Origin of the sequence: Glaesserella sp. (assembly GCF_041817755.1) — a bacterium.
In the GTDB taxonomy this organism is placed as follows: domain Bacteria; phylum Pseudomonadota; class Gammaproteobacteria; order Enterobacterales; family Pasteurellaceae; genus Glaesserella.
Window position 1 is genome coordinate 1 of the sequence record NZ_JBGYBX010000030.1, and the last position, 57,671, is coordinate 57,671.

At 42.0% G+C, this 57,671-nt stretch carries 55 protein-coding genes and 1 riboswitch (1 of these 56 running past the window's edge); of the genes, 23 read left to right on the forward strand and 32 right to left on the reverse strand.

Annotation, left to right across the window (positions count from 1 at the left end; all coding sequences use genetic code 11):
• Positions 1–111: 111 nt before the first annotated feature.
• Genes ACEYKX_RS03350 through upp form a run of 9 tightly spaced genes read left to right on the forward strand, consistent with a single transcriptional unit; the run spans position 112 to position 8,014 of the window.
• Entirely contained in the window at positions 112–1,020 is a 909-nt protein-coding gene (locus ACEYKX_RS03350) for a WavQ (protein ID WP_373780473.1), read from the forward strand.
• A 5-nt stretch (positions 1,021–1,025) separates the two neighbouring features.
• Entirely contained in the window at positions 1,026–1,706 is a 681-nt protein-coding gene (gene rffC / locus ACEYKX_RS03355; protein ID WP_373767876.1) for a dTDP-4-amino-4,6-dideoxy-D-galactose acyltransferase, read from the forward strand.
• A gap of 4 nt (positions 1,707–1,710) precedes the next feature.
• Positions 1,711–2,850 carry a dTDP-4-amino-4,6-dideoxygalactose transaminase gene (gene rffA / locus ACEYKX_RS03360; protein WP_373767875.1) on the forward strand — a complete coding sequence of 380 codons (1,140 nt, stop codon included), beginning with the start codon at positions 1,711–1,713 and terminating at the stop codon, positions 2,848–2,850.
• Complete coding sequence (locus ACEYKX_RS03365) at positions 2,837–3,583, forward strand: hypothetical protein (RefSeq protein WP_373767874.1); 747 nt, start codon at positions 2,837–2,839, stop codon at positions 3,581–3,583. Before rffA ends, ACEYKX_RS03365 begins: the two co-directional genes overlap by 14 nt.
• The gene (locus tag ACEYKX_RS03370) at positions 3,583–4,347 is read left to right on the forward strand and encodes a glycosyltransferase family 25 protein (RefSeq protein WP_373767873.1); all 765 of its coding nucleotides are present in this window, start codon (positions 3,583–3,585) and stop codon (positions 4,345–4,347) included. The genes ACEYKX_RS03365 and ACEYKX_RS03370 overlap by 1 nt, the downstream gene beginning before the upstream one ends.
• 11 nt (positions 4,348–4,358) lie before the next feature.
• Positions 4,359–5,423, forward strand: a complete 1,065-nt coding sequence (locus tag ACEYKX_RS03375; protein WP_373767872.1) for a hypothetical protein — start codon at positions 4,359–4,361, stop codon at positions 5,421–5,423.
• On the forward strand, positions 5,398–6,435 hold the full coding sequence (locus ACEYKX_RS03380) for a glycosyltransferase family 9 protein (protein WP_373767871.1): 1,038 nt from the start codon (positions 5,398–5,400) through the stop codon (positions 6,433–6,435). The genes ACEYKX_RS03375 and ACEYKX_RS03380 overlap by 26 nt, the downstream gene beginning before the upstream one ends.
• A gap of 6 nt (positions 6,436–6,441) precedes the next feature.
• Positions 6,442–7,329, forward strand: coding sequence for an HTH-type transcriptional activator IlvY (gene ilvY / locus ACEYKX_RS03385; RefSeq protein ID WP_373767870.1), 888 nt, complete (start codon positions 6,442–6,444; stop codon positions 7,327–7,329).
• Positions 7,330–7,387: 58 nt separating this feature from the next.
• Positions 7,388–8,014, forward strand: coding sequence for a uracil phosphoribosyltransferase (gene upp, locus ACEYKX_RS03390; protein WP_373767869.1), 627 nt, complete (start codon positions 7,388–7,390; stop codon positions 8,012–8,014).
• Between the two features lie 85 nt (positions 8,015–8,099).
• Here the strand turns inward: upp and ACEYKX_RS03395 are convergent, their stop codons facing one another.
• The 17 genes from ACEYKX_RS03395 to ACEYKX_RS03475 form a co-directional block, all read right to left on the reverse strand.
• A complete protein-coding gene (locus tag ACEYKX_RS03395; protein WP_373767868.1) occupies positions 8,100–8,873 on the reverse strand; it encodes a YgcG family protein in 774 nt (257 codons plus the stop codon).
• Positions 8,870–9,319, reverse strand: a complete 450-nt coding sequence (locus ACEYKX_RS03400) for a TPM domain-containing protein (RefSeq protein WP_373767867.1) — start codon at positions 9,317–9,319, stop codon at positions 8,870–8,872. The genes ACEYKX_RS03395 and ACEYKX_RS03400 overlap by 4 nt, the downstream gene beginning before the upstream one ends.
• A gap of 96 nt (positions 9,320–9,415) precedes the next feature.
• A complete protein-coding gene (locus ACEYKX_RS03405; RefSeq protein ID WP_373767866.1) occupies positions 9,416–10,003 on the reverse strand; it encodes a LemA family protein in 588 nt (195 codons plus the stop codon).
• A 68-nt stretch (positions 10,004–10,071) separates the two neighbouring features.
• A complete protein-coding gene (locus ACEYKX_RS03410) occupies positions 10,072–11,115 on the reverse strand; it encodes a YcjF family protein (RefSeq protein WP_373767865.1) in 1,044 nt (347 codons plus the stop codon).
• Positions 11,116–11,127: 12 nt separating this feature from the next.
• Positions 11,128–12,123, reverse strand: a complete 996-nt coding sequence (dusC, locus tag ACEYKX_RS03415) for a tRNA dihydrouridine(16) synthase DusC (protein WP_373767923.1) — start codon at positions 12,121–12,123, stop codon at positions 11,128–11,130.
• Positions 12,113–12,736 carry a DUF2238 domain-containing protein gene (locus tag ACEYKX_RS03420; RefSeq protein ID WP_373767864.1) on the reverse strand — a complete coding sequence of 208 codons (624 nt, stop codon included), beginning with the start codon at positions 12,734–12,736 and terminating at the stop codon, positions 12,113–12,115. Before ACEYKX_RS03420 ends, dusC begins: the two co-directional genes overlap by 11 nt.
• A complete protein-coding gene (gene djlA / locus ACEYKX_RS03425) occupies positions 12,736–13,590 on the reverse strand; it encodes a co-chaperone DjlA (protein ID WP_373767863.1) in 855 nt (284 codons plus the stop codon). Before djlA ends, ACEYKX_RS03420 begins: the two co-directional genes overlap by 1 nt.
• A 138-nt stretch (positions 13,591–13,728) precedes the next feature.
• Positions 13,729–14,190, reverse strand: a complete 462-nt coding sequence (gene pal / locus ACEYKX_RS03430; protein WP_373767862.1) for a peptidoglycan-associated lipoprotein Pal — start codon at positions 14,188–14,190, stop codon at positions 13,729–13,731.
• A 19-nt stretch (positions 14,191–14,209) separates the two neighbouring features.
• On the reverse strand, positions 14,210–15,487 hold the full coding sequence (gene tolB / locus ACEYKX_RS03435) for a Tol-Pal system beta propeller repeat protein TolB (RefSeq protein ID WP_373767861.1): 1,278 nt from the start codon (positions 15,485–15,487) through the stop codon (positions 14,210–14,212).
• 19 nt (positions 15,488–15,506) lie between these two features.
• Positions 15,507–16,748, reverse strand: coding sequence for a cell envelope integrity protein TolA (gene tolA, locus ACEYKX_RS03440; protein WP_373767860.1), 1,242 nt, complete (start codon positions 16,746–16,748; stop codon positions 15,507–15,509).
• Positions 16,749–16,764: 16 nt separating this feature from the next.
• The gene (gene tolR / locus ACEYKX_RS03445; protein WP_373767859.1) at positions 16,765–17,205 is read right to left on the reverse strand and encodes a colicin uptake protein TolR; all 441 of its coding nucleotides are present in this window, start codon (positions 17,203–17,205) and stop codon (positions 16,765–16,767) included.
• Positions 17,206–17,292: 87 nt separating this feature from the next.
• Positions 17,293–17,973, reverse strand: coding sequence for a protein TolQ (gene tolQ, locus ACEYKX_RS03450; RefSeq protein WP_373767858.1), 681 nt, complete (start codon positions 17,971–17,973; stop codon positions 17,293–17,295).
• 34 nt (positions 17,974–18,007) lie between these two features.
• Complete coding sequence (gene ybgC, locus ACEYKX_RS03455; protein ID WP_373767857.1) at positions 18,008–18,397, reverse strand: tol-pal system-associated acyl-CoA thioesterase; 390 nt, start codon at positions 18,395–18,397, stop codon at positions 18,008–18,010.
• Positions 18,398–18,544: 147 nt separating this feature from the next.
• Positions 18,545–18,832 (reverse strand): cyd operon protein YbgE, encoded by a 288-nt coding sequence (gene ybgE / locus ACEYKX_RS03460; protein WP_373767856.1) that lies wholly within the window; start codon positions 18,830–18,832, stop codon positions 18,545–18,547.
• Positions 18,833–18,845: 13 nt separating this feature from the next.
• The gene (locus tag ACEYKX_RS03465) at positions 18,846–18,944 is read right to left on the reverse strand and encodes a CydX/CbdX family cytochrome bd oxidase small subunit (RefSeq protein WP_078237229.1); all 99 of its coding nucleotides are present in this window, start codon (positions 18,942–18,944) and stop codon (positions 18,846–18,848) included.
• Positions 18,945–18,954: 10 nt separating this feature from the next.
• The gene (cydB, locus tag ACEYKX_RS03470; protein WP_373767855.1) at positions 18,955–20,103 is read right to left on the reverse strand and encodes a cytochrome d ubiquinol oxidase subunit II; all 1,149 of its coding nucleotides are present in this window, start codon (positions 20,101–20,103) and stop codon (positions 18,955–18,957) included.
• A 13-nt stretch (positions 20,104–20,116) separates the two neighbouring features.
• Complete coding sequence (locus ACEYKX_RS03475; protein ID WP_373767854.1) at positions 20,117–21,667, reverse strand: cytochrome ubiquinol oxidase subunit I; 1,551 nt, start codon at positions 21,665–21,667, stop codon at positions 20,117–20,119.
• A gap of 459 nt (positions 21,668–22,126) precedes the next feature.
• Here ACEYKX_RS03475 and ACEYKX_RS03480 point away from each other — a divergent pair, with 459 nt between their 5' ends.
• On the forward strand, positions 22,127–22,450 hold the full coding sequence (locus ACEYKX_RS03480) for a DUF5339 domain-containing protein (RefSeq protein ID WP_373767922.1): 324 nt from the start codon (positions 22,127–22,129) through the stop codon (positions 22,448–22,450).
• 96 nt (positions 22,451–22,546) lie between these two features.
• On the opposite strand, the gene ACEYKX_RS03485 is transcribed toward ACEYKX_RS03480, so the two are convergent.
• From ACEYKX_RS03485 to hemC, 4 genes are read right to left on the reverse strand one after another with little or no spacing between them, the layout of a single operon-like run.
• Positions 22,547–23,794: a heme biosynthesis protein HemY gene (locus ACEYKX_RS03485; protein WP_373767853.1), complete on the reverse strand. Its 1,248-nt coding sequence runs from the start codon at positions 23,792–23,794 to the stop codon at positions 22,547–22,549.
• Between the two features lie 11 nt (positions 23,795–23,805).
• On the reverse strand, positions 23,806–25,185 hold the full coding sequence (locus tag ACEYKX_RS03490) for a uroporphyrinogen-III C-methyltransferase (RefSeq protein WP_373767852.1): 1,380 nt from the start codon (positions 25,183–25,185) through the stop codon (positions 23,806–23,808).
• 21 nt (positions 25,186–25,206) lie between these two features.
• The gene (locus ACEYKX_RS03495) at positions 25,207–25,965 is read right to left on the reverse strand and encodes a uroporphyrinogen-III synthase (RefSeq protein ID WP_373767851.1); all 759 of its coding nucleotides are present in this window, start codon (positions 25,963–25,965) and stop codon (positions 25,207–25,209) included.
• On the reverse strand, positions 25,962–26,891 hold the full coding sequence (gene hemC, locus ACEYKX_RS03500) for a hydroxymethylbilane synthase (protein WP_373767850.1): 930 nt from the start codon (positions 26,889–26,891) through the stop codon (positions 25,962–25,964). The genes ACEYKX_RS03495 and hemC overlap by 4 nt, the downstream gene beginning before the upstream one ends.
• A 263-nt stretch (positions 26,892–27,154) precedes the next feature.
• Between hemC and adhE the strand changes: the two genes are divergently transcribed.
• Both adhE and ACEYKX_RS03510 read left to right on the forward strand, forming a co-directional pair.
• Positions 27,155–29,770 (forward strand): bifunctional acetaldehyde-CoA/alcohol dehydrogenase, encoded by a 2,616-nt coding sequence (gene adhE / locus ACEYKX_RS03505; RefSeq protein ID WP_373767849.1) that lies wholly within the window; start codon positions 27,155–27,157, stop codon positions 29,768–29,770.
• Between the two features lie 332 nt (positions 29,771–30,102).
• A riboswitch (glycine riboswitch) is annotated at positions 30,103–30,228 on the forward strand.
• A gap of 104 nt (positions 30,229–30,332) precedes the next feature.
• The gene (locus ACEYKX_RS03510) at positions 30,333–31,697 is read left to right on the forward strand and encodes an alanine/glycine:cation symporter family protein (RefSeq protein WP_373767848.1); all 1,365 of its coding nucleotides are present in this window, start codon (positions 30,333–30,335) and stop codon (positions 31,695–31,697) included.
• Between the two features lie 61 nt (positions 31,698–31,758).
• Here ACEYKX_RS03510 and rlmC read toward each other — a convergent pair whose 3' ends face one another.
• From rlmC to ACEYKX_RS03550, 8 genes are all read right to left on the reverse strand, one after another.
• Positions 31,759–32,925: a 23S rRNA (uracil(747)-C(5))-methyltransferase RlmC gene (gene rlmC / locus ACEYKX_RS03515; protein WP_373767847.1), complete on the reverse strand. Its 1,167-nt coding sequence runs from the start codon at positions 32,923–32,925 to the stop codon at positions 31,759–31,761.
• A complete protein-coding gene (gene nagZ / locus ACEYKX_RS03520; protein WP_373767846.1) occupies positions 32,918–33,940 on the reverse strand; it encodes a beta-N-acetylhexosaminidase in 1,023 nt (340 codons plus the stop codon). Before nagZ ends, rlmC begins: the two co-directional genes overlap by 8 nt.
• Before the next feature lie 46 nt (positions 33,941–33,986).
• Entirely contained in the window at positions 33,987–34,727 is a 741-nt protein-coding gene (locus tag ACEYKX_RS03525) for a TerC family protein (protein ID WP_373767845.1), read from the reverse strand.
• Positions 34,728–34,814: 87 nt separating this feature from the next.
• Positions 34,815–35,495 carry a DNA mismatch repair endonuclease MutH gene (gene mutH, locus ACEYKX_RS03530; protein WP_373767844.1) on the reverse strand — a complete coding sequence of 227 codons (681 nt, stop codon included), beginning with the start codon at positions 35,493–35,495 and terminating at the stop codon, positions 34,815–34,817.
• A gap of 43 nt (positions 35,496–35,538) precedes the next feature.
• Positions 35,539–37,218 carry a DNA repair protein RecN gene (recN, locus tag ACEYKX_RS03535; RefSeq protein ID WP_373767843.1) on the reverse strand — a complete coding sequence of 560 codons (1,680 nt, stop codon included), beginning with the start codon at positions 37,216–37,218 and terminating at the stop codon, positions 35,539–35,541.
• Positions 37,219–37,360: 142 nt separating this feature from the next.
• Positions 37,361–39,298: a prolipoprotein diacylglyceryl transferase family protein gene (locus tag ACEYKX_RS03540; protein ID WP_373780486.1), complete on the reverse strand. Its 1,938-nt coding sequence runs from the start codon at positions 39,296–39,298 to the stop codon at positions 37,361–37,363.
• Entirely contained in the window at positions 39,286–40,044 is a 759-nt protein-coding gene (locus ACEYKX_RS03545; RefSeq protein ID WP_373767841.1) for a hypothetical protein, read from the reverse strand. Before ACEYKX_RS03545 ends, ACEYKX_RS03540 begins: the two co-directional genes overlap by 13 nt.
• Positions 40,045–40,239: 195 nt before the next feature.
• Entirely contained in the window at positions 40,240–41,427 is a 1,188-nt protein-coding gene (locus ACEYKX_RS03550) for an NAD(P)/FAD-dependent oxidoreductase (RefSeq protein WP_373767840.1), read from the reverse strand.
• Between the two features lie 190 nt (positions 41,428–41,617).
• Here ACEYKX_RS03550 and ACEYKX_RS03555 point away from each other — a divergent pair, with 190 nt between their 5' ends.
• Both ACEYKX_RS03555 and purT read left to right on the forward strand, forming a co-directional pair.
• Positions 41,618–43,927, forward strand: coding sequence for a Tex family protein (locus ACEYKX_RS03555; RefSeq protein ID WP_373767839.1), 2,310 nt, complete (start codon positions 41,618–41,620; stop codon positions 43,925–43,927).
• 118 nt (positions 43,928–44,045) lie between these two features.
• Positions 44,046–45,227, forward strand: coding sequence for a formate-dependent phosphoribosylglycinamide formyltransferase (purT, locus tag ACEYKX_RS03560; protein WP_373767838.1), 1,182 nt, complete (start codon positions 44,046–44,048; stop codon positions 45,225–45,227).
• A 44-nt stretch (positions 45,228–45,271) separates the two neighbouring features.
• Here purT and ACEYKX_RS03565 read toward each other — a convergent pair whose 3' ends face one another.
• Genes ACEYKX_RS03565 through ACEYKX_RS03575 form a run of 3 tightly spaced genes read right to left on the reverse strand, consistent with a single transcriptional unit; the run spans position 45,272 to position 49,002 of the window.
• A complete protein-coding gene (locus ACEYKX_RS03565) occupies positions 45,272–45,469 on the reverse strand; it encodes a YnbE family lipoprotein (protein ID WP_373767837.1) in 198 nt (65 codons plus the stop codon).
• Positions 45,466–48,186, reverse strand: a complete 2,721-nt coding sequence (locus ACEYKX_RS03570) for a YdbH family protein (protein WP_373767836.1) — start codon at positions 48,184–48,186, stop codon at positions 45,466–45,468. The genes ACEYKX_RS03565 and ACEYKX_RS03570 overlap by 4 nt, the downstream gene beginning before the upstream one ends.
• A complete protein-coding gene (locus ACEYKX_RS03575) occupies positions 48,187–49,002 on the reverse strand; it encodes a hypothetical protein (RefSeq protein ID WP_373767835.1) in 816 nt (271 codons plus the stop codon).
• Between the two features lie 81 nt (positions 49,003–49,083).
• Between ACEYKX_RS03575 and gloA the strand changes: the two genes are divergently transcribed.
• From gloA to oppB, 9 genes are all read left to right on the forward strand, one after another.
• On the forward strand, positions 49,084–49,488 hold the full coding sequence (gene gloA, locus ACEYKX_RS03580; protein WP_005710446.1) for a lactoylglutathione lyase: 405 nt from the start codon (positions 49,084–49,086) through the stop codon (positions 49,486–49,488).
• Positions 49,488–50,138: a ribonuclease T gene (gene rnt, locus ACEYKX_RS03585; RefSeq protein ID WP_373767834.1), complete on the forward strand. Its 651-nt coding sequence runs from the start codon at positions 49,488–49,490 to the stop codon at positions 50,136–50,138. Before gloA ends, rnt begins: the two co-directional genes overlap by 1 nt.
• A gap of 229 nt (positions 50,139–50,367) precedes the next feature.
• Positions 50,368–51,483: a spermidine/putrescine ABC transporter ATP-binding protein PotA gene (potA, locus tag ACEYKX_RS03590; protein WP_373767833.1), complete on the forward strand. Its 1,116-nt coding sequence runs from the start codon at positions 50,368–50,370 to the stop codon at positions 51,481–51,483.
• Positions 51,470–52,330, forward strand: a complete 861-nt coding sequence (gene potB, locus ACEYKX_RS03595) for a spermidine/putrescine ABC transporter permease PotB (RefSeq protein ID WP_373767832.1) — start codon at positions 51,470–51,472, stop codon at positions 52,328–52,330. Before potA ends, potB begins: the two co-directional genes overlap by 14 nt.
• Positions 52,330–53,097, forward strand: coding sequence for a spermidine/putrescine ABC transporter permease PotC (gene potC, locus ACEYKX_RS03600; RefSeq protein WP_373767831.1), 768 nt, complete (start codon positions 52,330–52,332; stop codon positions 53,095–53,097). The genes potB and potC overlap by 1 nt, the downstream gene beginning before the upstream one ends.
• A 143-nt stretch (positions 53,098–53,240) precedes the next feature.
• On the forward strand, positions 53,241–53,849 hold the full coding sequence (ruvA, locus tag ACEYKX_RS03605; RefSeq protein ID WP_373767830.1) for a Holliday junction branch migration protein RuvA: 609 nt from the start codon (positions 53,241–53,243) through the stop codon (positions 53,847–53,849).
• Positions 53,850–53,870: 21 nt separating this feature from the next.
• Positions 53,871–54,875: a Holliday junction branch migration DNA helicase RuvB gene (gene ruvB / locus ACEYKX_RS03610; RefSeq protein ID WP_373767829.1), complete on the forward strand. Its 1,005-nt coding sequence runs from the start codon at positions 53,871–53,873 to the stop codon at positions 54,873–54,875.
• Positions 54,876–55,088: 213 nt separating this feature from the next.
• A complete protein-coding gene (locus ACEYKX_RS03615) occupies positions 55,089–56,726 on the forward strand; it encodes an ABC transporter substrate-binding protein (protein WP_373767828.1) in 1,638 nt (545 codons plus the stop codon).
• 97 nt (positions 56,727–56,823) lie between these two features.
• Positions 56,824–57,671 carry the 5' portion of an oligopeptide ABC transporter permease OppB gene (gene oppB, locus ACEYKX_RS03620; RefSeq protein ID WP_373767827.1) on the forward strand. 76 nt of this gene lie beyond the right edge of the window, so the window shows 848 of its 924 coding nt (coding positions 1–848); the start codon lies at positions 56,824–56,826; its stop codon lies off the right edge, out of view.

A 57,671-nucleotide genomic window follows, 5' to 3' on the forward strand; every position in this document is an offset into this window, starting at 1 on the left:
CTATTTAAAACTATCCTCTATCTCTTATCCTATTAATATACTCATCTTCTAACAAAAATTGAAAGTTTATTGTACAATAAGCACTAGTTATAAATTAGATATACAATAATTATGCAATTTTTTATCTATGTCCCGACATATAATCCCAATAATGGTGGTGGAATCGTTTTACATCGTCTCTGTCATATTATCAATGAGCAAACGCCTTACTCTGCTTATCTTGTGCCTTTTGGTTACCCTGTTAAAGGGGTCAAAAAAATTCGGCGATGGTTTAGAGGCACACACATTAAGCCAAGAGATTATATAACACATCATTTATGGAATACCCCTGTATGGTCTTCGACAAAAATTCCTTCTGATGGAGTTGCTATTTATCCCGAAATGACGGAGGGAAACCCGTTAGGTGTAAACCATGTCGTACGTTGGTTATTACATCAACCGGGTTTCCATACCGGAAAAATACAATACGGCTCAAACGAACTGTATTTTAAATTTAACTCTGCTATCCGCGATTTTCATCATGAAAATTCCGTACTGTCGAAGAATGAGCTGAAAGTGATCTATTATCCCATTGATATCTACCATAATGAGCAACTAGAGACAACAAGGGATATCGAATCATGCTATATGATTCGTAAAGGTAGTAATAAAACGTTCATTCACGATGAGAACAGTGTTGGATTGGACGGGAAAAGTCACCAAGAATGTGCAGCTATTTTTCGACGTGCTAAACGTTTTATTTGCTATGATGATTACACTGCCTACTCAATATTCGCTATACTTTGTGGGTGTGAATCGATTGTAGTTCCAGCAGAAGATGTCGCTATCGAACAATGGTATCCAAATGAAACTGATCGTTACGGTATTGCTTACGGGTTTTCAGAAGAACAGCTGAATTGGGCAAGACAAACGAAGCATAAAGTATTCGAACATGTACAAGCTGAACACAAATTATCTGAAAATAGAGCACTTGTTTGTATTACAGAAATAAAAGAGTTTGTTCAAAAAAATTTACGTTAGATACTATGATTTATTTAAACGAATGGGAATCACAATTTTTTGGTAGAAAAATTGGTCGATTAGAGAAATATAGCATTGATTCATTATCAACAGAACATGAATTTGATCTAATACAAGCTAAAATTTCTTCTGAAAAATCAAAGGAAATATTATTTTTACAACAACAAAATTTCCATTTTGTTGAAGGAGAAATTGATTTTATTTTACCACTTTCCAATTTAAAAAATAATATTCCATTATTAAACAAGGCAGATACTCTAGATCTACCACAACTAAAAAATATGGTAGCAAATTCATTTTTAAACAGCCGTTTTAAAGAACCTTATTTTTCTGCTGAAGAAAATGAGCGTTTCTACCAAACTTGGATTGAAAAGGCTGTGCATGGCTCATTTGATGATATTTGCTTTGTTATCAAACAAAATAATCATGTTATGGGATGTATCAGTATAAAAATTATAGAAAATGATTGTAGAGTCGGACTAATTGCAGTTGCTCCAACGGCACAAAAAAAAGGCATTGCAAGCCAACTATTTAATTATGCAATTCAGTGGTCTATATTACAAAAAGCTCAAAATCTACGTGTTGCAACTCAAATAAATAACATCGCAGCCATAAATTTATATCAAAAATTTTCAGTAAAAACTTATAATACAAGCTATTGGTTTTACAAACTTATAAAGAGATAACAAGATGATTCCATTTAATAAACCACCGATTGTCGGTACTGAACTTAATTATATGCAACAGGCAATGAACAGTGGCAAATTATGTGGTGACGGTCACTATACAAAATTATGTGAACAATTCTTTGAAACACATTTTAATGCTCATAAAGTACTGCTGACACCTTCATGTACCGCTGCACTGGAAATGGCTGCGATTTTACTAGACATTAAGGAAGGCGATGAGATTATCATGCCAAGTTATACCTTTGTTTCTACTGCAAATGCTTTTGTATTACGGGGAGCGAAGATTGTCTTTGTCGATATTCGTCCCGATACAATGAACATTGACGAAACGAAAATAGAGCAAGCGATCACTTCTAAAACCAAAGTCATTGTACCCGTGCATTATGCCGGCGTTGCCTGTGAAATGGATACCATTATGGAAATTGCAGAAAAATATCGGTTATGGGTTGTTGAAGATGCCGCGCAAGGTGTGATGTCGTTTTATAAAAGTAAAGCATTAGGCACAATAGGACACATTGGCTGTTACAGTTTTCATGAAACAAAAAATTACAGTGCTGGTGGAGAAGGTGGTGCAATACTAATTAATGATCCTACACTTGTAGAACGAGCCGAAATTATCCGAGAAAAAGGTACAGATCGCTCTCAATTTTTCAGAGGACAAGTTGATAAATATACTTGGCGTGATATTGGTTCAAGCTTCTTAATGTCCGACTTACAAGCGGCGTATTTATATGGTCAATTAGAAGCGATTGATACAATAAACCAAAAACGTTTATCTATTTGGAATCATTATTTTCAAGCATTTCAAAATTTGGCTAAACTCGGAAAAATAGAATTAGCTCAAATTCCGAATGAATGTCAACATAATGCTCATATGTTTTATCTAAAATTACCGACTATTCAAAAAAGAACAGCATTTATTGATTCAATGAAACAAATGGGAATTTTATCCGTTTTTCATTATGTTCCGCTACATTCCAGCCCTGCTGGGCAAAACTTTGGTGTTTTTCACGGTGAAGATGAATGGACAACAAAAGAAAGCGAACGTTTAGTAAGATTACCATTGTTTTTTAATATGACTGAAGATGAACTAAGTGTCATTATTAATAAAGTTATAGGATATCTATATGAAGAAAAATAGTAAATTTTCTAGAGAGATTTTAAATATCCTATTAAAAAGAACAAAAGTAACAGATAAAAGTGAATTAATATCCAATACAAAATTAACTAAGAGACATAAAATCCGTGTTCTAGGTGAACATAATCGATTATTTATTTCTGATAACTTTAATATAAAAAGCTGTAATATTAATATACAGGGGAAAAATAATATTGTTATATTAGATGAGAACATAAAAGGAAATCATCTTAAAATAGAAGTAAATGGGAATAATAATACAATTACTATTGAAAAAGATATTATCATTTATGGGTCATTATCTATATCTCATAATAACTTTGGAGATAATTGCTCATTAAGGATAGGAAAAAGCACTTCTTTCTTCGTAACTGATATTCATTTATATGATACTGGGAGTAGTATATCTATCGGTGAAGATTGTATGTTTTCCAAAAATACAACTATTTACCATTCTGATGGTCATGCAATTTTAGAAAACGGTAATATAGTAAACCAAGCCCAAAGTCTGAGTATAGGGAATCATGTATGGGTTGGTTGGGACTGTACTATTTTAAAAAATAGTAATATTCCTAATGGCTGTATTATTGGTAGAGCAGCCTTAGTAAGTGGAAAATTTTATGAAGAGAATTGTGTATTAGCAGGAATTCCTGCAAAACAAATAAAATCAAATATTATTTGGGATAGAAAGACAGTTAATGAATTATTAATAGATTATAAGAAACAAGATAAATAATGAAATACAACAACATTCCTATTTTTATTATCAATTTAAAGACATCAAAAACCAGAAGGGAATATATTGAAAAACAATTTCACACTCTCATGACTGAGAATGAAATAGCTCTTCCCTACTCTTTTTTTAAAGCAATAAACGGGAAGGAAACACCTGATTTTTATTTATTTAAAAAATATAACAAAATAAAACGACTAAACATAAAAGGCAATGAGCTGAATCTCTCTCAATTAGGTTGCTTAGCAAGTCATTATCTGCTATGGATAAAATGTATTGAACTCAATCAACCAATCATTATCCTAGAAGACGATGCGACACTTAAGCCTAATTTCTTAACTGTATATCATTTTTGTCATCAGCCGAATAATACATTTGAATTCTTTTGGTTATGTCAAAATAATTCAAAAAATAGAAAAAACAAATATATTATGACATTATCAGATGGAGAAACTCAACTAAGCCAATACTATGGTGGATGGGGAAATGCTACCGGTTATTTTATCACCCCCACTGCTGCTCAGAAACTAGTTGATTATAATAAAGAATGGATTTATGAGGCTGATATCTCCATAGATAGATATTGGGAAAATAAAATCAGTTATTTAGGTATTGAACCGCCTTGTATAACACCTACTAATATGGAAAGTAATATTCCTATAAACAAAGGAAAAGCCCAAAGAACCTTATTTATTCGGATAAGAAGAGAATATTACAAATTAATTGACAATATCAAGAAAACTATCTACGACAAATTCATTAACTAAGGAATATAAAAGTGAAAAAAACGGTTCTACTATGCATATCTATTAACCATGGTATTGCTAAATTGATAGAAGAAAATCTGAAATTTCATCACTTTAATGTTATTTTACTTTCCCCTTATAACGAGAAAGATGAGAAATTTATCTATCCTTCATTTTTGTCAAAGATAAAAGTAAAGTTTAAACAGCTTTTTTTTCGTGATAAACAAGCGAAACTGAAATTGCAATCTGAAATACTCAGAAAAAATCTCACTAAAAAATTAGGAGAATCACAAGTTGATTATTCCCTATTTTTCTTAGCTCAAAACTATTCCGTTGAACTCATTGAATTTATCAAAACTAAAACAAAGCGTAATGGAATGATTAATTATCAGTGGGATGGTATGGATCGTTACCCGCTTATTTATGAAAGATTACCATTATTCGATAAAGCTTATGTATTCGATCCTCAAGATCTCAATAATACCCGCTATCCGAATTTGTTACCTGCAACAAGCTTTTATTTTGATTATGATTTAGGAAAATTACCCATAGAAAGTGATTTCTATTTTTTAGGAAGTCATATTCCAAACCGTTCTTCTCTTATTGTAGAATTCGCTAATTTTGCTAAAAATATTGGTTATAAGCTTAATTTCCAAATTTTCTGTGGTAATAAGATTGAAAAGGTACGCCAAATTTATCCTGAAAACATTCAGTTATTATCTCAATCTATGATAAAGACCTATGAAGAAAATCTTATGGCTTCACGTAAAGCTAAAATACTAGTGGACTTTGTAGATGTGGTTCATAATGGTCTTTCTCTTCGAACATTTGAAGCTCTAGGACATGATAAAAAATTGATTACCACAAATAAAGATATCATCAAATATGATTTTTATCACCCGAATAATATTTTTATTTTAGATGATAATTTTGATGAGATTCCTGATTTCTTAGAAAAACCTTATCAGGCTATCGATCAAAAAATCAAAGAAAAATATAGTTTTGGAAATTGGATTAACTATATTCTCGATATACATCCACATCAACCTATCTTATTACCGTTAGATAATCATGAAGAAAATAAAACAATTTCTTAGGAATATTCGATTAGCCATCGGCAAGCAAATTTTTGACCAAAAAAAACCGCTTGTAAACGGATTATTTCCGCCTAAAAAGCTCTTATTTCTCCGCCACGATGGTAAAATCGGCGATTATGTCGTCAGCTCATTTGTATTTAGAGAAATTAAAAAGCAGTCTCCTCATACAGAAATTTCAGTTGTCTGTTCTCATAAAAATGCTTATCTTTTTGAGAAAAATCCTTATATCGATAAGCTTTATTTTGTGAAAACAAAAGATATCGTTGACTATATCAAATGTGGGAAAATATTGGCAAAAGAGTCTTTCGATTTTGTTATTGATCCTACCGTAACACTAAGAAATAGAGACTTATTGTTTTTACGCTTAATCAATGCAAAAAATTACGTCGGTTATAAAAAAGAACATTATGCGTTATTTAATATAAATATTGACACTCAGAAAATACATTTTAATGAAATTTACCGGCGGGCACTAGAATTAATCGGCTTTAACCATATTTCAACCCAGTATGATATTCCTGTAGATCAACAAAGTGCCGAAGATATTTCGCTTTTCTTAAAAGAAAATAAATTAACCTCTTATATTGCCGTTAATTTCTTTGGAGCCGGTTCAGCAAGACGTTTTAGTAATAGTGCAATGAACGCATTGTTAGATCACTTGACTAACAATACAGCGCATATTGTGCTACTTACCTTCCCGGAAGTCACAGACAAACTGCAACAGCTTGCGAAAAACTATAAAAATATCCTTGTTTATGAGAAAACACGCAGTATCTTTCATACGATTGAATTAATCAAACATGCCAATGCGGTTATTTCACCGGATACCTCCATCGTACACATTGCTGCAGGTTTTCATAAACCGCTTATTGCTTTTTATAGTCAAGATGAAGAAAACTTTGTGAATTGGCATCCGAATAACCAAGCCGAAACCCATATTTTCCGCTTTGAAAAAAGTGTGAATGAAATAGATTTTACGCAAATTAAAACCGAATGGTTACAGGCTAGGTGAAAATAAATGGACTTCCAATCCCTTAAACTTTTTCTAGACATCACACAAACCCGCAGTTTTATTCGTACGGCGGAGAAAAATCATATGAGCGCATCGACACTCTCCCGCCATATTCAACGAATAGAACTAGAGATTGGGCAGCCGTTATTTTTAAGAGATAATCGTCAAGTGATTTTAACCGAAGCGGGAGAGCGCTTCTTACAATTTGCCGATCAAACGTGGGCGGACTGGCTGCGCATTCAGCGTAGCTTTTCCCCGTATCAAACGGAGCTTGAAGGCGAACTCAAACTCTTTTGCTCCGTCACGGCATCTTATAGCCATTTACCCCGTATTTTAGAGAGATTTCGGCAACGTTACCCGAAAGTTGAGATCAAATTGATGACGGGCGATCCTGCCAAAGCCTTACATTCGGTACAATCCATGCAATCGGATATCTCGCTGGCGGGCAAGCCTGAACATTTACCGAATAGCATAATCTTCCATTATATTGATGACATTCAGTTGGCGTTGATTGCACCAAGAATAGCTTGCCCGGCAACCCAATTACTGCAAAAAACACCGATTGATTGGCAGAATATGCCGTTTATCCTGCCGGTTGACGGTCCCGCCCGCAAGCGGATAGAAAGCTGGTTTAAATTACAAAAAATCAAAACACCGAAAATCTATGCATCGGTCGAAGGACACGAAGCTATCGTCCCGATGGTGGCGCTCGGTTGCGGCGTCGCCATGATCCCTGATGTCGTGGTACAACAAAGTCCCGTACGTAATCAAATATCGTACTTGCACTTGCCACACCCTATCGCACCGTTCGAATTAGGCATTTGCATCCAACAACGTCGCTTACAAGAGCCGATTATTCATGCATTTTGGGAATGTTTGTCTGATCCAAGTTAAACTTTCCCACATAAAATCTGTTAAAATATTGCGCTTTTTACTAAAACGGAGACCCAAAATGAAAATTGTTGAAGTTAAACACCCATTGATTAAACACAAAATTGGTTTAATGCGTGCGGGCGACGTTAGCACAAAAGATTTCCGTGCACTTGCAACAGAAGTCGGCAGTCTACTGACTTATGAAGCGACCTCTGATTTAGAAACAGAAAAAGTGATTATTGAAGGCTGGAACGGACCGGTTGAAATTGAGCGTATCAAAGGGAAAAAAGTGACCGTCGTCCCTATCTTACGTGCCGGTTTGGGTATGATGGACGGTGTTCTCGAACATATTCCAAGCGCTCGTATCAGTGTTGTCGGTATCTATCGTAATGAAGAAACCTTAGAGCCGGTACCGTATTTCACAAAATTGGCTAATGATGTCCAAGACCGGTTGGCTATTATTGTCGATCCGATGCTGGCCACCGGCGGTTCTATGATTGCCACGATTGATTTATTAAAAAATGCCGGCTGTAAACACATTAAAGTGTTAGTACTGGTTGCCGCCCCGGAAGGATTAAAAGCCTTGGAAGCTGCACACCCGGATATCGAACTGTACACAGCAGCAATTGACAGTCACTTAAACCAAAACGGCTACATCATTCCGGGCTTGGGGGATGCGGGCGATAAAATCTTCGGAACCAAATAACACAAGCGGTCACTTTTCGTTATTTTTTTACAACACCACCGACAGAAACGGGACAGCCATGCTGTCCCGTTTTGCCGTTGATCCGTTACCAACTTCCGCCGGCACCTCCGCCGCCACTACTACCACCGCCAAAGCCTCCGCCGCTTCCGCCACCGAAACCGCCTCGACTACCGCCACCAAAGCCTCCGCCAAAACCACCGCTTCGACGAATCGCATCGACATCCCGTAAAATCCGACCGGCATGACTCGGGCTAATGTAAGTATTTCCACCTCGCCCGACAGTATTAAATAGGATGAAAATAGCAAGGGCAATTACGATAAAAATACCAAAATCCGCAATATCGTTTTCACTCTCTTCCATATTTGCCGGCGCATATTCCCCTTGCGTTGCGGCAATAATTGAAGATAGCCCTTTGGCTATCCCTTGAGCATATTGCCCTTGCTTAAAATAAGGCGTAATGTCATTGCGGATAATGGAAGAGGCGATCGCATCCGGTAATGCACCTTCCAAGCCCCGTCCGGTGGCAATAAACAGCTTCCGATCATTTTTGACAATCAGAAGTAAGACGCCGTTATTTTGCTTTTCACGACCGATTCCCCATTTGTTAAACAAATTAAACGCATAGGTTGAAACCTCTTCCCCTTGAGTTGTCGGGACAAGAACAACGGCAATCTGTGAGCTGGTTTTCTTGCCGTATTCAACCAATGCATTTTCTAACGTCTGCGTATCTTGTGCGCTTAATGTTTGTGTATAATCGGACACGTAACGAAACGGCTTCGGCGACTCCGGATAATTCGCCCAACCGTTGACGCTGAATAATGCCAGTAAGCCAATCCAAAAAACAGTAAATTTCTTCATTTGACCACAACCTCATTCGGTAACTCATTATTATCGCCATGCTGAAGAGGAAAATGTTGCGCCAATTGCACTTCAACCTGTTCAATGCCCAAGCAAATCGCCTGTGTGAATTCTCCCTGTTGACAAGCCGTTTTCATTGAATCATAAACCGCTTGCCAAAATTGATCGCCGACTTTTTGATGGATACCTTCGTCACCGATCACCGCCACATAATGAGGTTTGAACGACAGGTAAATCAACACGCCGTTGCGTTGTTCCGTTGCGCGCATATTCAGCTCGTCGAATAATGCATTTGACCGAGCTAATGCCGACGTGCATGCCTTGGCTTTACGCTCAACCACCACCCGCACTTCGGCTGACGTTTTTGTCTCTAAATGCGAAATTGCCTCTTCGATCTTTTGTGTATCGAGAGGCAACGTAGGTTTGAGAAAGGAGAATAGTCCCATAATGTCCTCACAACAGGAAAGAGATAGCACAAGCGGTCTGATTTTAAGATTTTTTTGCAAAAAAATCGTCAAAACCGACCGCTTGTTATCCATTAATTAATTGAAATTAACCACCGGTGCTTTTTCTGAGCCGGCTTCAGCCTTGAACTGTGGTTTTGCTTTAAAACCGAGGATCACCGCGGCAAATTTGGTCGGAATTTGGCGAACCTGTTTGTTATATTCTTTCACCGCTTCATTATAATTGTTGCGCTCAACATTAATACGATTTTCCGTCCCTTCAATTTGGGCTTGTAGATTTAAAAATCCTTCATGCGCTTTTAATTCAGGGTATTTTTCAACGGACACCAACAAACGGGATAACGCCGAATTTAACCCTTGCTGCGCTTGTTGGAATTGCGCCATTTGCTCTTCGGTCGCGTTAGTCGGATCAATGGTCGTTTGCGTTGCTTTTGCGCGCGCTTCAATCACTTTGGTTAACGTTTCTTGTTCAAAGTTTGCCTGACCTTTTACCGTATTCACCAAATTTGGGATTAAATCCGCCCGACGTTGATAAGCCGATTCGACATTTCCCCAAACCGATTTGATGTCTTCTTCCGCCTTGACCAAGCTGTTATAACTAGTTAAGGTTAATCCGCCAAGCGCTACAACGATTGCAATTAAAATAATAACAATCAACTTCTTCATAAATAAATTCCTCTTGTTTTACATGAATACCCGAAATCGGGCGGTGAAATATAGCATAAACGACCGAACTAGCGAATGTTCTCGCGCGTTTTTTCGGTTGTTTTGGTAAACAATGTTTGTTTTATCACGCCCAATAATTCCTGTCTGACCACAGAAAGTTTCGGTCGTTCATTCCCTTGAAAAGCAATCGGACGACAAAACTCCATCGCTTTAATCCCCAAACGCGCCGTTAATAAACCGACACCGATACCTTGCGCAGCTCTTACCGACAACTTTGCCGTCAGATTTTGGGAAAAGAAATCCATTCCGACGTCGCTGACGATTTCCGTTGCACCGGCGAAAACCATGTTGGTCAGCACCATACGGAACAATTTCAGGCGGCTGATATAGCCCAATTCCATCCCATAACTTTTGGTGATCTTATTGACCAACGCAATATTACGCCAAGCAACCATCAAAATATCCACCACCGCCAGTGGGCTGACTGCAACGATCAACGCATTTTCCGATGCGCTTTTACTGATCATTTTTTTGACCTGGTTATCGATCGGCAATAACACATTCTCACTAAACAAAAACAACACTTCTTTGCCGTTATACGCTTCGTCCAACTGGCTTTGCCAACGTTGTTCCGCTTGTTGAGCCGCCGGTGTTTTCACTAAATTAGCCAGTACGGATTTGCAAAATGTTCGGGCAAACTCACCGCTTGCAGGCGGGGAATCCAACCAAAATTGTTGACTGATTTGTTGATTTTTATGATGTTTTCTTAACCAAATCAATTTACGCCATTCCGAAACAATTGCACCGACACCGGCTAAGCTGATACCCAAAAACGCGATGGCAAAGGCGAAATAAATCCACTGATTAGCCTGCCAAGTATCTATCAGCCATTGGATGGATTGAGCAAGGGTCGCCACACCCAATAGAGCGAGTGCTACCAAAAATAATCTCACCCAAAAACGTGAGGGTTTTAAACTTTCTTCAATAATGACTTCTGCTGCCGTTTCCTCGGTATCTTCATCAACCACCACATCCGCCTCAATAAATTCAGTCTTCGGTTGAAATTCGGTCGTTTGTTGATGTTCTTCTTCCGTAAAAATTCGCTTTTGCACGTCTATCACCTGTTATTGTTTGTTCGGCATACTTTCGCACGCACGGATAATATGTGTCTTTAATCCGTCATAGCCATGTTCCGTTTTTAAGATCTCAAACAAGTCTATCGCTTCCGGATATACCTTATCCAAATAACGCAGCCACTGCTTTATCCGCGCTACATGATAAAAGCCCGTATCAAATTCGTTTTCCATGCTGACATATTGATACAATAATTTCAGCACATCGTGCCATGGCATTCGGGGAGCATTATATTTCACGACTTGACTCAAATTCGGCACGTTTAGTGCGCCTCTCCCAATCATCAATGTGTCACAAGCGGTCACTTCTCGGCATTTTTTTGCCGATTGAAAGTCCCAAATCTCACCATTGGCAATGACGGGAATCGATAGCCGCCGCTTAATATCGCCAATTGCCGACCAGTTGATGCGCTCGGCACGATAGCCGTCACTCTTTGTTCTGCCGTGAACGGTAATTTCACTTGCCCCACCCTGCGCTACCGCATCCGCAATATCAAACGCCTGCTCGGCGGAATCCCATCCAAGGCGGACTTTAACCGATACGGGTAAATGACTCGGTACAGCTTCACGCATGGCTTTGGTTGCACGATAAATCAACTCGGGTTGTTTGAGTAACGAAGCTCCGCCATGACTGCCATTGACGGTTTTTGAGGGGCAACCGCAATTGAGATCGATACCGTGAGATCCCAATTCAACCGCCTGTGCCGCGTTTTCAGCCAACCATTGCGGATGCTGCCCCAAAATCTGTACCCGCACCGGCGTTCCTGACGGAGTTAAGCCGTTGTGATACAACTCGGGACAAAGGCGGTAAAAGGTTTTCTTCGGCAGCTTTTGATCAACCACCCGCACAAATTCAGAAATACACAGATCGTACTCATTCACTGTCGTTAGCAATTGACGAACAAAAGGATCCAACACACCTTGCATCGGTGCCAAAATCACTTTTGGTAAATTTTCCGCCGAATCCGACCGCTTGTTAGTAGGCATAATCACGTAAACGCAAATCCGGACGGGCAATCAAATAGATAAATAACGCGGTTAAGGCTCCCAACGTGTCGGCTAACATGTCTTTTTGTGCATCCCAAATATCGCCTTGCGAACCAAGGAACTCGATACCTGCATTCCCGCCTTCGATGACTGCATATTGCCATTCAATGATTTCGTAGGCGGCAGCAACCGACATAATGAAAAAGAGTGAAAAGAAAAACGCGACGCCTAGACCACATTTACGTTTACGCAACAACCACTCCGCCATCGGAAAACTGTAAAAACCAATAATATAGTGGGCAACTCGATCGAAATGGTTACGATCTTCCCCTAAAAATGTGAGATATTGATTTGCCCAATCGAAGGGAACGTTGGCAAACGTATATTTTGCACCGATTAAGTGCATGATCATCCACAGTGACATCAGAAAATAGGCTAAGGCACTGAATTGAAATTTGGTATATGTCACGATCAATAAGCCGAAAATGATGAAAATCGGTGTGACTTCCGCATACCAAACGGCTCTATCCGTCGGAGCCAAACCGGACCAAATCGAAATACTCGTAATCAAAATGGCCAAAAATAGGGGAACAATGTGTGAACGGGTTCGCATTATTTCCATCCTTTTGCTTTACAAATCAGATCATAAGCGGCTTGGATTTGTTGCGCTTTTTCTTTTGCCACTTCCATCATTTCCGGCGGTAACCCTTTGGCAACCAATTTGTCAGGATGATGTTCGTTCATTAACTTGCGGTATGCACGTTTGACGGTATTTTGGTCGTCATCTGCCGTCACCCCCAATACACGATAGGCATCCTCCAAACTCGGACCGTTCGAATAAGTTTGCTGACGATAACCGCCGCTTGAACCGTGATATTGCCCTTGTTGTTCATAACGATAATAACCCGAACGAAAGCGTTGAGCCGCAGCGACCATCGCAATCATTTGCTCAAACTGAAAACGTGACATACCAAGCGTTTCGGCAATCGTAAATAAAATTTGCTGTTCGTTGCTATCTAACTGACCGTCTTGTAATGCCGCTTGCATTTGAACTTCAATGAAAAAACGCAATAAATCGGTGCGTTGCCCGCAGGCTTCACGAAATTCTTGTATCACTTGACGTAGCGGGAAATCAGCACTCTTTCCAAAATTAAATGCCTTTTGTGCCAATTGTTGATTTGTCGAGTCCAATTTCATATTCGCCATTAACTGGCGAGCAAGCTGGATATCATTTTCCGTGACTCGTCCTTTGGCTTTTGAAATATGACCAAGAACGGCAAAAGTGGTTTGCATAAAAAGAGATTGGCGGGTTAACGCTTTACCGAACGTACTTGAAGATACGCTCCCCAATTCATAAAGCTTTTTATCCCCCCAATGACCGATCAATAATCCTAGTAGACCACCCCAAAAGCCACCAAATAATTTATAACCTAGTATAAACCCTATAATTTTCCCAATAAATTGCATTGTTTATCCTTTTATTGTCATTCAAAAACGACATTATTTTAACGGAAAATCCTTAAAAAATAATTAAGTTATATGCGATATAAAAAAATAAAGCCTCGGAAAATCTCGAGGCTTTATCACATGACGCTTTGATTAGAATTAGTATTCTAATACTGCACGACGGTTTTTCGCGTAGTCAGCTTCTGTGTGACCTAACACTGCCGGTTTTTCTTCACCGTAAGAAACTGTTGCTACATTGTTCGCACCTTTAGTAGCTAAATAGCTTTTTACTGCGTCCGCACGACGTTGACCTAATGCAATGTTGTACTCAGGAGTACCACGCTCGTCCGCATGACCCGCTACAGTTACTTTGCCTTGTGAAGAGACTAAGTATGCCGCATGTGCATCTAAAAGTTGTTGGTACTCGCCTTCAACAGTATAACGGTCGAAACCGAAATACACAGTGTTATAACGAGTTTGTAAATCTTGAACAGATAAACCACCAAAAGTTTGGCCGTTGTTTACATCTGCTTTTGCATTAGCATTATCGCTAGAGCTGCTACATGCAGCTAAAACGAAAGCTGGAGCTGCGATCATTAAGACTTTAGCTAGTTTTTTCATTTTTTTCTCCAATAAAGAATTATTGTTTCGTCAAATACGGTGACCAAGCAGGGAATTTGTATTGACCACCTGCTCCCGGCAAATTAGCTTTAAAACGGCCATCTGCGGAAACCAATTGTAGCACTTTACTCACACCTTTGGTAGAGCTATAGATAACCATCGTTCCGTTTGGCGAAATGCTCGGACTTTCGTCTAAAAACGTTGAACTTAGTACTTCCGTGCTACCTGAAGCTAAATCACGTCTTACAATTTTATCACCTGAAACCATGATTAAATTCTTACCATCCGAAGAGATCTTACCACTACCGCTACCGCCGATAAGCGCAGCACCTCCGCTAGATGCATTCATTTGATAAACTTGCGGCGTTCCTGCGCGGTCAGAGGTAAAGAGGATTGAACCACCATCCGGAGACCAACTCGGCTCGGTATTATTACCGGCACCGCTCGTTAATTGTTTAGGCGAACCACCGCCTACTCCTGTAATATAAATATTCAGTAGCCCTTCTTGGTTCGACGCAAATGCGATTCTTGAACCGTCCGGTGAGAATGACGGTGCACCATTGTGCCCTTTCAATGCCCCGACTACTTTACGGCTGCCAGAGCGTAAATCATGAACAACGACTTGTGATTTTTTATTTTCAAATGTTACATAGGCTAATTTCGAACCATCCGGTGACCATTCCGGTGACATTAACGGCTCTTTACTGTTCACCACCGTAAAAGCATTAAATCCGTCATAGTCTGCTACGCGTAATTGATAAGATGATACACCTCTTTGAACAACATAAGCGATTTTAGTTCTAAAAGCTCCTCGGATCTGTGTTAATTTTTCGAACACTTGATCGCTCACCGTATGAGCACCTAAACGAATTTGAGCTGCTGATACGTTAAATGAGCCTTGAGTTAATACTGCAGCCGGTGTGCTTAACGTGTCAACAAGCTGATAGGCAATATTAAAACCGCCACCTGCAGGAGAAACCTGTCCGACAACGATAGTGTCAACACCTAAATCCGTCCAATTTTGAGAATTTACCTCTCCGGCAGATCCGGGCTGTTCCTTCATTTGAGAAACAGGTACCGGACTGAATTTCCCACTGTTGCGTAAATCATCTGAAATAATTTGTGCTACATCCGCAGGTACACCACCTGTTGTTTTAAACGGCACTACCGCAATCGGTTGAGCCGAACTCACACCTTCATCGACGGAAATAACGACATCGGATTCAGCGCGAACGAATGCGCTTAAAAACAATGTCGATATTGCTAATATGCTTTTAAAATGAATTTTAAATTTCACTCATTTACCTCTATGTGTTTTATTGAACTCTTAAACTAAAACGAATAACCGGCGCTTTATATTTACCGTAAGTTTCGTCTGTCGGCGCTCTTGGTACATCTTTTGCCGAGACTATTGCACTTATTGCCGCCCGACAAATATCGTCCGGACCGGAAACAACTTGGTAGTTAGCGATTCGACCGTCTCTCTCGATAAACAGTTTCACTCGACATTCTCTACCTCTAAAGTTTTCCTCAACCCGATAAAAACGGGCGAGCTTTTTCTTAATAAGATTTTCATAACCCCTATCATCCGTTCCCATACCGTCTCCAACACTCCTTGCATTTCCGGTACCTTGAGAACCTGAGGTATTTTTATTTCCGCCAGTGCTTGAACCACCACCGATATCGCCACCGTCCAGTAATTCCTGTGCACGAGCAGCTTCTTTTGCCTTCGCCTCTGCCGCCGCTTTTGCTTTAGCTTCTTTTTCCGCCTTCGCTTTTGCTTCTTTCTCAGCTTTCAGCTTCGCCTCTTTTTCCGCTTTTTCTTTTGCCTCTTTATCTGCTTTGGCTTTCGCTTCTTTTTCAGCTTTCTCTTTTACATCTTGTTCAACTTTAGCTTTCGCTTCTTTTTCGGCTTTTTCTTTTGCTTCTTTTTCGGCTTTTTCTTTTGCTTCTTTTTCCGCTTTTGCTTTGGCTTCTAATTCGGCTTTGAGTTTTTGCTGTTTCTCTACTTCTTTAGCTTTACGTTCTTCCTCAGCCTGTTTCGCTGCAGCTTCCAAGCGTTTAGCTTCAGCCTCCGCTTTTAATTTAGCTGCTTCAGCCGCTTTTAAACGAGCGGCTTCTTGCTCTTTTTTTAACTGTTCTTGTTTGAGCTGTTCTTGTTTAACTATTTCCTGTTTACGTTGTTCTTCTTTTAAGCGTTCGATTTCTTCCTGCTTTTTTTGTTCGGCTAATGCTAACGCTTTTTCTCTCTCTTGCTGTTCAGCGATTTCTTCCGGAGTCGGTTTATCTTCGATAACTTCTTTTTTCGGCTCTTCCTGTTTCTCAACTTTAGGTTTAGAGCCTTGCTTTTGTGCCTGCAAGCGACCGTATTCCGCCGCTACCTGTCCGGTATCGACCATGACCGCTTCGATTGAATCGCTATCACCGCCACTACCGCCGGCCGCAGGTTGAATCATATTTGTGAACAAAGAACCGAGCAACAGTAATCCTATTAACAATATATGCAATAAGATTGAAATAATTATCGCAAGTTCCAATCTATCGTTTTTAGATCTCACACATTATCCTTGCTGACTATTTACCTTCAGTCATTAACCCGACTGACTTGATTCCCGCATCTTTTAATAATGAAATACCTTTCATCACTTCTTCATAAGGAACTTCTTTGCCGCCTGCAACCAGGAATAACGTATTGTTATCCTTCTGAAAGGCTTCTCCGGCATATGACACGACATCCTGTTCCGTCAGTATTTCCTGTTGGTTAGTTTGTACATAAACTCCATCAATTTTTAACTTATATACGCCAACACCTGAAATTTCTAAAATCACCGGTGTTTTATCTTCATTAGACACAGATTGGCTGTGTCGATCTTCCGGTAAATTTACTTCCACGCTTTGACTGATAATCGGTGCCGTCGCCATAAAAATTAACAGCAACACTAATAATACGTCTAAAAATGGGACAATATTAATTTCAGATTTAATGTCATTACGTTTACGACGACGGTAAGACATATTTTCCTCTTCTTCTGTTATATAAGGGATAGCAACCCCTCATTCAAATCCATTACAAGCGGTCAGTTATGACCAAAATTTTGCAAATTATTTTTTTGCGAATGCTTGGCGGTGTAAAATCGTTGTGAATTCATCAATAAAATTCACATACCCCTGTTCTAATTTACCCACTTGTAAATTTAAACGGTTATACGCCATCACGGCAGGGATTGCCGCAAACAAACCGATTGCCGTGGCAATCAAAGCCTCTGCGATACCCGGAGCAACTGATTGTAACGTAGCTTGTTTTACAGCACTAAGCCCCATAAACGAGTGCATGATTCCCCATACCGTACCGAAAAGACCGATATAAGGACTGATAGAACCAACCGTACCTAAAAACGGAATATAATTTTCTAACCCTTCTACTTCACGATTAAGCGCAAGATTCATCGCTCGGCTTGAACCTTGGATAATCGATTCCGGAGAATCCGGATTAGCTTGACGTAAGCGGTTGAATTCTTTAAATCCGACATAAAAAATTTGCTCGGATCCGCTTAGACCATCGCGACGGTTTTCCAAGCCTTCATGTAAACGATGCAGATCTTCACCGGACCAAAAGCGATCTTCAAATACCTGCGAATCTTTTTTCGCTCTCGCTAAAATTCGACTACGTTGAATAATCACTGCCCAAGATAAAACGGAAAATAAGACCAAAATTAAGATAACAATCTTAACGACGATACTCGCTTCCATGAACAATGAAACTAAATTAAATTCAGTTGGCATCTAATTAAACTCCAAATAAAAAAATATTAAAATACTATACACTTTCAAAAGCTTGTTTTATATCTGTTGGTATAGAGACAGGTTTCATCTTGATTAAGTTCACACTCGCGACGGTAACCATCGCTTCGCTTAAACATATTTCATCCCGCCATAAGCGTTGTGTAAAAACAATTCTTGCACCTTTGATATCGCTAACGGTCGTTTCTACTTGTAATAAATCATCTAAACGGGCGGGAAATCTATAATCTATTTCGATTTTTTTAACCACGAAGGCCAAAGATTCCGCAAATAGCGCTTGTTGTGAAAACCCTAATGTTCTTAAAAATTCCGTTCGTGCTCTTTCAAAAAAATGCAAATAACACGCATGATATACAACGCCACCTGCATCGGTGTCTTCATAATAAACACGGATAGGAAATTTCATGCACAGAACCTATTTATATTTCAAAACGAAAAACGCCTAGAAACCAGGCGAAAATTGTCTTGCATTTTAGTAAGAGAAGTTTTGTTGTGCAAGCTCTTTCCACTGTAACCGCATAAAAAGTGTTAGAGCTTGTATAAATTATATATTCTAAATCAATATGATATAGAGAAGTGATGGGATAACAATAAGATAACCGCTTAAAGGGAGGAAAAATACCCTCCACACGGTAGATCTGATTTCAAATCCGATTCCGTGAATCCATAAAATTGCCATACCATAGAAAACCAATACGGCTAAATATGGAATTTCACCGCCGAAATAATGTGCAACATTATTCGGATACATCAAAATAACGATGAACATTACGCTAGCCAAAAGAAAAGAAAGGGCTTTTAGCCAGCCCTTTCTTGTGACGTTATAGAGTGAATCAATCATTTCGCTCTTTTACCTATTCGTCAAATTTACCTGTTTTTTCAATGCTAATGGTAATTACGGTAGCAAATAAGATTGCAAGCAGAACACCTAATACCCAAGTTACATAAAACATAATGGCTCTCCTAGTATAAGGTTGTGTTGTTGTCTTCAATATATTTAGCATCAAGACGTCCATACATTTTAATGTATGTCCATACTGTATATGCCAATACAAGAGGAACGAAAATACAGGCAACGATTAACATAACACCTAATGTATTATGACTTGCCGTTGCATCCCACATTGTTAAGCTCATCTCAGGATGAGAGATTGAAGGCATCACAAACGGGAACATTGACACGCCTGCTGTTAAAATTATACCTGCTTGCATAATAGATGATGAGAAGAATGCAAGTCCGGAATTATTCGCTTTAGATGCGACTACGGTTAATAATGCACCAATCACAGCCAATGCCGGGATGATAAATAATATCGGCATTTCAATGTAATTTCTAAACCAGGCACCACTTTCTACAACCACGGTTTTATTTACTAAAGTAGATTGTGCATTGTGATCCAAAGTACTGGTAATCACAAAACCGTCTTTAAAATACAACCAGACTCCTGCAAGTAAAAATGCGGCTAACGTTGTCAGAGCAGTCACTTGGGCAATTGCTCTTACACGGTTACGTAAATCACCGGTAGATTTCATTTGTAGCCATGTAGCACCCTGAGTCGTAATCATCATTAAACTTACCACGCCACAAAGTAATGCGAACGGATTTAATAGACCTAATAATTTCCCAAACGTTGAACCTTCATAAGTTACTTGATTTAACTCGTTAAAGTGGAATGGTACGCCTTGTAATAAGTTACCGAATGCAACACCGAAGATTAATGACGGAACAAAACCGCCAATGAATAATCCCCAGTCCCAAGCATTCCGCCATTTTTGATCATCAATTTTTGCACGATACTCAAAACCTACCGGACGGAAAAATAATGCAGCAAGCACTAAAATCATTGCCAAGAAGAATCCTGAGAATGATGCAGCATAAACTGTCGGCCACGCAGCAAAAATAGCCCCTCCCGCCGTCAGTAACCATACTTGGTTACCATCCCAGTGAGGCGCAATGGAATTAATCATCACTCGGCGTTCAACATTGCTTTTACCAACGACTGGTAAGAGATTTAGCACCCCCATATCAAAACCGTCCGTAATTGCAAAACCGATTAAAAGCACGCCGATTAAAATCCACCAAATAAAGCGTAGAACTTCATAATCTAACATAGTTTACTCCTACTTATTTCGCAGATTGTTCAAAATGATAGCGACCGGTTTTTAATGCGCTTGGTCCAAGACGACCATATTTGAACATTAAATACATTTCTACTACCAAGAATAACGTATACAAACCACATAACAAACCAATAGCGATCCATACATCAGCTGTTGTTAAGGCTGAATTTGCTATCCCTGTCGGTAATACTTCATACACCGCCCATGGCTGACGTCCATACTCTGCTAAGAACCAACCACTTTCAATTGCAATCCATGGAAGCGGTATTCCCCATAATAATGCTTTTAATACTAATGGTTTAGAACCGACCGTACCACGCACATTTTGAACAAATGCCGTTAGGATAAGTAGAAGCATTAAACCACCCGATGCCATCATAATACGGAATGCCCAAAATGTCGGACCTACGTTAGGAATTGTATCTGCCGCTGCTTTTTGAATTTGTTCTTCTGTCGCATCAACTACTTTATCTGTATACGGTTTTAACAGCAAACCAAATCCCAAATCACGTTGAACAGCTTTAAACGCCTCTTTATCTTCAGCCGTATAGTTACCGGAACGTAACTTTTCTAATAAACCGTATGCAACAATACCATTACGAACCCTCTCCACGTTTTCAGTACGTAAATCTTTCAGACCTTTAATCTCTTTATCTAAAGAACGTGTTGCGATAATACCCGCCGCATAAGGAATTGAAATGGAGAACTCATTTTTCATTTCTGCCGTATTCGGAAGAACAACAACATTCCACGCAGCAGGAGCCGGGTGCGTTTCAAATTCACCTTCCATCGCTGCCAGCTTTACCGGTTGGGCTTTACCGATTTCATAACCTGATTCATCACCCATAACCAATACGGCAAGAATTGCTACCAATCCAAAACTTGCTCCGACGGAAAATGAACGACGTGCGAAGCTAAGATCACGGCCTTTTAAGATGTAATAAGAACTAATACCTAGTACAAAGATCGCTCCGCAAGTATAACCGGCTGTAACCGTATGCAAGAATTTAGACTGAGTAACCGGATTTAATACCAACTCAGAAAAGCTAACCATCTCCATACGCATGGTTTCAAAATTAAATTCCGAACCTACCGGATTTTGCATCCAACCGTTCGCAACCAAGATCCACAATGCAGAAAAGTTTGAACCGAATGCAACGGCATAAGTCGCTAATAAATGTTTACCTTTCGATAAACGATCCCAACCAAAAAAGAAAAGACCAATAAAGGTAGATTCCAAGAAAAATGCCATTAATCCTTCGATCGCCAATGGCGCACCAAAAATATCACCTACATAGTGTGAATAGTATGACCAGTTGGTACCGAATTGGAATTCCATTGTAATCCCTGTTGTGACACCAAGGGCAAAGTTAATACCGAATAATTTACCCCAAAATTTGGTCATATCCTTATACACTTCCTTACCCGTCGTTACATAAAGAGTTTCCATCACGACAAGCACAAAGGAAAGACCTAATGTAAGCGGCACAAATAAGAAGTGGTAGAGAGCAGTTAAAGCAAACTGCAAACGTGAGAGTTCAACAACGTCTAACATCTCAAACCTCTTTTATATATAAGCCAAAAACGATTGACTACGCGAAAATCGAGTAATCACCCCATACACTTTTGACCGGGCATAAAACACTACTCATAAAAAGTTATTGGACATGCCCAATGTCAAAAATCTATTCTACTCGTAAATAAGCAATTTAAAAATAGCAAAATTATTACATTGATCACATTTTTCAGCTAAATATTTAAAATATGTTAAATTCCGATATGATATCAAATGATTAATATCAAAATATGCTTAAATGTCACCTTGACTGACAAACAAAATAGTACGGCATGCCGATTCACAAATCCCCGGACACAAGCCATGATTAACTTCCGCTTGACGAAATTATTCGTGACATCACATTCATTCTCTGTTAGGATCCGACACTATAGTTAACATATTAATGTTAGAAATTGTTTGTCTGACTTTTTGAAAGAGAAATTTATGATTACAAAGATTTTCCGTTCAATTATTACTTCCGGTATTTGTTTACTCTTTGTAGCCAATGCTTCGGCAACAGAATTAAAAACATCATCGCTTTCAATAGCAAAAACACAATCTTCCGGTAAATTGCCTCAACAGTGCCAACAGATGTTTAAGGAAGTTGACAATTTAGTCGCAAGTGCCGAAAAACAACCCGGAACTCACACTCAAGTTCAAAAAATGAAAAATAAGCTTACCTCATCGAAGCAACAAATTTTAAAAATGGATGTGGCTATGCAAGAGAAAAGTTGTGATAAGGGTTTGATTGCATTAAATAATTTAAAACAGAAATATTAATTTATATAAAAAACTGAATGGATGCATTCAGTTTTTATATTATGATGAACACAACAAAAAAGTCCTACTTATTAAGTAGGACTTTTTGCATTTATATTAAGAAATATCTTTAGGCAATGCTAATATTTCTTCTGCCGGTTTTGTTTCAACATTCACTTGTTTCAAATTTTCTTCGCGTAAACGATTTACAAGACTGGAATCATGAGTTTGTTCAGCAACATAAAGGGCCATAATTCGGTCATTTACCTCACACTCTTGATGATCCAGAAGCTGAATAAAATAAGGTTTTGCCTTGTCAAACACCCCTCCTCGAGCATAAATATACCCCAATGATCGGGCATAATCATCACGATAAGACGAACTCGCTTTCTCTCCTCTTTTCGCAAGGATTTTAACCAATTTACTCTCTTCATCGACTTGTAATCGAGTAAATTGTTTAAATAGCAAGCCTAATTGCTCATCTTCATATTTTTTCAATGTTTCCAATGCAATATTTTCAGCCGATTCATGATCACCGCTATCGATTAAACGTTTAATCACTCCGACACGAGTATACACGGAACGACGACGGCGGCTCGGTTGATTATCCCACCAGTTCAACAGTCCTTCTTGTCCTTCTTCATTCTGGACTTCATCCAATAAACCGTCATCCACTCTATGTTCAAGAAGTTCATATTCTTCCAACGACAAAAAGCTGCGTTGTCCGATATGTTCAAGCACATCATCCAATGCTTTATACGCTTTAGATTTTTGGTAAATATCGATCGCCAAACGTAAAGCATCTGTGTTATTTGGTGCTAATTCTAAAAGACTGTCTACGGCACTGCGGGCTGCCGGCAATTTACCTTGTTGCAATAAAATCCGAGTTCGGGCAAGCTCTACTGCAACACTATTCGGTCCGGCTATTTTTGCCGCTTCCATTAAATGCTTATTCGCACTTAGCTCATCTCCGCGTTGCTGCGCCGCTTCCGCCGCTTTAATAAAATTTAAAACAGGCTCATCCGAATGTTTTGCATTTTTACTGATAAGTTTTTCTGCTTGAGAATAGTCCCCCTCCGTCATTTTCATTAGGCCTTCCAACGTCTGTTGCTGTGCTTTCTTACGTTTACGGTTACCAAACCACTGATAAGACTCTCGACTTAAACGTAAAAAACGGGTAACAATCCACTCAATACCATATACAATTGCCATCGCCACTGCAAAAAGTATCACCAGTACGACAAGGCTCATTTCAATGACTTTCGTATCCGTTTCAATACGGACATAACCTTGATTTCCTGCAATATACGGTCCGAGAATCAACCCGATTAAAACAAGAAGCATTAAAAAGAGAACACGAAACATAATCTATCTCCTTATTGTGCTGTTGCCGGTTGATCGGCTTGCTGCTGAGGCGGTTGATTGGATGAGGAATCTTCAGGAGTACTTTCGGTTTTCTCTACAGCATTCAGTTGCTCTAACGATTTGTCCTCATCAATCTGAATTTTATTAATCACCTTCGGCGCCTTATTTAATAACTGATCCAATAAGATCAAACTTTGTAAACGGGTTGGTGCATCAATATAAATAGATTGTTCAATCAGATCATCCACTTCATTTAAGAAAGTTTTAACGTTTTCATTATTTACATCAAAATAACTTCTTACCCACGTACTCACTGCCTCGAGAGATTGTTTATAAAGTTCATTTTGCTGACGCGGAACGGCTAAAATCGCAATTTGTAAACGTAATCGAATATTTTCACGTAAATAAATTTCCTGATTCGGAGCAATAAATACTCTATCACTGACACCGCCTTTATCGTTAACTCGAATAAAATGGCTCAAGAATGAATCCGCACTTTTCTCAATATTCTGCTGCCAATCATCAATTGATGAACTCACTCCGTTTTCTGTCTTACCGACTTCAATCTCATTATCCAGCATCGGCATATCATCAACTAAATTGGCAAGTAGCCCCAAGCGTTGCATTAAGTTATTTTGATCGACTTTATTTAAACTTGCCAATTGTGCCAAATCCGATTTAATTGCATCGCGTATCGGTAAAACCGCCGGTTCGGAGACTTGGCTTAATACATTATCCGCCTCAATCAATAAACTTTTTGTTGTATCGATATCATTATCCAACACCATCTTACGCAGTGCATTGTTTAACAAAAAATCGGCATCGGAAAGCAACCAAACAGTCGGTTCCGCTTTAGGGCTTGAACCCAATTTTTGAATCTGTGTTTGCAAACTATTGATTTGCTGCATATAAGTTGCCTGTTCACGTTCTAGTTGGGCAATCCGCTCAAGGGATTTTTGATACGCAGTTTCCAATTGGGCGATTTGGGATTTTTCCGCATCAAAATTCGGCAATTCTACGCTTTGTTGAGTTGACGGCAGTTGACCGACTTGCTTGGAGAGTGCACTGATTTGCTGTTCGACTTGGCTGAACTTACCCGTTGCCAAGTAATGCCCCAAACCACCGACACCTAAAGCGACAAGTAATGCCAGTAATGCAATCGCTTTACCACCGGATTGCTGCTTAACAACTTGGGATTGAGGAACTTCCGTATCTTTTTCCGTTTGTGTCACCTTAAGTTCAGGTTCAACATCTTTTGCCTTTTTTGCAAAATTTTGGGAAGAACCGACCGCTTGTTCCTTTTCCGCATCGTCTTGCAAAGCGGTTTGAACGTGTTCTACCGCTTGCTCTGCTACCTCGACCGCTTCTTGTTTTTTACTCTGTTTTGACATAGTTCCCACCTATTGCTAAGTTTAACATTCCGACTGATTTAATAATGCGTCAAGCAGATTGAGGTTATCTGCTTTTGCTGAAATCTTAATTTTATTCGGATTCCAATTCAATTTTTTTGCCAACGAGGCAATCCGCTGCCCTACGACAACCAGTTCACATTCCAACAACCATTCCCGATCACTTTCTAAGGTTTGCTCGAATAATGTCGTCAAAATATCACCGCTTGTCACGACAATCGTATCAATCCCCGCCCGTTTGCATAAGCTGATTTGTTCCCCTAAATTCTGCTCCACCATAATACGCCGATAGCATTCGATAGGCTGAACATGGGCGCCGCGTTGCACTGCTTGTTCGCTAAAAAATTCCCGTCCCGCATCGGCTCTTAAAATCACGATCTGCGTTCCGCTCAGATCTTGCATTTCCGGCAGCTGTAATAACCCTTCACTATTTTCAAATTTTATCGGGTAACGTACCGCTTGTTCTGCTTTAGACGAAAAATAATTGGCGGAAGCTTGTCCTACCGCGAAATAATTTAAATCATTCCGCCACATAAAGCCGGTTTGTTTTAATGTTTCATCCGCAAAATCGACGGCATTTTTTGAGACGGCAAAAACGTAATCTCCGGCATTTAATCGGGATAAATACGAGGGCAGTTGCGGCAATTCGCCGCCGGCCTCAATCGTAAACAGTGGCTGATGAATAGCAAAAATATGGCGCTCTGCCAACATTTCGACCAACTGTTTTCCCCGCAAATCCGGACGTGTAATTAATACATTCATTCAATTTGATAGATTTCCTGCAGAATTTCATCCGCTCCTTGGCGTAAAAGTTGTTCTGCGACTGAAATACCAAGCTGCTCCGCAGCTTGCACATCGGCTGTACCGCTCGCCCGAATAATTGTTGAACCGTCGAGATTTCCCACTAGCGCCGTTAACGTCAGATTTTCACCTTGTAATTGAGCAAAACCGCCGATAGGCACCTGACACCCACCCTGCAAACGGGCGTTCATCGCCCTTTCCGCCGTTACACAATATGCTGTCGGTTGATGATTGAGCGCCGTAACATAACCTAATACACGCTCATCATTCACCCGTGTTTCAATACCTACCGCACCTTGTCCCGCTGCCGGCAACGATTGTTCGACCGAGAGAAAATCTCGAATACGTTCCTGTAAACCTAACCGAATCAAACCGGCACTTGCCAAAATAATGGCATCATAGTCGCCGTTGTCCAATTTATTTAAACGGGTACCGACATTACCGCGCAAGGATTTAATATGCAAATGCGGATATTTTGCCATCAATTGGCACTGACGACGTAAACTGGACGTACCGACAACCGCACCTGCCGGTAATGCATTTAAATTAGCATAACGATTGGATACAAAGGCATCTCGCGGATCTTCCCGTTCACAAATTACCGCTAAGCCTAACCCTGCAGGAAACGCCATCGGCACGTCTTTCATCGAATGTACCGCCAGATCCGCTCTACCGTCAAGTAATGCCTGCTCCAATTCTTTTACGAACAACCCTTTTCCACCGATTTTTGCCAGCGGGGTATCTAAAATTACATCCCCCTTTGTGACCATGGTAACCAATTCAACGGATAAATACGGAAAACGTTGCTCCAGTGCCGACTTAACAAAATTCGCTTGCCATAACGCCAACGGGCTTTGACGTGTTGCAATTTTTAAAACGTCTTTCATGAATTATACTTTTTATACTGGTGTAAATCGGCATTATCCTACCACTATTTATCTATTCTGCCAAAAATTCTGTCACTTTCCTGTTTTAATCCTTGCATAAATGTTACCAAATTGTTTTCTTCATTTTGCAAAGATGATAACCAATCTCAAAAACTTGATGTAGATCACAAATACCTCAAAGACATGACAAAATAAGAAGTAAATTAGCTCCAAATGAGCAATAATTTCCGTGGATAAAATTAATTCTCTAGAGGAAAACGACTATGGCTCAAAATGCAAAATCCGCACAACCGTACGATGCTCAAGCTGAAGTAAACGAACTTGTCGGAAAAGGTTTAGTGGCGCTAGAAGAATTTCGCCAATTAAATCAGGAACAAGTAGATTATATCGTCGCAAAAGCATCCGTTGCGGCACTCGATAAGCACGGCGTTCTTGCTTTACACGCAGTAGAGGAAACCGGTCGCGGTGTATTTGAAGATAAAGCGACGAAAAACCTGTTTGCCTGTGAATATGTGGTGAATAATATGCGCCACTTAAAAACGGCAGGGGTTATTAGTGAAGACGATGTCACCGGTATTACCGAGATTGCAGATCCTGTCGGTGTTGTTTGTGGTATTACCCCGACGACTAATCCGACCTCTACCACGATTTTCAAAGCGTTAATCGCTCTCAAAACCCGCAACCCTATTGTCTTTGCTTTCCACCCTTCCGCACAACAATGTTCAGCCCATGCGGCGCAAATCGTTTATGATGCGGCTGTCGCTGCCGGCGCTCCAAAAAACTGCGTCCAATGGATTAAAACTCCATCAATGGAGGGAACATCGGCATTGATGAAACATCCGGGTATCGCCACCATTCTTGCTACCGGCGGTAACGCCATGGTGGAAGCCGCTTATTCATGCGGTAAACCGGCTTTAGGGGTCGGTGCGGGTAACGTCCCTGCCTATGTCGAAAAAACCGCCAAAGTCAAACAAGCGGTTTACGATATAGTTATGTCCAAATCATTCGACAACGGTATGATTTGTGCCTCTGAACAAGCCGCCATTGTCGACAAAGAAGTTTACGACGAATTTGTGAAAGAAATGCAATCTTACGGTGTTTACCTCGTCAACAAAAAAGAGAAAGCATTACTGGAAAAATATATTTTCGGTGTTGATAAAGCGGATAAAGCCAGCTGCTCCGGCGCCAAATTAAATGCCGCCGTGGTAGGTAAAGCGGCCGCTTGGATTGCCGAACAAGCCGGTTTCACCGTCCCGGCAAACACCAATATCCTGTTAGCCGAATGTAAAGAAGTCGGTGAGCTCGAACCACTTACACGCGAAAAACTCTCACCGGTGCTCGCTTTATTAAAATCCGACTCTACCGAACACGGTTTGGCGCTTTCCGAGGCCATGGTGAACTTCCACGGTTTAGGTCACTCGGCGGCAATCCATACGCAAAATAAAGAATTGGCAAAAGAATTCGGTAAACGCGTTAAAGCTATCCGCGTTATTTGGAATTCACCGTCAACCTTCGGCGGTATCGGTGACGTCTATAACTCCTTCCTTCCGTCCCTCACGCTCGGATGCGGTTCTTACGGTAAAAACTCTGTAGGCAACAACGTCAGTGCAGTCAATCTCTTAAATATTAAACGTGTGGGCAGACGGAGAAATAATATGCAATGGTTTAAAGTTCCATCCAAAATCTACTTTGAACGTGATTCGATTCAATACCTTAAATCCATGAAAGATGCGGAAAAAGTGATGATCATCACAGACCGCTCCATGGTGGATTTAGGCTTTGTCGACAGAATTACCGAACAATTACGCTTACGTCGCAACAAAGTCACTTACCAACTGTTCGCCGACGTTGAACCGAACCCGAGCATTGAAACCGTACGTCGCGGTACGGAGTTAATGCGCAGTTTCCGACCGGATACCATTATCGCACTCGGCGGTGGTTCTCCGATGGATGCGGCAAAAGTCATGTGGTTATTCTATGAACAACCTGACGTAGATTTCCGTGATTTAGTCCAAAAATTCATGGATATCCGTAAACGTGCGTTCAAATTCCCGCAGTTAGGTCGTAAAGCGAAATTCGTCGGTATCCCGACCACATCCGGTACCGGTTCCGAAGTTACACCGTTTGCGGTCATCACTGACGGAGATATTAAATACCCGTTAGCCGACTACTCGCTCACACCGACGGTTGCCATCGTTGACCCGGCACTTGTGATGTCAGTACCGTCACACGTTGCCGCCGATACCGGTTTGGACGTGTTAACGCATGCGACGGAAGCTTACGTTTCTATTCTTGCCAATGACTACACCGACGGTTTGGCGCTACAAGCAATCAAATTGGTATTTGAAAACCTTGAAAAATCCGTCAAAGAATTTGATGAAGTGGCTCGTGAAAAAATGCACAATGCTTCAACCATGGCAGGGATGGCATTTGCTAACGCCTTCCTAGGTATCTGTCACTCGATGGCACACAAAATCGGCGGTAAATTCCATACCGTTCACGGTCGTACCAACGCGATTCTTCTTCCGCACGTTATCCGTTATAACGGTACCCGTCCGACGAAAGTCGCAACATGGCCGAAATATACCGATTATGTGGCGGACGTTCGCTACCAAGACATTGCGAAAATGTTAGGTTTACCGGCGGCAACACCGGCAGAAGGTGTGGAGTCGTTCGCGAAAGCCGTTCACGACTTAGCCGTACGTTGTGGTGTGAAAATGGCATTAAAAGATCAAGGCGTAGAGGAAGCCGCTTTCTTAGAAGCCCGCCATGAATTGGCTCTCAATGCGTTTGAAGACCAATGTACACCGGCAAACCCTCGTTTAGCGATGGTGACCGACATGGAAGAAATCATGACCAAGGCTTTCTACGGTAAATAATCTGTTATCGAATCCGATAATAATCCAAACCCCGGCGGACTGTCGGGGTTTTGTTTTGATACAAGCGGTCACTTAGACGACATCTTTTGCAAAAGCGGCTCGCTTTTATTTATCTTACAAAATTATTGAATCCGATCAATTTCCATGCAACCAATCACCTTTCTTCAGCTTATTTGATTTTTAAGATATTGACTCACCCTAAAGAATTGTTAGAATTCGCACCTCTTTTTGATTTAAAAAGAATGTTCGGATGAAGATAGCTGGAGAGTGGGCGAATTAACCCCACACCGACGAGGTAAACTCTTTCAGGTGCGACAGCGAGGACAGCTATTGGACGAACCCTTGGAGAGATCCAATCTGCACAGCAGAAAATGGACGCCGAAGGCGCAAGCGGTCTGATTTGCAAATCAATTTGCGAATACCGTGAAACGCTCAGGCAAAAGGACAGGGGAGAAAAGTGATTCTTACAAGCGGTCGATTTTTGTAAAATTTTTGCAAAAACAGAGCGCTTGTGATCGCTCCTTTTCTTTCCTTGTAAGTCGTTTTTACGAGGAACTTATCAATGTCAATCGACTCAATACTCAATTCAATTAACAATATCGTTTGGGGCCCTCCGCTACTGCTACTTGTTGCCGGGGTCGGTATTTATTTCACTTTAAGACTAAAACTCCTTCAATTCGCTTACCTGCCGCGCGCATTTAGTTATATTTTCAAAAAAGAAAAAGGAAACGATCAATCCGGCGATATTTCCGCATTCGGCGCCTTGGCGACCGCATTGGCTGCTACCATCGGTACGGGCAATATCGTCGGTGTCGCAACCGCCATTCAAGCGGGCGGACCGGGCGCCGTTTTTTGGATGTGGCTCATCGCCCTTTTCGGTATGGCGACCAAATACGCTGAATGCTTATTGGCTATCAAATTCCGCGGAAAAGACAGAGACGGCTATATCGCCGGCGGTCCGATGTACTATATCGAAATGGGTATGGGAGCAAAATGGAAATGGCTGGCAAAACTCTTTGCTTTTTTCGGCGTGATGGTCGCCTTGTTCGGGATCGGTACCTTTCCGCAAGTGAACGGTATTACGACGGCGTTGCACGACTCGTTCCATCTGCCGATCGGCATTACCGCCGTCATCCTAACTCTTACCGTTGCTGCGATTACGCTTGGCGGTGTACAACGTATTTCGAAATTCGCCAGCGTGATTGTCCCGTTCATGGCGGTCGGTTATGTCGGCGTCTCCGTAATCATTCTACTGATTCATGCCGATAAAGTGCCGGCAACCATCGCATTTATTATTCAAGCCGCATTTAACCCGCAAGCCGCCTTGGGTGGTGTCGTCGGTTTTACTGTGATGCAGGCGATTCAATCCGGTGTTGCACGCGGGATTTTCTCTAACGAGTCCGGCTTAGGGAGCGCTCCGATTGCCGCTGCCGCTGCACAAACCAAAGAACCTGTTCGTCAAGGCTTGATCTCCATGACCGGGACGTTCCTCGATACTATCATTGTGTGTTCCATGACCGGGTTGGTTATCGTATTAACCGGCGTTTGGCAAGGTCCTGCAAGTGGTGCCGTCTTAACCAACGTTGCCTTTTCCGAGGGATTATCCAGCCCTATCGGCGCCATGATTGTTTCCGTCGGTTTGGTCTTTTTTGCGTTTACCACCATTTTAGGTTGGTGTTACTACGGTGAGCGTTGCTTCGTGTATCTTACCGGCGGACGCACCAAAGGCATTAAATTCTACCGCGTCGCTTTTATTGCGTTAATTGCCTGTGCTCCGTTCATTCAGCTGAATACCATTTGGACATTAGCCGATATCGTCAACGGCTTAATGGCGTTCCCGAACTTAGTCGCCTTGGTGGCACTGCGTCATGTGGTGATTGAAGAAACCAAAAACTATTTTGAACGTTTGAAACAAGGCTTGGTTTAATCATACAAGCGGTCGGTTCGGCGGATTGATTTGCAAATTTTTCTCAGAAAAAGACCGCTTATTAAGATTTTCTGACTAAGAATGTCAATGTTTCGTAATGCGCTGTATGGGGAAACATATCGAATAATTGGACTTTTTGAAGTTCATAATCGCTGAGTGAGGCAAAATCTTTTGCCATGGTTTCTGCATTACAACTGGAATAAATCAAGTAAGGCGAACCGAGTTGATTGATAAATTCGGCTAACGGTTTGCCGATGCCCCGTCTTGGTGGATTGACAATCACGAGATCGGGCGTTGTTCCTTGTTCATTCAAGGCAAATTGAGCCGAGTCCAACGAAGCGAATTTGACATTTTGTAAGCCAAGCTGTTGGGCGGATTTTGTGGCACTGGCGATGGCAGAGGCAGAAATTTCAATGCCCGTAAGTGCGACATTTGGATTGTTGGCTTGTAATGTGTTGGCACAATGTAGTCCAAAGCCCCCGACACCGCAGAACAGATCCCAAAGTTGTGTAATTGGTAGCTCTTTTATCCATTCTTGAGCCGTGTGATAAAGTTGGCTGGCGACCGTTGGATTGGTTTGGAAGAAACCTTGCGGACGAATAAACAGCGGAATTTGGTTAAAACGCTCTTCTAATACTTGCTGTTTCGTCAGAAAAATCTCTTGTTCACCTTCCAAAATCGCAGAATGTTGCGGTTGTATATTCAAACTCACCACCGATTTTTCAGGCAGTTGAGACAGTAACATTGGCAATTCACGCTCGACAAGCGGTCGTTTTAGCTCACTTCTTAGCACAAAGCGGATCATCAAAGATTGATTATGCTGACTTTGAGTAATCAAGATGTATTTGAGTTCGCCCCGTTTTTTTGCCACGTTGTAAGGTACAAGCCCAGCCCGTCCGATAAAGGTTTTCAGAATAGGGAAAAGTGGTGTAAAGGCTTGCGGATAGAGTGGGCAGTCCGTTAAATCCGTGCCGGTGCCGTCTTCATTTAAAATCCCTAAAATTGGACGTTCAACACTGCCTGTGACCACCATTTTGGCTTTGTTACGAAAATGTGCCAAAGGCGATGTGACCGCAGGTAAAAATTCCGTGCTTTGCAAAAGATAAGGCGAAACTAACCGCTTGAGATCCGCCGTTTTCTCTGCCAGTTGTTCGGCATAGCTTTTATGAAGCCATTGGCACGAATTGCAACTGTTCTGTTCAAAATGGTGGCAGTTGAGTTTAGGCATTCTGGGCTTTCCATTCCAACCATTGATCTTGAAGTGTAGCAAGCTGTTGATGAGCCTGTTGCCAACGTGGGCTGGCTTCTAGCTCTGACCAACTGATTGAACGGCGTTTCATTAGGCTTAAGTGGCGTTCTTTCTGTGTTGGGGTAGGCTGATATTTCAGGTTATCTAACACTTGCACCACGCCGTCAGGCTCGTTGCAGAGTAGCAACAAATCACAACCTGCTTGTAAGGCTTTCTCGCTTCGTTCCACATAGTTCCCCATAAACCCAGCACCTTTCATTCCTAAATCATCAGAGAAAATCACGCCGTTAAATTGCAACTGCTTGCGTAAAATCTCTTTCAGCCAGTAACTCGAACCACTGGCAGGTTGGCTGTCACACTGGGTGTAAATCACGTGAGCAGGCATAATCGCCGATAATTTCCCTTTGGCGATCAGTTGTTTAAACGGCTGAAGATCATGATTGAAAATGGTTTCTTTCGGTCGATCGTCAAAAGGTGTTTCTAAATGTGAATCGGCAATCACATGTCCGTGTCCGGGAAAATGTTTCCCCGTCGTCGCCATACCGATCTCACGCATTCCGTCAATAAAGGCTTCAGCGACAGGTAGCATTGTGGCTACATCTTCCCCAAACGAACGATCGCCGATTGCTTTGCTACAATGTCCTAAATCCAACACGGGGGCAAAACTTAAATCAATATCTAATGCAAACATTTCAGCCGCCACCAGCCAACCTGCTTCTTGAGCAAGTTGTAAGCGGTCTAATTGTAAAAAAGATTGCATTGCCGGTAATTTGGTAAATCCTTCACGGAAACGCTGTACCCGACCACCTTCTTGATCAACGGTAATGAGTAACGGCTTTTTCACCCGTTGACGAACAGCTTGAATCAACGCCTGCAGTTGCGCTTTATCGTGAAAATTTCGAGTAAATAAAATAAGTCCTGAAACGAGCGGATGTTCAAGCAATTCTTGCTCTTCTTGAGTCAATTCATAGCCGACCAAATCAATAAGTAACATAATTCCCCTTAAATTAAAAAGCCCTCATTCGAGGGCTATTTTACAATTATTCTTGATGCTTTACCTGATGTTTTGCCTGATTCTTACGCATGGTAATGTTAAGAAATTCGACAATCACAGAGAATGCCATAGCGGTGTAAATCGCCGATTTCGGAATATGAACGTTGAAACCTTCACCGACTAATGCCGTTCCGATTAAAATCAAGAAGGCGAGCGCAAGATTTTTAATAGTCGGATTGTTATCCACAAAATCACCAATTGGTTTTGCCGCGAACATCATAACACCAACGGCAATCATAATGGCAATCACCATGACCGGAATATCATCAGCCATACCGACCGCCGTAATAACCGAGTCTAACGAGAAAACGATGTCTAAAATCGCAATTTGAACTAAGATCATGAAATAATTGGCTTTTTTGGTCGCGCTGCTCTGCTCGTCGTGTGATTCGCCTTTAACGGCTTCAATCAATTCCATGAAACTTTTAATAATCAGGAATAAGCCCCCTAAAATTAAGATGAGGTCTCGTCCGGAAACCGGTTTACCCATCACGGAAAACAACGGATCAACCAATCTCATCATCCAAGCGAGGGAAAGCAATAATAAGATACGCGTTCCCATTGCCAAACCGAGACCGATAATACGTGCCGATTGACGTTGTTTTTCCGGTAAACGGGAGACTAAGATACTGATGAAAATAATGTTATCAATACCCAATACAATCTCTAATGCAGCCAGGGTAAAAAGAGCAATCCACGCTTCCGGGCTCGCCATCCACTCAAACATAGAAATATCCTTGATGTAATAAGATTAAAAAAACGACAAAATTTGCCAAACTAAAAGTCGCACATCATATAGAGAGAGACGCCTAAATTAAAGGGGAGAATACAAAAAATTTTGTAAAATCTCTGCAGTAAACTGCTTACGTAAATAAAATCCCAGCGGTAGTGACTGAATTTTTTCACCATGTTGATTAACGGCTCCGGCTAACGACTGATTATTTCGACCTTTCGGACGCAATTGTAAAACTTCGCCTAACGTGGCGTTAATTTCATGTAACCGTCCCAACACGATTAATTCCATCAGCTCTTCCCAATCTTGTTGCAATTGCTGTTCTTGCTTCGGTGAGGGTGACCACAAAATCGGCTGCCCGATATACCTTTTTTCCAACGGAATGGAGCGTTTACCTTCCACGGGAACCCATAACACCCGCTGTAACTTATGCTTTACGTGAGACGTTTGCCATACAATTCCGTGATTATTTGTTAAAGGCGCAAGGCTCACAAAAGTCGTTTCTAACGGTACGCCTTTTTCATTCACCGGGATGGTTTTCAATTCAATCCCCAAATGGGCAAAATCTTGTTCAGGCTTACTGCCCGCTTTTGCCCCTAATGCCGTTTCAATCAACATACCGACCCAGCCTTTATCGCGACGTAAATCAGGCGGAACGGCGATATGTAACAGTTCGGCAATTTCACCTAAGGTAAATCCCGCCAACCATTGGGCTTTGGCGAATAATTCCTCCTCGGTAGCAGAATAAGTGGCTAGTTGCATACTGATAGTAAAGTTAATCTGTCAAGGCAACCATTTTACTGCGTTAGCCCTGCTCTGCCAAATCTAACATTTCTTGTGCATTCGCTAACACAGCATCTGTAATTTTTTCTCCCCCTAACAATCGGGCTAAGGCTTTTACTCGTTCTTTTGGTGTCAGTAAGCTCATTTTGGTTTCCGTTTGATTATTTTCAACTTGTTTTTGCACGTTAAAATGATGATTACCGTGGCTTGCCACTTGCGGTAAATGAGTCACGCATAACACTTGGCATTTTTTACCCAGTTGACGTAGTAGTCTACCGACCACCGTTGCGGTTGGCCCGCTGATCCCAGCATCGACTTCATCGAAAATAATCGTTGGCGTTGAAAGTTTATTCGCCGTTAAGACTTGCACCGCAAGGGAAATCCGAGATAACTCACCGCCTGATGCAATTTTTGCCAATGGTTGGGCTTGCTGACCAAGGTTACTGCGCAAATTGAATTCAACAAAATCCGCACCGTTTGCTGATAATTTATCGGGGTTGTGTTTTACTTCAATAAAAAATTCTCCGTTTTCCATAGCCAATTGTTTAATCTGCTGAGTCACTTGCTCGGAAAGCTTTTGCCCTGCTTCAACACGCTTTTGATAAATCTGCCGAGCCAACTCAATACAAGTTTGATACGCTTTTTTCTCATCAATAATCAATTGCTCTTCATTATCTTCAAAATCAAGCAGTTGCTGTAATTCCGCTTTTAAAATTAAATGGTGTTGATGCAATTCTGTGGTCGAAACATGATGTTTGCGCGCAAGCTGCATAGCTTTGCCAATACGCTCATCCAATTCTTCAAGGCGCTCCGGATCTTGTTCAATCCGATTTGCCAGACTACTGATTTCCGAACCGGCTTCTTGAATTTGAATTAATGCGTCATTAAGCATATCCAATGCCGATTGGTAATGGCTATCGATTTCTACAAGCTGTTCCAAATCGCGAATTGCGCCATATATCAATGAATCCGCATTTATCTCATCATCAATCAAGCGATTTACGACTGCTTGGGATAATTCTGTCAACTGTTCCGAATTTGCAAGGCGGGACTGCTCTTCTTCTAATTGTTCAAATTCCCCCTCTTTAATGGCAAATTCATCCAATTCATCCACCTGATATTGCAACAGTTGCTTGCGAGCTTCATTTTCTTGGCATTGTTGATGAAAATTTTGCACCTGTTTATATAGTTTCCGCCAACCTTGATATTGTGTTGCCATTTCCGCCAACAACAAATGTAAATTCGCATAGTTATCCACTAATTCCAGTTGGTAATCACTTTTTAGTAGAAGTTGCGGGGCGTGCTGACCATTCAAATGGATAAGGTATTGCCCAAGCTCTCGCAGTTGTGAAACAGGAATTGGGTGATTATTGACAAAGGCTTTGGAACGCCCTTCTTGATTGATCATGCGACGTAAAATGCACTCTTGCGGGTTATCTTCATCCAGTAGCTCGTGTTCCTTTAGCCATAAATACGCAGGGCTGTTCGGTTGCATTGAAAATGTCGCCGAAATGTCCGCTTTATCCGCACCATTTCGGATCATCGAACTTTCGGAACGATAGCCCAAACATAAGCCCAGTGCGTCAATCCCGATAGACTTACCCGCCCCAGTTTCCCCTGTAATCACGGACATTCCTTCGTTTAATTCAAGGGTTAGGTGGCGAACAATCGCAAAATTATTGATGGTTAATTGAGTTAGCATAAGAAAATACCCATACAAGATACTGTATGGGCATATAGTAAACCTGTTTTTATAAACAGTAAATGGGATTTGCAAAATTTTTTAGAGGCTATCCTAGATAAAACGATTGAAAAACCGACCGTACTTTGTATTTAGTTCATTTTTATTCCTGCGTTAATCTTGAAAACTTCGCGTTGCTGTACGGGAAGTCTAAACCGTACACGCATAGAATAATGATGAAATAAATCATGGCATTAAACCATAGGGACGGTGTTAGTCCGCCGGCGCTTAACGGTGGTGAAGGTATGCAGGTAAAAACGATACCGCTCAAAATAGAAAGTAGGGCGAGCCATTGATAAACGCGCATTCCGATAAAATACGGTGTTTGCGGTTCACCACGTAGGGACTCTTCCACAAAACGGAATGCGCCGTTGAGAATCAAATAAATACCGGCAATAAAGGCGGCGGATGTTTCCAATGTGGTTAAACGCCATAAAATAAAGAAAGTAAAAAAGTTTGCCAGCATCGAATAAAATTGGGTCGGATAAAGATTTTTGCCTTGCCAACCCGCCAGTTTATTGACTCTGGATTTCGGATGATAAAAACGGATGCCGGCGATATGTGTCGGTTTGCCGTGGCAGCAACCTTGCACCAAGCAGCGGCAGCGTCCCCAAAATTGAATCGGACTGGCGGCAAGCGCGGCAACCGCCATTAACTGCCAGAAGTCGATTGCGGAAAACAGCGCGATCAATATCACCGTGAAAATAACCCCCAGCACGCTGCCATAGTAGCCGAAAGGACGTAGTAATATTGACGAACCTTCCACCCATTGTGCCCATAATCCCGCTCCGACAAAGCCCGCGATACCGATAGCATACAGCACCCAAAGTTGCTCGGGCATAAAATAGCCCATAATCAAAAACCCGCAAAATCCGCCGATTGCCGCATAAAATCCGTGATTAATCAACCGCACTTTACCTCTGCGCCATTCGTGCCACGAATTGGAAATATTTTCGCATAAACGGAGTAAATAAAGGTATACGGGTACACGATAATGACTGAGCCAATAAGCGATGATACCGAATAATACATCGGCAATCGTATGGCTTTTGATAGTCAGGCAGCTTACCACAATCAAAGCACTGAACAGCCATATAATGCCACTGTAACGGTTATAACGAAGTCCGTAATAACGACCGACCATTAACGCCCAAAAGACGTGAAAAGAAGGAAGGGCTGCAACGGCGCCGTCCGTTTCGCGGTTCAAGTTGATTAAGCGGGTGAAAATATCGTTGTCGGCGATCGGTTGATAGTCCACCGCCGCAGGCACAACCAAATAGCAGTAGAAAATGAGCGCCATCCCCGTATAGGCTTGCAAAGCGAATGAACGCGCCTGTTGCTGTGTCGGCAGAATAAACGGCAACAGCAGCGCCAAAGGATAGAGTGCAATATAAAACAGCACCGTCCAACTGATAAACGGAACCGCCTGATCGAGTGCGATCTCGGTAAAAAATACGTCTTTACCGTTCCCGATAAAAATAAAGGCTTCGTAAATCACGAACCAAGGCAAAAATACGGTCAGCAACAGGCTACTTTTTTGTTGCAAATTGAGCGCTTGTAAGCTGTTTGACGGCAAATCAAACCAAGTACGGTGTTGTTCGGGTTGGTTGTGGAAATGTTTTTCAATGATTTCCCGCTCGAAGCCTAATACATAAGCCACAATAAACAAGACAAAAAGCGGTGAAACCAACCAAAATCCTGAGGAAGAATCAAAATACAAAGATAATCCGAAAGAAATCAGCGCCGCTCCCGTATAAATCGGATGACGAAACAGACGGTAAGCGCCGCGGGTCACATAATTTTGCGGCGGGAAGGCATTCATCGGCAAGCCGCGACCTAGTTTCCATAAACCGAACATCGCCCAAAGCATTAAAGCAAGACCGCTCAAAGCTAATATTAAACCCCAATAGGGAAATTGCGGAACGGGGATCTGCACGCTGCTTTCCGTATGTTGCGCCCAAACCACCAGTAGCAACGGCAAACCAAGGCAAAAAACGGCGCCATAAATTATTTTTTGCAGTGTAATTTTTATTTTTTCCATAGTACCCTCTCGTATAAAGCAAAGCCTTTTTCCGTTTGATTGGCAACGCTCAGTTCCGCCTCGCTTTTCCACTTGGTTTCCCTGCTTTGCAGGAACGATTTTTTGATTAGAAAACGTAGGAATTTAAAACGCTCGGTAATTTTAACTAAAGGTTCATCCTTAATTATCATCGGTCGGCGGAAATATAATGACAGTTGCTTTTCTTTAATTAATAAGACGTTATCGTTGATTTCAAAATTTTTAATCAATTCTCCGTTCCAAATCAGTTTTTTCAGCGTTGTTTCCCCCAACCATTCGATCCAAACGATACTGTGGTTGGCGGATAAAAAACGTCCCCAACGTAATTCGCTAATAGGAAGAAGCCATGGTGCAAAATTCATTTCTAAGGTTTCCGCATAGCCTAACCCACGATAAGTTTGTTGTGCAAATTCCAATTCAAAATCCGCTTTTGCCGTATGGCAATGCCAAATTAAACGACGCCTGCCCCGTTGATATAACGTAAGCGGTGAGATGTGACTTAAAGGCAGCCAACTACCGTTGAAGTTCAGCTTATTGTGTCTGATTTGGGCGTCGGATCTTTTAAGACGGCTTAAACGCCGATGTTCGAGGTTTTTACCGTTAAGCTGAGTAATAATGGATGAATAGGGGATGGAGATGCCGCCGATAGTTAAAGCAGCATCGTAAATGATAAATAAATTTCCCTGTTGATCGATTCCGTCAAAGTAATGCTTTTTCAGATGAAACATCGGATCCCCCCTTTTCGAATAAAGTGTGGTCACTTTTTTAGCTATTTTTACGTTAATAATACAATATGACTTGATGATCCTGCTCGGAAAGCAGAATGAAATTAAGTGCTTTTTATCGGTAAAATCGGTCAGTTTTTGCGGACTGTCAGGACTAATTCCTAAAATCACCACATTTTTTATTAATCTGACCGCTTGTTACTTTTCTAAAATGCTTTCGGCACAAGCAAATGCCGACGACCACGCCCATTGGAAATTATAGCCGCCGAGCCAGCCTGTTACATCAAGCACTTCACCGATAAAATATAAACCCTGAACGTTTTTCGCTTCCATTGTTTTGGACGAAATATAATCGGTATCAACGCCGCCCATTGTGACTTCAGCGGTACGGTAGCCTTCAGTGCCATTTGGTAAAAACTGCCAGCGATGAATAAAGTGATCTAAAAAGGCAAGATCAGCTTTATTCAGTTGAGCGATGATCTGATCTTTGATCATCTGTTGCTCAATCCACAGTTCGACTAGTTTTTTTGGTAAATGGCGAGATAATACGGTTTTTAACTGCAATTTCGGCGAAGATTGACGCAGTTCGTTCAAAATATCAAGGATAGAGGCGGACGGCAGTAAATCAATTTCCACCGTTTCACCCAAATCCCAGTAGTTTGAAATTTGTAGAATAGCAGGTCCTGATAAGCCACGATGGGTAAACAACATTTGATTGCTAAAGGTTTTATTGCGGTTGCTTACGCTAACGGGTAAAGCGATACCGGATAAGGTGGCAAAAATCTTATCGTTTTCTTTCCAAGTAAACGGCACAAGGCTTGCACGAACGGGGATAACGGGAATACCAAACTGCTCGGCAATTTTATAACCAAATGGGCTTGCCCCTAAGCCAGCCATTGACAAACCGCCTGTGGCAATAATCAGATTTTCCGTTTGATAGCTTTCGCAAGCGGTCTGAATGTGGAAAAAATTTGCAGATTTTTCGATGGAACTGACCGCTTGTCGAAGCTGAATATCTACGTTGCCTTTCTCACATTCGGCTTGTAGGAGATCGACAATCTGTTGCGAGCTTTCATCGCAAAACAGTTGCCCCAACTCTTTTTCGTGATAACAAATGCCGTAGCTTGCCACCAGCGAAATAAAATCCCAGTTGGTATAGCGAGCAAGTGCCGACTTGACGAAATGGCGATTTTGGCAAATATAATGGTTGGGAGTGACATCTAGGTTGGTGAAATTACAAAAGCCACCGCCCGACATTAAAATCTTCCGCCCGATTTTTTTGCCGTTATCCAGCACCAGTACCGATTTTCCCCCTTGCCCGATCTGTGCCGCACAAAATAAACCAGCCGCTCCGGCACCGATGATGATTGCATCAAATTGTTTCATATTGCCCTTTTTATTTGAAATTAGTATGGTTACCGCTAAAATAGCGTATCTCTCGTTATTTTATACCGATTATGTCGATGACGGTATATCAGAGAAAATCCCCAAAAAAACAAACTTTTCAGAAATTTCCCCATTTCCCTGCTAAAATACCCCCCTTTTGTAAATTTGATGTTGTTTTACAGGATACCCAATGACAGAACTCAATCACCAAATCAGCCAAATTATTGCCGCAGAGTTAGCGGTGCGATCCGAACAAATTTTTGCAGCGATGACGCTACTTGATGAAGGGAATACCATTCCGTTTATCGCCCGTTATCGTAAAGAAGTGACCGGCGGATTGGACGATACTCAACTTCGCCATTTTGAAACGCGTTTGCTCTATTTGCGTGAACTAAACGACCGCCGTCAAACTATTTTGAAATCCATTGAAGAGCAAGGCAAGCTCACTGATGAACTGCGTGAAAAAATTGAACAAACACAGAGTAAAACGGAGCTTGAAGATCTCTATCTGCCATATAAACCGAAACGCCGTACTCGTGGGCAAATTGCGATTGAAGCAGGGCTTGAGCCGTTGGCGGACAGCCTTTGGAACGATCCTAGCCAAGTACCAGAAACGGTAGCCGAAGCCTATGTCGATGTAGAAAAAGGTGTGGCAGACGTGAAATCTGCGCTTGATGGGGCAAGATATATTTTGATGGAACGTTTTTCCGAAGATGCGGATCTGCTTGCAAAATTACGTCAATATCTGACCGCTAATGCAACCCTTGAAGCGAAGGTGATTGAAGGTAAGGAAGAAGAAGGCGAGAAATTCCGTGACTATTTTGCTCACAGTGAGCTATTGAAAAATGTGCCATCACATCGTGCTTTAGCGATGTTCCGTGGGCGTAATGAAGGTATTTTGTCGCTCAATTTGAATGCCGATCCTGATGCGGAAGAAGGTAGCCGTTCAAGTTATTGTGAAGAGATTATTCGTGAACATTTAGGCGTACAACTTCGTCAGCAACCGGCAGACAGCTGGCGTTCGCAAGTGATTGCGTGGACGTGGAAAATCAAAGCCTTGTTACACCTTGAAACGGAATTAATGGGGGCATTGCGAGAAAAAGCGGAAGAAGAAGCGATTGATGTGTTTGCACGTAATTTATCGGCATTATTAATGGCTGCACCTGCAGGGGCAAGAAATACGATGGGATTAGACCCGGGTTTGCGTACTGGGGTGAAAGTGGCTGTGGTCGATAATACGGGCAAATTATTGGATACCGCCACGATTTATCCGCATACGGGACAGATGGACGCGGCAATGGTGACCATTTATAAGCTGATTAAACAGCATAATGTGGATTTAATTGCGATTGGTAACGGCACGGCTTCCCGTGAAACTGAGCGTTTTGCTAAAGAAGTGATTAAAGAGATCAAAGAGAATAAACCACAAACCGTGGTGGTGAGTGAAGCAGGAGCATCTGTTTATTCGGCTTCAGAATTAGCGGCAGCTGAGTTCCCTGAGCTTGATGTATCCTTGCGTGGTGCGGTGTCGATTGCTCGCCGTTTGCAAGATCCGTTGGCGGAATTGGTGAAAATTGAACCTAAAGCGATTGGCGTAGGGCAATATCAGCACGATGTTAATCAGTCGCAACTGGCACGTAAACTTGATGCGGTGGTAGAAGATTGTGTAAATGCGGTGGGCGTGGACTTAAATACCGCTTCTGCACCGTTGCTTGCTCGTGTGGCAGGTATGACGAAAACCTTAGCTCAAAATATTGTGGCTTACCGTGATGAAAACGGGCGTTTTAATTCCCGTTCTGATCTGAAAAAAGTCGCTCGCTTAGGGCCAAAAGCCTTTGAGCAGTGTGCTGGTTTTATGCGAATTTTAGGCGGAAAGAACCCGCTTGATGCTTCAAGTGTTCACCCGGAAGCCTATCCTGTGGTAGAAAAAATCTTACAAGCAACCGCTTCTACGTTGAGTGAGCTGATGGGTAATTCAACGAAAATTCATAGCTTGAATGCCAAAGATTTTGTGGATGAACAATTTGGTTTACCAACGGTAAACGATATTTTCAAAGAACTTGAAAAGCCGGGACGTGACCCTCGTGGTGAGTTCAAAACGGCGATCTTTATGGACGGCGTAGAAGAAATCAGCGATTTGAAAGTCGGTATGATTTTAGAAGGCACCGTCACTAACGTGACAAACTTCGGAGCGTTTGTGGATATTGGCATTCATCAAGACGGTTTAGTGCATATTTCAATGTTATCGAACAGCTTTGTTGAAGATCCTCACCAAGTGGTAAAAACGGGTGATGTGGTCAAAGTGAAGGTGTTAGAAGTGGATGTAGCTCGCAAACGTATTGCCTTAACAATGCGTTTGGACGATAAGCCAACGGATAAACGTGATACAAGCGGTGAGAAACGCAAAGAATTTGGCAAATCCGACCGCTTGCAGAAGTCTGAACGCCAAAGTTTTGGTAACAATGCTTTTGCAGATGCGTTGAAGGGGTGGAAGAAGTAATCTACTGCCAGTTGGGACAAAGTCATTTGACTTTGTCCTTTTTTCTTACAAAAAAACTAAACGCAAACGTTTGCTTTTGTTATAATGTTGCGAAATTTTCAATAAAAGGAACACAATTATGACAACATTAGGCACACCATTAACAGCAAAAGCAACCAAAGTGATGATGCTTGGCTCTGGTGAATTAGGCAAAGAAGTGGTGATTGAATTACAGCGTTTAGGCGTAGAAGTTATCGCTGTTGATCGCTATGAGAATGCCCCTGCTCAACAAGTGGCACACCGTGCTTATACGATTTCTATGCTAGATGGCAATGCGTTACGTGACTTGGTTGAAAAAGAGAAACCTGATTTTATTGTGCCTGAAGTTGAAGCCATTGCGACCGATACCTTAGTCGAACTTGAACAGGAAGGCTATCACGTTATTCCTACGGCAAAAGCGACCAAACTTACAATGAACAGAGAAGGCATTCGTCGTTTGGCAGCAGAAGAATTAGGACTAAAAACGTCCCCTTATCGCTTTGTGGATAGTTTTGAGCAATTTACTCAAGCCATTCACGAAATCGGTATTCCTTGTGTTGTGAAGCCAATTATGTCGTCATCTGGACACGGGCAGAGTGTTGTGAAATCCGACGCAGATATTCAACGGGCGTGGGATTATGCCCAACAAGGTGGACGAGCAGGCGGCGGTCGAGTGATTGTAGAAGGCTTTATCCAGTTTGATTATGAAATTTCCTTATTAACTGTTCGCCATATTCACGGCACATCTTTCTTAGCCCCGATTGGTCATATCCAAATTGATGGTGATTATCGTGAGTCTTGGCAGCCGCAAGTGATGTCTGAAACCGCACTGAAAAAAGCTCAAGAAGTGGCTGAAAAAATTACCACCGCATTAGGTGGACGTGGTATTTTCGGGGTCGAACTCTTTATTTGTGGTGATGAAGTCATCTTCAACGAAGTATCGCCACGTCCGCATGATACAGGTATGGTAACGCTGATTTCCCAAGAATTATCTGAATTTGCCTTACACGCCCGTGCGATTTTAGGTTTACCGATTCCTAAGATTACTTTAATCAGCCCTTCTGCGTCAAAAGCCATCGTGGTGGAAGGAAAATCAACTCAAGTCACCTTCGGTAATTTAGAAAAAGTACTCGCTGAACCACATACCAACATACGCTTATTCGGTAAAGGGGAAGTGAACGGGCATCGTCGCTTAGGGGTGATTTTGGCTCGTGATGAAAATGTCGAAAAAGCCCTTGAAAAAGCGAGACGTGCTTACGATAAATTAGAAGTTAATTTGTAAAAAATTAAGAGAAAGTGACCGCTTGTTGAGCTTTCAATAAGCGGTTACTTTTTGGCTTCTGTGTTATCAATGGTTTTGATCACCGCTCTGGACTTCTCATCCATCTGCACTTCAATTTTGTGATCCACCACCACATTCATATTAATGGTAATCCCCTCTTCCGGCGTTTCAAGCTTAACCGTTGGCGTACAAGCGGTCAGATTCAGGCAAAAAATTGCAAAAAGCGAGTATGCGGTTTTCATTGTTTATCCAATTGTTGATAGATTGAGTGTTCAATATTTTGCTCAAATTGCGAGCCGTAATTAATCAATTTCCACAGGTCGAACATATTCTCTTTATGGTGATAATTCAAATTGACTTTGGCTTGTTGATGTTCGGTCAGCCTTGAATGAATTTGCGCCGACAAATCCATATCGCCTTTGCCGTTCAAATTCACCGTTGCACTGAAATCATCAATTTCACTTTTATTGACCATATACGCCAAAATCTGCTCCGTATAGCCGCCCTGATTAATCGCCTTAAGCAAATCGGGAGTCAGTTTTAAGTAGGATTTTTCCGCTTGCGTCAACGTGCCGTTGCAAATATAGCAAGGTTTGCCCGAAAGCCAAAACGGAAAAACACCGTTGACTTTGCCGGTAAGTTCCAGTTGATGGTATTGAGCCAATTCAAGTATCCGTTCAAACTGTATTCCGTACAAATTCAAATAGGCAGGTTGCGTTTGCGGTAAAGCAAAATGTTCCACCTTGAGCTGCCCGTCCAACAGCTGTAAACTCAATTCCCTCAAGTAAAGCGGCTTGCGCTTACTGTAAGGAATATGTCCTTGAATTTTTACTTTGACATTCGTCATCGGCACACCGATATTCACTTCATCAATAGTCACGTCCAAGGCTTTTTTCAGCCCGATATCCACCTCATTATTTTTATATCGATAAGGCAGTGAAAAATCGATGCCGTTAATCTCACCGCTTGGTAGCGACACGGCGCCATTGCGAATAGCAAAATGCCCGCCTGCCGCCAGCCCGCGAGCAGCATTGGCGCTAAATGCGGTTTCGCCTTTAATCGTACCGTTAGTGATTACCCATTGATTTCTAAACGGAAAAAGACTTTGGAATACGTTCGCCGGTTGTTCCGACCAATAAAGCTTACCGATTAAATCACTCGCGTTTTTTGTGAGCTTACGGCGGGCAAACAGTTTAATCGGCCCGAGTTTATTGGCGGTCACTTCGCCTCTGAAATTGAGGTTTTCCACTTCGCCGTAAAAATTCACATTCGCCGTCGGTTGTTCCAGCACGCCGCCGTAATCAAAATTCACCTGCGGCGAGGACAGTTTGACACCGCCGGTTAAGTGAAATTTGGCATAGTCAAAATTAATCGGCTCGCTCAGTTTCAATTCCGTATTAGGAATATGTACGCCGTTTTGACGGATTTGAGTCAGATTGCCGCTAAATTCGGAAAGTTGCACTAAATCTTGATGCCATAAGCCACGTCCTGAGACGGCAAGCGGTCTGTTTAGGGCATTAATTTGCGAATTTCCCCAAAAACGCCAGTTCCATTGGTCTTTCACGGCGGCGGGATCGCTCGGATCTTGGAAAAAGTCCAACGCCCCCGCTTTAAAATTATTGGCGAAACCGTCCAAGCGCATTTCGATATGTTTAAAATCAGGGCTTTCTCCACGGAAAATCGCCTGTAAACGCCCGTTAATACCGTGTTTATCCACCGTGATCCCCGCCAGCGGAAAACGTAAGTCATTGATGGTTAAAAAACGTTCCGTTCCCGTCAAACGTAACAGCGAGCCTTGCAGAAAACGTAAAGTCAGATCATCAAACTTGCCACGTAAATCCAGTGGAATTGAACTGTATAAAATATAATCTCCCCGTTTAATATTGCCTGTGATTTGCAACGGAAACGTCAGGCTGTCAGCCTGAATTTCGCCCTGTGGGCTGCTGATCACGATGTTCCCTTTCCCTTTTTCGCTTTGTGTGAGTAAACTCACCCGCAAAGCCGTTTGAATAGGGTACAGATTGTCAGCCTCAAAACGGTTAGGGGTAATCGTCGTTGTGATAAACGCATTGAGCGGAATATCGTCTCCGATTTGCCAGTTCACTCTGCCTTGTTCGATCTTAAGGCTGTTAAAATCAAATTGAAAAGGCAGGTTGAGTTGATTCGCCGTTTGAATCGCCGAAGCCAGTTGCCACTGCCCTTGCAACTGATTACCCTGCTTTTGCCAAGTCAATGTGGAATGCCCCTGCGCTAAGCTCGGTTCCGTCAGAAAATGTTCAGGCAAATGCCATTGATAATTCAAGCTGACCTTTGTCGGCAAAGCCCACAAACGTTCATCCAATTCCGTTGAAATCTCGGCGGTATGTTTTTCATCGTTGCTCGGTTGATAATTTAAGTGTACCGTGAGCTGCCGATTTGCAAAATTTGCCTCGAATCCGACCGCTTGTTGTTTGACATGTGCACTCAATTTCCGCTGAAAAAGTGTCACCTTAATTTCACTCGGTGAATCCAGTAACGCTTTTAAACGATCGTGCATGTCATCGGGTAGATTTTTCCACGTCAGCGCTTGAATTTCCGCTTTTCCCTCGGGCAGCAAGGCGAGAAGCGTTTTAATCTGTTGCGAAGGATCCGATTGGCTTTTTTCCGTTTTGGGAAAAAGTGAAAAACAAGCGTAATCGACGGTCGCTTGATTTAGTCGAACGGCATGTTCATTCTGCCATTGCAGCGTTAAATCCTCCGCCGACACAATCGGACAATCTTGATAATACAGGGTGAATTGCGGAAGGCGGGCGTGATGCCAATGCGGTTCAATACCTTGAGGGATATGAATTTTCCAGCCGCTCGGTAAAACATAGTTAATGGTAGAGGTTAATTGAGTAGAGGAAAGCAACAGCACCACCCCTGCCATGAGGATGGCAAGTATTATCGCGCCGATTACCAATAAACTTCTACGTAACATTTAGATAATATTCGTCAACGGATAAAGCATCGCCAGGAAAGTCGCTACCGTCCAAGCGGTCGGATTTTTGATATTTTTTCCCAATAGCAGCCATGCCAACATCGCAAAAATGACAAACTGAGCTGCAAAAAAGACAAAATAGCTTTCCACCGGCATCGTCGGCATGATGTTCAAATGTTGGTAAAGCACAAACATCGTCCAAATATAACTACAAACCAAGGCGATCAACGCCGATAAAATCAGTAGTCTGAAAAAACCGTCCAAACGGCTTTTCGCCAACATCAAATACCATCCCGCCAATAAAATACCCAATAACAATTGGGCAAAATTATTGGCGCGAATGCCGTTAAACAGTGACGGAATTTCAAACCAGTAAATCGCCAAATATTGAATGATACCGATCGCTACGATACCGAACCCGCAATAGATCATGGTTCGGTAAAGCTGCTCGTCTTTCGGCAAACGCCAATAAATAAACGGAATAAATATTGAGGCGATGGCGGCGAGAATTGCCGGTGTATGTTTTGGCGTGAACAACACCGAATACAGAAAATTACCGACCGCAAAGACCAATAAAAACGGCAAAATAAAGGTTAAGCGTCCCTTTTGACCTGGGCAGATCTGCCCTTTTAACAACACAACCAGTGCGATTGCGCAAGTCACGAAAAACGCCAACAGATAAGGGGAAATAAAAATGGCATGCTGCGGGGCAGAATAATGATTTAATGCCATTTCAATAAACAGCATGATGAGTAACGGTAAAACGGCGTGTGTCGCCGTTTCAAGTTTAGACGGAGAATCGTGATTGTGTGACATAATAAAAAACGTAAAAATGATTTTGGTTCGAGATTATGCCATAATGCGCCCTGTTTTTTCTATGTTAATGAGGATTTCACCATGCGAATTTTACATACCATGTTACGTGTCGGTAACTTAGAACGTTCAATCAAATTCTATACGGAAGTACTTGGCATGCGTTTGTTACGCACCAGTGAAAACGAACAATATAAATATACCTTGGCATTTTTAGGCTATGCCGACGAAAGCGAAAGTGCGGTGCTTGAATTGACGTATAACTGGGGTGTGGAAAGCTATGAATTGGGTACGGCTTACGGCCATATTGCCATCGGCGTAGATGATATTTACGCCACCGTTGAGGCCGTTCGTCAAGCCGGCGGTAAAGTAACCCGTGAAGCCGGACCGGTATTGGGCGGTAAAACGGTGATCGCCTTTGTGGAGGATCCGGACGGTTACAAAATCGAATTTATCGCCAATAAAGATGCACAAAAGGCGTTGGGTTAATGACGGAAACCGAGCAACCGATCAATTATAATCTGCTTAAACACCGCTTCCGCGGCTATTTGCCTGTGGTGATCGATGTGGAAACCGGCGGATTAAACGCACAAACCGATGCACTGTTAGAAATTGCCGCCATCACCCTTAAAATGGATGATGACGGCTTTTTGGCGTTAGATCAGAAATACCATTGCCATATCAAGCCGTTTGAAGGTGCAAACATCAACCCCGAATCATTAAAAGTCAACGGCATTGATATTAATAATCCTGAACGCGGTGCCGTACCGGAAGAGATTGCCATTACGGAGATGTTCAAAATGGTGCGTAAAGCGATCAAAGCGCAAGGTTGCCAACGCGCCGTTATCGTGGCACACAATGCCACCTTTGACCAAGCATTTTTGCAGGCGGCGGTCAAACGGACTCTCGCCAAACGCGATCCGTTTCATCCGTTTGCCATGTTCGATACCGCCACGTTAGCCGGCTTTATGTACGGGCAAACCGTGCTGGTCAAAGCTTGCCAAACGGCACAAATTCCGTTTGACGGTAAGCTGGCGCATTCCGCCCTGTACGACACCGAACGCACCGCCGAGTTATTTTGCGCCATGGTAAATAAACTGAAAAAGTTAGGGGGCTTTCCGCCTAGCCTTCCCGACTAAATTCCAATCGGCAACAAGCGGTGAGTTTTTGCAAAATTTTTACAAAATCCGACCGCTTGTTCCGTCAAATAATTTCCCGTCAAGCACAAATTTTTACTTTCATTCCCCATACAGAAGCTATATCATTGCAAGCTATTTTACGGGCGCAATAATTGCGCCTCAGCCGTGCTGAATTTTTATTCAGTTTTTGCATTTTCTCAACAATGCCCTAGGGGGAAAACAAAAATCAATGGAAAAGTTAGAGCAACAAAAACCTATTATTGAGCTGAAAGCAATAACCAAACGTTATGGTGAAAAAACCATTATCGACGGTTTGGATCTCACCATTAACGACGGTGAATTTTTAACCATTCTTGGTCCGTCCGGTTGCGGTAAAACAACCGTATTGCGTCTCATCGCCGGTTTTGAAGATTTAACGGACGGTTCAATTATTCTTGACGGGCAGGATGTATCCGATGTCGATGCGGAACAACGTCCGGTCAATACGGTTTTCCAAAGTTATGCACTTTTCCCTCATATGACCATTTTTGATAACGTAGCCTTTGGTTTACGGATGCAAAAAGTACCTGAGGATCAAATTAAACCGCGCGTGATGGAAGCGTTGCGTATGGTGCGTTTGGAAGAAATGGCATCACGCAAACCGGCACAACTTTCCGGCGGTCAGCAGCAACGTATTGCGATTGCCCGTGCGGTCGTGAATCAGCCTAAAGTATTGTTATTGGATGAATCGCTTTCCGCTCTTGACTACAAATTGCGTAAAGAAATGCAACATGAATTGAAACAGTTGCAACGTCAGTTAGGTATTACCTTTATTTTCGTTACCCACGATCAGGAAGAAGCATTAACCATGTCCGATCGTATTATCGTGATGAACAAAGGTAAAATTCAGCAAGACGGTTCCCCGCGTGAAATTTATGAAGAACCGAGCAACTTGTTCGTTGCACGCTTTATCGGTGAAATCAACGTTTTTGACGCCACCGTGATTGAGCGGGTCAGTGAAAAAACCGTCAAAGCCAATGTAGAAGGACGTATTTGTGAAATCTACACCGATTTGCCGGTTCATCCGAATCAAAAACTCAAAGTCTTGCTTCGTCCGGAAGATATTGTGATTGAAGAACTCGATGAAAACGAAAGTGCCAAAGCGGTGATCGGACACGTGAGCGATCGGACTTATAAAGGGATGACGCTTGAGTCTAACGTTGTGTTAGATCATAACCAAATGAAAGTCTTGGTCAGCGAATTCTTCAATGAAGACGATCCGCACATGGACCACTCTGTCGGTCAAAAAGTGGCGTTAACATGGCACGAAGGTTGGGAGGTTGTACTCGACGATGAAGACTGCTAGTAAGAAATTCCAAAATGTTACTGTGGCGGTTATCTTCGGTTGGTTAATTTTCTTTGTATTAATCCCGAATTTGCTGGTGTTATTCACCAGTTTTATGACCAAAGACAGTAGCGAACTGATTGAGTTTACCTTCTCTGTTGACAGTTATTCCCGTTTGGTCGATCCGCTGTATTCTCAAGTACTGTGGAATTCGCTTTATATGGCGGGAATTGCTACGGTAATTTGCTTAATCGTCGGCTATCCGTTTGCCTTTATGATTGCCAAATTACCTGAAAAATATCGCCCGATTTTACTTTTTTTAGTGGTGTTACCGTTTTGGACCAACTCACTGATTCGTATCTACGGAATGAAAATTTTCTTGGGTGTAAAAGGCGTGCTAAACAGCACATTACTTTCGCTGGGCATCATCAGTGAACCGATCCGCATCCTGAATACGGAAATTGCCGTAGTTATCGGTTTGGTTTATATCTTGCTTCCGTTCATGATTTTACCGCTTTATTCTTCTATCGAGAAAATTGACGGGCGTCTGTTGGAAGCGGCAAAAGATTTGGGTGCCAATGCGTTTCAACGTTTCGTGAAAATCATTATTCCGTTGACCATGCCCGGAATCGTGGCGGGTTGCTTATTGGTCTTACTGCCGGCTATGGGCATGTTCTACGTTGCAGACCTATTAGGCGGCGCGAAAGTATTGCTTGTAGGGAATATCATTAAGAGTGAATTCTTGGTAACGCGTAACTGGCCGTTTGGTTCCGCCATCAGTATTGCATTAACTATTTTAATGGCGTTGATGATTTACGTTTACTACCGTGCAAACAAACTGATGAATAAGAAAGTGGAGTTAGAATAATGAATCGCGTATTGAAAAGCTTTTTTATGTTTGTCGTGTACGCATTCTTGTACATTCCAATCATCATTTTAATTGTCAACTCCTTTAACGCAGATCGCTACGGTTTAACGTGGAAAGGCTTCAGTTGGAACTGGTATGAACGTCTGTTCAACAACGATACCCTTATCCAAGCTGCAATCCATTCCGTTACCGTTGCCTTTTTTGCCGCAACATTGGCAACATTGATCGGCGCATTAACTTCAATTGCGTTATACCGCTACCGTTTTCGCGGTAAGCAGTTCGTCGGCGGGATGTTGTTCGTGGTCATGATGTCACCGGATATCGTTATGGCGGTATCGCTACTTGCCCTATTTATGTTGGTCGGTGTATCGTTGGGCTTTTGGTCGTTATTGTTTGCGCACATTACCTTCTGCTTGCCTTATGTGGTCGTGACGGTTTCTTCCCGTTTAAACGATTTCGATGCCAAAATGTTGGAGGCGGCAAAAGATTTGGGCGCAAGCGAATTTACCATTTTGCGTAAAATTTTGTTACCGTTGTTATTACCGGCAATTGTTTCCGGTTGGTTACTCAGCTTCACGATTTCATTGGATGACGTTGTCGTATCCTCTTTCGTGACCAGTGCAAGCTATGAAGTGTTACCGCTGAAAATTTTCTCCTTGGTAAAAACCGGGGTAACGCCTGAAGTCAATGCATTAGCCACCATCATGATTATCTTCTCGTTGGCTTTGGTCATCTTAAGCCAATTGGTATTACGTAAGAAAGATTAATTCATCATTTCTATGTTGATTAAGGGCGAACACCGGTTCGCCCTTAATTTTTGCAAAAAAACCGCATAATCCGACCGCTTGCTCTGTTATTTTATCCAGTTTTCCGCTATCCTTACGCCTTTATTTTTGACGGAAATATCACAATGATCGGACGACTTCACGGTAAAATTCTCGAAAAATCCCCGCCTGAAATGGTGCTTGACGTACAAGGCGTCGGCTATGAATTACTCTTGCCGATGACCAGTTTCTATAACCTTCCCGCCGTAAACGAAGACGTAACGATTTTTACTCATCTTGTTGTACGCGAAGACGCCCATTTGTTGTTTGGTTTCGCCCAAAAACAAGATCGCGCCTTATTCCGTGAATTAATTAAAACCAATGGTGTGGGACCGAAACTGGCTTTAGCGATTTTATCGGCGATGTCGGTTTCCCAATTTGCTACCGCCGTAGAACAAGAAGAACTGGCGAAACTAACCAAAATTCCTGGTATCGGGCGTAAAACCGCAGAGCGTTTACTGGTTGAGTTGAAGGGCAAATTTAAAGGTATGGCTCAAAGCGATTTCTTTGTAGAACAATCTTCAGAGACCCATATTGTCGCACATGAAAGTAACGACCCTGCGACGGAAGCAGCTGAAGCATTGGTCGCTTTAGGTTATAAACCTGCTGATGCCGAGAAGATGATTAAGAAGCTCAATAAATCAGGCATGACAAGCGAACAGCTTATTCGAGAAGCGTTAAAAAATGCGTTATAAATTTCGGGCATGAATTAAAATATGATAGAAGCAGACAGAATTATTAGCGCATCCGCTAAAAATGAAGATGAAACCATAGACCGAGCGATTCGCCCGAAGATGCTTGCCGATTATGTTGGTCAGCCTTCAGTGCGAGAGCAGATGGAGATTTTTATTCAAGCCGCCAAATTACGGAAAGATGCCTTGGATCACCTGTTGATCTTTGGTCCGCCGGGATTAGGCAAAACGACCTTAGCCAATATTATTGCCAACGAAATGGGCGTGAATATTCGTACCACATCGGGACCGGTGCTTGAAAAAGCCGGTGATTTAGCCGCCATGCTGACCAATCTTGAGCCTTATGACGTGCTGTTTATTGATGAAATCCATCGTCTTTCGCCTGCCATTGAAGAAGTGCTTTATCCTGCTATGGAAGATTATCAGCTTGATATTATGATTGGCGAAGGCCCTGCCGCACGTTCTATTAAGTTGGATTTGCCACCGTTTACATTGGTTGGTGCAACGACCCGAGCCGGTTCTCTCACCTCACCGTTGCGCGATCGCTTCGGTATCGTGCAACGCCTTGAGTTTTATTCCGTGGAAGATTTGACTTCTATTGTGAGTCGTAGCGCTAACTGCCTGAATTTAAATCTTTCGCCTGATGGTGCATTTGAAATCGCCCGCCGCTCACGTGGTACGCCACGTATCGCCAATCGTTTATTACGTCGCGTGCGAGATTTTGCCGATGTGCGTAACAACGGCGTGATTTCCTCCGACATTGCCAAACAAGCTCTAACGATGCTAGATGTGGATTCGGAAGGCTTTGATTTTATGGACAGAAAACTGCTTTCCGCAGTGATTGAACGCTTCGACGGCGGTCCCGTCGGTTTAGACAATCTAGCCGCCGCTATCGGTGAAGAACGGGATACGATTGAAGATGTCCTCGAACCTTATCTCATTCAACAAGGCTTTTTACAACGTACGCCTCGGGGGCGAATTGCGACCTCACGGACGTACAGCCATTTTGGTCTTACCAAAACCGACTAATCCCCTCTTTTACAAGCGGTCTGTATTTGTGAAAAATTTGCAAAAAATTCTCCCAAACAGACCGCTTGTATTTTGAACAAAACTATCCCATTTTCGTGACATCATTCGCATAACGACAAAATACTTTCTTTTCACTTTAACAAAAACTTTACAAACTAAAGTTTTTACGATACTAATTAAGCCTTTCTCACAACAGCTTATGGAGACATGTCTATGCAAACAACATTTACCCGTTCTTTATTGGCAAGTGCGATTGCGCTTGGTCTTTCCGTTTCTGCTTTTGCGGCAAAAGTGCCTGAAGGCACTGTGCTTGCAGAGAAGCAAGAAGTCATTATTAACAACAGCTCGGAGCCATCCAGTTTTGACCCGCATAAAACGGAAGGCTTCCCGGAAGCACAGGTTTCATACCAATTACTTGAAGGTTTAGTGACTAAAGATTCAGCGGGTGAAGTGATTCCGGGTATGGCGGAAACATGGAAAAACTCGGATGATTTCAAAACATGGACATTCAATTTACGTAAAGATGCAAAATGGTCAAACGGCGACCCGGTTACCGCACACGATTTTGAATTCTCTCTGAAACGTTTAGGCGATCCGAAAACCGCATCACCTTATGCGAGCTACTTAAACTATCTTCAAGTTGAAAATGCACAAGACATCATTGATGCGAAAAAAGCACCAAGTGAGTTAGGCGTTAAAGCCCTTGACGATTACACTTTAGAAATCAAATTAAGCAACCCGGTACCTTACTTGGTTGATATGATGACTCACCAAACTATGCTTCCGGTGCCAAAAGCTGTGGTTGAAAAATTAGGTGATGCATGGGTGAAAAAAGAGAACTATGTCGGTAACGGTGCTTATAAATTAGCAGAACACGTGATCAACGAAAAAATCGTCTTTGAACGTAACCCGCTTTATTGGAATGATAAAGAAACCGTGATTAACAAAGCGACATTCTTAATGATTCCAAACTCAAGTACCGATGTACAACGCTATCGTGCGGGTGATTTACATATCACCAGCTACGCATTACCGCCGGAGCAGTTCCCGACACTCAAAAAAGAAATTCCGAATGAAGTGTTTGTAACCCGTACACTTTCAACCTACTTCTATGAGCCAAACAACGAAAAAGCACCGTTTAACGATGTGCGTGTACGTAAGGCGCTAAACCTTGCGTTAGACCGTAACGTGATTACGGACAAAGTATTAGGTCAAGGTCAAACCCCGACTTACGTGTTTACGCCGCCGTACATCACAGAAGGTCACTTAGTCCAACAACCTGAATATTCAAAACAAGATATGGCATCGCGTAAAGCAGAAGCAATCAAATTGTTAGAAGAAGCAGGCTTTAGCAAATCAAATCCACTTAAATTTACGCTTTTATATAACACCAACGAAAACCACAAAAAAGTGGCGATTGCAGCGCAATCTATCTTAAAACAAAACACGAACGGTATTGTCGATATCAAGCTTGAAAACCAAGAGTGGAAAACTTTCTTAGATACTCGTCGTAGCGGTAACTATGATGTAGCTCGTGCAGGTTGGGCAGCTGACTATAACCAAGCATCGACTTTCGGTAAATACTTCTTATCTAACTCAAGTAACAATACCGCACGTTATAAGAGCGAAGCTTATGATGCAGAAATTAATGCAGCATACAAAGCGGGCAATGCAGAAGAGCGTGCAGCAGCCTATGCGAAAGCCGAAGCACAGTTAGCGAAAGATTATGCGATCATTCCTATCTATAACTATGTCAACCCACGTTTAGTCAAACCATTCGTGAAAGGTTATGAAGGTAAAGATCCGCAAGATGATATTTTGTTAAGAAACCTATATATCATTAAACAATAATTTTTTGTAAGCGGTGCGATCTTCTTAAAAATTTGCAAATTTTTGAGACGATCGCCCCGCTTGTTTTATTTATTAAGTGTGGATTGGAGATTTGCCTATGTTGAAGTTTATTGTGAAAAGAATTTTAGAAGCAATTCCGACGCTTTTCATTTTAATTACATTTTCATTCTTCCTCATGCGTCTTGCACCGGGTAGCCCGTTTACCTCCGAGCGTGCTTATCCGCCTGAAGTGATGGCGAATATTGAAGCGAAATATCACTTAAATGAACCGCTATATAAACAGTATTTCATTTACTTGGAAAACCTGTCTAAAGGGGATTTCGGACCGTCTTTCAAATATAAAGATCAAACGGTGAATGATTTGATTGCCTCTGCATTCCCTGTGTCGATTAAATTAGGGATTGTAGCCTTTATCTTTGCGGTCACATTGGGATTATTAGCTGGAACGGTCGCCGCCTTGAAGCAAAACAGCAGGTGGGACTATATTGTGATGTCCTTTGCCATGACAGGTGTAATCATGCCGAGTTTCGTCTTTGCGCCGCTATTAGTGCTGTTCTTTGCCATTTACTTAAAATGGCTACCCGCAGGTGGTTGGAACGGCGGACAACTTTATTATATGGTCTTGCCGGTATTGTCATTAACCATCGCTTATGTGGCAGGGATTGCACGTATTACCCGAGGTTCGATGATCGAAGTGCTACATTCTAATTTTATCCGTACCGCTAAAGCGAAAGGCTTACCACTGAGCAGAATTATTTTCAAACATGCTTTACGTCCTGCGTTATTACCTGTCATTACCTATTTAGGTCCTGCATTTGTGGGGATTATTACCGGTTCAATGGTAATTGAAAGTGTATTCGGTTTACCGGGTATCGGACAACTTTTCGTAAACGGTGCATTAAACCGCGATTACTCTTTAGTGTTAAGTTTAACGATTTTGGTGGG

Bases quoted from the DNA above. Each gene is read 5' to 3' on its own strand.
- ACEYKX_RS03350 (WP_373780473.1), top strand. From the start codon at position 112: ATGCAATTTTTTATCTATGTCCCGACATATAATCCCAATAATGGTGGT.
- rffC (WP_373767876.1), top strand. From the start codon at position 1,026: ATGATTTATTTAAACGAATGGGAATCACAATTTTTTGGTAGAAAAATT.
- rffA (WP_373767875.1), top strand. From the start codon at position 1,711: ATGATTCCATTTAATAAACCACCGATTGTCGGTACTGAACTTAATTAT.
- ACEYKX_RS03365 (WP_373767874.1), top strand. From the start codon at position 2,837: ATGAAGAAAAATAGTAAATTTTCTAGAGAGATTTTAAATATCCTATTA.
- ACEYKX_RS03370 (WP_373767873.1), top strand. From the start codon at position 3,583: ATGAAATACAACAACATTCCTATTTTTATTATCAATTTAAAGACATCA.
- ACEYKX_RS03380 (WP_373767871.1), top strand. From the start codon at position 5,398: ATGAAGAAAATAAAACAATTTCTTAGGAATATTCGATTAGCCATCGGC.
- ilvY (WP_373767870.1), top strand. From the start codon at position 6,442: ATGGACTTCCAATCCCTTAAACTTTTTCTAGACATCACACAAACCCGC.
- upp (WP_373767869.1), top strand. From the start codon at position 7,388: ATGAAAATTGTTGAAGTTAAACACCCATTGATTAAACACAAAATTGGT.
- ACEYKX_RS03395 (WP_373767868.1), bottom strand. From the start codon at position 8,873: ATGAAGAAATTTACTGTTTTTTGGATTGGCTTACTGGCATTATTCAGC.
- ACEYKX_RS03400 (WP_373767867.1), bottom strand. From the start codon at position 9,319: ATGGGACTATTCTCCTTTCTCAAACCTACGTTGCCTCTCGATACACAA.
- ACEYKX_RS03405 (WP_373767866.1), bottom strand. From the start codon at position 10,003: ATGAAGAAGTTGATTGTTATTATTTTAATTGCAATCGTTGTAGCGCTT.
- dusC (WP_373767923.1), bottom strand. From the start codon at position 12,123: ATGCCTACTAACAAGCGGTCGGATTCGGCGGAAAATTTACCAAAAGTG.
- ACEYKX_RS03420 (WP_373767864.1), bottom strand. From the start codon at position 12,736: ATGCGAACCCGTTCACACATTGTTCCCCTATTTTTGGCCATTTTGATT.
- djlA (WP_373767863.1), bottom strand. From the start codon at position 13,590: ATGCAATTTATTGGGAAAATTATAGGGTTTATACTAGGTTATAAATTA.
- pal (WP_373767862.1), bottom strand. From the start codon at position 14,190: ATGAAAAAACTAGCTAAAGTCTTAATGATCGCAGCTCCAGCTTTCGTT.
- tolR (WP_373767859.1), bottom strand. From the start codon at position 17,205: ATGTCTTACCGTCGTCGTAAACGTAATGACATTAAATCTGAAATTAAT.
- tolQ (WP_373767858.1), bottom strand. From the start codon at position 17,973: ATGCCAACTGAATTTAATTTAGTTTCATTGTTCATGGAAGCGAGTATC.
- ybgC (WP_373767857.1), bottom strand. From the start codon at position 18,397: ATGAAATTTCCTATCCGTGTTTATTATGAAGACACCGATGCAGGTGGC.
- ybgE (WP_373767856.1), bottom strand. From the start codon at position 18,832: ATGATTGATTCACTCTATAACGTCACAAGAAAGGGCTGGCTAAAAGCC.
- ACEYKX_RS03465 (WP_078237229.1), bottom strand. From the start codon at position 18,944: ATGTTTTATGTAACTTGGGTATTAGGTGTTCTGCTTGCAATCTTATTT.
- cydB (WP_373767855.1), bottom strand. From the start codon at position 20,103: ATGTTAGATTATGAAGTTCTACGCTTTATTTGGTGGATTTTAATCGGC.
- ACEYKX_RS03475 (WP_373767854.1), bottom strand. From the start codon at position 21,667: ATGTTAGACGTTGTTGAACTCTCACGTTTGCAGTTTGCTTTAACTGCT.
- ACEYKX_RS03485 (WP_373767853.1), bottom strand. From the start codon at position 23,794: ATGTTTCGTGTTCTCTTTTTAATGCTTCTTGTTTTAATCGGGTTGATT.
- ACEYKX_RS03490 (WP_373767852.1), bottom strand. From the start codon at position 25,185: ATGTCAAAACAGAGTAAAAAACAAGAAGCGGTCGAGGTAGCAGAGCAA.
- ACEYKX_RS03495 (WP_373767851.1), bottom strand. From the start codon at position 25,965: ATGAATGTATTAATTACACGTCCGGATTTGCGGGGAAAACAGTTGGTC.
- hemC (WP_373767850.1), bottom strand. From the start codon at position 26,891: ATGAAAGACGTTTTAAAAATTGCAACACGTCAAAGCCCGTTGGCGTTA.
- adhE (WP_373767849.1), top strand. From the start codon at position 27,155: ATGGCTCAAAATGCAAAATCCGCACAACCGTACGATGCTCAAGCTGAA.
- ACEYKX_RS03510 (WP_373767848.1), top strand. From the start codon at position 30,333: ATGTCAATCGACTCAATACTCAATTCAATTAACAATATCGTTTGGGGC.
- rlmC (WP_373767847.1), bottom strand. From the start codon at position 32,925: ATGCCTAAACTCAACTGCCACCATTTTGAACAGAACAGTTGCAATTCG.
- nagZ (WP_373767846.1), bottom strand. From the start codon at position 33,940: ATGTTACTTATTGATTTGGTCGGCTATGAATTGACTCAAGAAGAGCAA.
- ACEYKX_RS03525 (WP_373767845.1), bottom strand. From the start codon at position 34,727: ATGTTTGAGTGGATGGCGAGCCCGGAAGCGTGGATTGCTCTTTTTACC.
- mutH (WP_373767844.1), bottom strand. From the start codon at position 35,495: ATGCAACTAGCCACTTATTCTGCTACCGAGGAGGAATTATTCGCCAAA.
- recN (WP_373767843.1), bottom strand. From the start codon at position 37,218: ATGCTAACTCAATTAACCATCAATAATTTTGCGATTGTTCGCCACCTA.
- ACEYKX_RS03540 (WP_373780486.1), bottom strand. From the start codon at position 39,298: ATGGAAAAAATAAAAATTACACTGCAAAAAATAATTTATGGCGCCGTT.
- ACEYKX_RS03545 (WP_373767841.1), bottom strand. From the start codon at position 40,044: ATGTTTCATCTGAAAAAGCATTACTTTGACGGAATCGATCAACAGGGA.
- ACEYKX_RS03550 (WP_373767840.1), bottom strand. From the start codon at position 41,427: ATGAAACAATTTGATGCAATCATCATCGGTGCCGGAGCGGCTGGTTTA.
- ACEYKX_RS03555 (WP_373767839.1), top strand. From the start codon at position 41,618: ATGACAGAACTCAATCACCAAATCAGCCAAATTATTGCCGCAGAGTTA.
- purT (WP_373767838.1), top strand. From the start codon at position 44,046: ATGACAACATTAGGCACACCATTAACAGCAAAAGCAACCAAAGTGATG.
- ACEYKX_RS03565 (WP_373767837.1), bottom strand. From the start codon at position 45,469: ATGAAAACCGCATACTCGCTTTTTGCAATTTTTTGCCTGAATCTGACC.
- ACEYKX_RS03570 (WP_373767836.1), bottom strand. From the start codon at position 48,186: ATGTTACGTAGAAGTTTATTGGTAATCGGCGCGATAATACTTGCCATC.
- ACEYKX_RS03575 (WP_373767835.1), bottom strand. From the start codon at position 49,002: ATGTCACACAATCACGATTCTCCGTCTAAACTTGAAACGGCGACACAC.
- gloA (WP_005710446.1), top strand. From the start codon at position 49,084: ATGCGAATTTTACATACCATGTTACGTGTCGGTAACTTAGAACGTTCA.
- rnt (WP_373767834.1), top strand. From the start codon at position 49,488: ATGACGGAAACCGAGCAACCGATCAATTATAATCTGCTTAAACACCGC.
- potA (WP_373767833.1), top strand. From the start codon at position 50,368: ATGGAAAAGTTAGAGCAACAAAAACCTATTATTGAGCTGAAAGCAATA.
- potB (WP_373767832.1), top strand. From the start codon at position 51,470: ATGAAGACTGCTAGTAAGAAATTCCAAAATGTTACTGTGGCGGTTATC.
- potC (WP_373767831.1), top strand. From the start codon at position 52,330: ATGAATCGCGTATTGAAAAGCTTTTTTATGTTTGTCGTGTACGCATTC.
- ruvA (WP_373767830.1), top strand. From the start codon at position 53,241: ATGATCGGACGACTTCACGGTAAAATTCTCGAAAAATCCCCGCCTGAA.
- ruvB (WP_373767829.1), top strand. From the start codon at position 53,871: ATGATAGAAGCAGACAGAATTATTAGCGCATCCGCTAAAAATGAAGAT.
- ACEYKX_RS03615 (WP_373767828.1), top strand. From the start codon at position 55,089: ATGCAAACAACATTTACCCGTTCTTTATTGGCAAGTGCGATTGCGCTT.